We start from the raw sequence: 52,231 nt of genomic DNA, 5'->3' as shown, positions 1-52,231 counted from the left end.
CATGGTCTCCAACGCTGGCATCGGCATTGCCGTGCCCTCGATCGTCGACATGACGCTCAGCGACTGGCGTAAGCAGAATGCGATCAATCTCGACGGCGTGTTTCTCTCGGTGAAACATTGCCTGCCCTTGATGCGCAAGACCGGCGGCGGCTCGATCGTCATGATGTCCTCGCTCGCGGGCCTGCGCGGATCGCCGGGCCTCTCGGCCTATTCGTTGACCAAAGGCGGCGTGCGGCTGTTTGCGAAATCGATCGCGATGGAGTGCGCGGCGGCCGGCGACGGTATCCGCGTCAACTCCGTCCATCCCGGCATCATCGATACGCCGATCTGGGGCAAGATCCCGACGGGCGCCTCCGGCAACCAGGGCAATGCGCCGATCGACCCGGAGGAACGCGCCAGGGCCGTCACGCCGCTCGGCCGCGCCGGGCAGGCCGCGGAGATTGCCTCGGGCGTGCTGTATCTGGCGTCCGATGCCTCGCGTTACGTCACCGGCAGCGAGCTCGTGATCGACGGCGGCATGAACGCCGGCGGGGTGCCGCGGCGGCAATAGGCCGCCGCGCGGGCTGTGAAGGGCAGGGTGGCGCCCGCAGGGGCTGACGCGCCGGCGTCGGCCCTGTAGAAGGCGAGGAGCTTCCGACCGACAGGGGTTTCCTTCGCCATGGCGCACAGCCTTCACTCGTCTTCTTCCTCGCCCGCGCCATTCCGCTCGAACCGGCCGGACCTTGCCACCGACGCGATCCGCACCGCGCGCGAAGATCTCGCCGCCTGCTTCCGCATGGCCGCGCGCAATGGTTTTGAGGAAGGCATCTGCAACCACTTCTCGGCCGTGGTGCCCGGTCATGACGACCTCTTCCTCGTCAATCCCTACGGCTACGCCTTCCGCGAAATCACTGCGTCAAAACTGTTGATCTGCGACTTCCATGGCAACGTGCTCGACGGCGAGGGCGTGCCCGAGGCGACCGCGTTCTACATCCATGCGGAGATGCACAGGCTGCTGCCGCGCGCCAAGGTCGCATTCCACACCCACATGCCCTATGCGACCGCGTTGTCGATGACTGAGGGCGATCCCCTGATCTGGGCCGGCCAGACCGCGCTGAAGTTTTACGGCCGCACCGCGGTCGATCGCGACTATAACGGTCTCGCGCTGGACAACCGCGAGGGGGCGCGCATTGCATCGGCCGTGGGTGATGCCGACATCGTCTTCATGAAACATCACGGCGTGATGGTGTTGGCGCCGACCATCGCGGAAGCCTGGGACGATCTCTACTATCTCGAGCGCGCCGCCGAGGTGCAGGTGCTGGCGATGTCGACGGGCCGCAAGGTGCTGCCGGTCGATCCCGCGATTGCCGCAGAAACCTACAGGCAGATGCGCGAAGGCGACTCCGAATCCGCGCGGCTGCATCTCGCAGCCGTCCGGCGCCAGCTTGATGCCGAGGAGCCGCAGTACCGGCACTGAGCCGGGCTACGAGCCCTGCCGCAGCTTCGCCAGCACCTTCAGCCCGCCATAGCCATCGGCGGGCATGATCCCCGCGCGCTGCTGGAAATCCTTGATCGCCTTCATGGTGTCGTTGCCGACGCGACCGTCGGTGCCGCCGGTGTCGAACCCGGCCTTGGTCAGCCGCGTCTGCATCTCCTGCACTTCGGCGAGCGTGAGCGCGCGCTCGGAGCCGGGAAAGGGCTGGATGAAGGGCGGCGCGCCGAGGCAGCGGTCGCCGAGATGGCAGATCGCCAGCGCGTAGTTCATCGAGGGATTGTAGCTCTTCACCGAGTAGAAATTCGGCCCGAGCAGAAAGGTTGGCCCGCCCGCGACCGGCGTCCACATCTGTGCGGTCGCGGAGGCTTGCGGAAACGGCTGGCCGTCGGCGCGGGTGACGCCCGCCGCCTGCCAGGCCGCATAGGTGCGGCTTCCGCTCATGTCGCCTGATGCTCGCACCTCGTAGCCCCAATGCTCGCCGCGGCGCCACTTGCCGCGATTGACGAGATATTTTGCCGTCGATCCCAGCGCATCGTCGGGCTTGCCGAACGGCGAGACCTTGCCGTCGCCGTCATAGTCGATGCCGACATTGAGCCAGACTTCCGGCATCCACTGCGAATGCCCCATCGCGCCGGCCCAGGAGCCCTTCATCTCCTCCGGCGTGCTCCAGCCCTTGTCGACGATGCGCAGGGCGTTGACCAGCTCGGTCTCCCAATAGGCTTTGCGGCGCGGCTCGTTCCAGGCGAGCGCGGCGAGCGAGGCAAACACCGGCGTCATGTGGTTCTGCTGCACCAGCGGATCGCCATAGGCGGACTCGACGCCCCACAGCGCCAGCAGCGTGCCGCGTTCGACGCCGAAATCACGCTCGATGCGTGCGAGCAGCGCCTCGTTGTTCTTCAGCGCGATCTTGCCGTTGATGATGCGCCAGTCGGAGACGCGGCGGTTGATGTATTGCCAGACCTGCTCGTGGAATTCAGGCTGGTTGCGCATCTGCTTGAACACGCTCATGTCAGGCTCGACCCGCCCCATCGCGCGCTGCCAGGTCGCGGCCGAAATGCCCTTGGCCATCGCGCGTGCGCGAAAGGATTCGCGCCATTCGTCGAAGCCCGGCGGCGCGGCGAGGGCGTAGGTTGGTGACGCAACCAGGGCCGCTGCGCCGAGCGCAGATCTCAGCAGGGCGCGGCGGGTGGGCGTGGCCGAGGAATCAGCTTGTTTCATGGACACATTGTAGCGGGAAACAAGGCTCCTGTGAGTCGGTTCCTGGAACAGGAGGAACGGTCTATCGCCCCGGCGTTCCCAGGAACAAAGCCTCGCACTCCCGCATTCCCCCTGCACGCAATCGAGGAGGACAAGATGCGGAAATGTCTGTTTGCTGCCGCCATGGTCACAGCCATCGCGGCCCCTGCGTTCGCGGACGAAGTCGGCGTTCACGTCGGCCCGGTCGGCGCCGGCGTGACGGTCGGTCAGTCCCACGAGTATCGTGAGCGGGACCGCGATCGCGATCGCACCACCGTGATCAAGGAGCGTGCGCCCGCGGACCGCACCACGGTGATCAAGAAGGAAGATGAATTCGGCAATCGCAGCAAGACCGTCATTCATCACGATAACGACTGATGGAGCGAGGCCCCGGCTGGCGCCGGGGCCCGCTTCCGCACGCTGTCTGCTCATCGAGAACTCGGGGTAGGATGAAAATACGCACGCATGCGGAAAGCCACGTCGTCGAGCTCGACGACGGATCGCAATGGCAGATTTTCCCCGGCGATCTCGCGACCACTCTGAGCTGGAAGCCAGAAACCGATTTGCGTCTGGAGCGCCGCAGCGACCGGGTGAGCTCACATGTGCTGGTGAATGCAACGGACCAAACCCGCGTCCGGGTGATCGCCGCAGACGAGACCTGGCCCGATGGCGAGGTTAAGAAAGTATTGAAGGGTGAATAGGGCTCCGCTGCGCCCGGTCGCATAACCCCGATCTTAAGCCTGTCACTTTACGGTCGGTTCGCTTCCGTCGGCGCAGAATGCGCGTGTGAGCGAACTGTTCGACATCATCCGCGCCAATCCCTGGCCCTTCGGCGCCGGGCTGTTCGTCGTGATCCTGATGATCATCGCGGAGAATTTCGGCCGCGGCATTCAGGGCGGCGGCGACGCGGGCGGCGATTTCTCCGATGCCGGCGGGTGTGACGGCGGTGACGGAGGAGGCGGCGATTAGATTTAGCCCGCGTCGGACGCGGTTCGCCTAGTCCTCCTGCAGATCAGCCGCGATGCCTGCGAGCCAGCGGCGAATGCTTTGCTCGGCCTTGGCATCGAGGCCATTGGCGAGGCGCTTCTCCAGCGCAATCACACGTTCCCTGCATGCCTTCAGCAGCGTGGCGCCGCGCGGCGTCAGCGTCCATTGCTGGATGCGGCCGTGGACGGGATGAGGCGTCATCGCAATCGCGCCGTCGCGTTCGAGGTTGCGGATGATCACGCCGACGGTCTGCGGCGTCAGGAAGGTGAGGCGGGCGACATCGGCGCCCGACAGGCCCGGATAGGCGTTGAGCATGGTCAGCACGGCGAATTGTGGCGAGGTTACGCCGAGATCGGCGAGTGTCCGCTCCATCGTCAGGCGAACCGCGGCATGGGCCTGGCGCAGCAGGTAGCCGAGATAGCCTTGCTCTCCGCGCTTGCCTTCGCCCGGCGCGGGCACGCGAACGGCACCGTCGTCGGAAGCCGCGGGGGCTTTCCGCAAGCCTTTCGATCTCGTGATATTAGCCGTCTTGCGCAGCATGTAAGAGCTCTTATACAATGTAAGCACTCTTACAATAACACGAGGTGCACGGCAATGTCACACGCCCGCAGCGAATACGAGAACTTCAAGACAATCGCGCCCGATGCGTATGAGCTGGTGCTGGCACTCGGGCAGCTTGCGGCCAAGGCGGGCCTGGACAAGCAGCTCCTCGAACTGGTCAAGCTGCGCGCCTCGCAGATCAACGGCTGTGCCTTCTGCCTGCAGCATCACATCCTGCTCTCGGAGCGGATCGGCGTGCCCCTGGACAAGCTCAATCTGGTCGCGGTCTGGCGCGAAGCGCCAGTCTTTTCCACGCGCGAGCGCGCGGCATTGGCCTGGGCCGAAGCCCTGACCGTCCTGCCCGACGGCGTCAGCGATGAGGTCTACGCGGAAGCGACCCGCGAATTCTCCGAGACCGAGCTGATGTACCTGACCTCGGCGGTCGCCTCCATCAACGTCTGGAATCGGTTTGGCGCGGCCTATCGCTGGACGCCGGCGAAGCGGCCGGTCGCGACGAATGCTGCGGCATCCTGATTGCCAAAAGCGAACAAGGGGAGGTTGTCATGACCGCAATGAGTTTGAACACTACACAGCGCCCGGCGCCGTCGCGCTCGATGGCGCTGGCCGTTGTCGGCGGGCTCGCCTGCGCGCTGGCGGTCGGCAAGGCGTTGCCGGTGGCGATGGACACGGTTTCCGGCGTACTGGCGCCGCTCTGCGCGACAGCCGCGGAGAGCTCGCCGCTCGACAAGGTCGAGCCGATCGGCTCCTACGCACTGCCTAACGTGCCGGGCAAGCGCGTCACCATCGTGCGCGTCTTCTATGGCCCCGGCGGATTTTCGCGGCCGCATCGCCACGCAGGATCGGTGACGGCCTACGTCACCAAGGGGGAGATCCGCTCCCAGCTCGGCGGCGGCCCGGTCGAGACGTTCGGGGTCGGCCAGTCGTTCTTCGAGCCGCCGGGCGCGACACATCTGGTGTCGGCGAACGCCAGCGCCACGGAGCCGGCGGAATTGATCGCGGTGTTCGTGGCGGACGAGGGTGCGCAGCTCACGACGTTTCTGGATTGATCCGTAGCCCGGGTGAGCGAAGCGACACCGGAGAACGGTCGCGATGAGAATCCCCGGATGTCGCCCCGCTCATCCGGGATACGCGTCAGCGCGTTCTCTCGTCAGCCTCCGTACGACGCCGGATCGGGATTGTCCGACGGATGCTCGAACGACTTCTTCATCGACACCGGCATCGGGACGTGGAAGTTCAGGCCGCGCGGCGGCACCGGCTCCATGAACCATTTGTTGTAGATCTTTTCGATCTCGGGGCTCTTGTAGAGCTTTGCGGTGGCGCGATCGACCACGGTCTTGAACGGCACGTCGTCCTTGCGCAGCATGATGCCGTAGGGCTCCGGATCGGAAAATGCGCCGGAGCTGATCGCGTAGAGCGACGGATCCTTCGACGAAGCGATCATGGACGCAAGCTGGATGTCGTCCATGACGAAGGCTTCGGCGCGGTCGGTCTCGACCATCAGGAATGCCTCGGGAACGTCCTTGGCGTTCATCACGGTGATGCCGAGCGAGCGTGCCGCGTTGGCCTTGTTGAGCTGGGTGATGTTGGTGGTGCCCGAGACCGAGACGACGGCCTTGCCCTTGAGGTCATCGACCTGGTCGAGCTTCGAGGCCTTCTTCGACACGAAGCGGCTCGCCGTGAGGAAATGCGTGTTGGTGAACCACACCTGCTTCTGGCGGTCGGCGTTGTTGGTGGTCGAGCCGCATTCGAGGTCGATGGTGCCGTTCGCCATCAGCGGAATTCGGTTGGACGACGTCACCAGGTTCTCGTTGACCGCGAGCTTGTCCAGTTTCAGCTCGGCCTTGATCTCGTCGACGATCTTCATGCAGATGTCGATGGCGTAGCCGACGGTCTTCTGCTTCTCGTCGATATAGCTGAAGGGCACTGAACTGTCGCGGACCCCGAGCGTGATCGCACCGGTCTCCTTGATCTTCTTCAGCGTGCCGGTCAGTTCCTGCGCCTGAACCGGTATGGCGAACGTGATGGCCAGAGCGGCCGCCGTGGTGAGACTACGCATGTACTTCCCTTCCTTCAGTTAGCCTGCCGGAAGCAAAGCAATTCTGGGGCCAGAGAAGGCGGGTGGTTCGGGGAAATCCGGATGCCGATCCGGTCAGGTCTCGCCCGCCGAGCCGCCCGTCCCGAGGCGCGCTGCGCGATGGGGCGCGAGCTGCCTCAATTCTCCTCGCTGCTCGAGCCTTCCCGCTGGTCCGGCTTGATCACATCCTCAGGCAGCGCATGGGCCACGGGCTGCGGGGTGCCCGCGATCTCCGGGCCGACCTCCCGGCCGCGTGCGCGGATCAGGCGTTCATAGGCGGAGACCAGCGTGATGTAAGGGCTAACCCAGATCCAGCCGTCGCGGGTGAACACCTGGACGTCGAAATGCAGGTGCATCGACGTGCCGGCGGGATGGTCGAGATAGTTCGAGACCAGGCCGATCTTCTCGCCTTCGGTCACGATGCGGCCGTTGAGCAAACCGTCGGCATTCATCGCCTGCGGGTTCATGTGCATGTAGCGGAAGCGGATGTGTTCGGTGCGGCTGTTGATCTCGAGCGTCGCGGCTTGGTCCTTGGAGCTGCGGATCACGATGGCGTCGCGGACGGCGACGACGGCGCGCTGCTTGGGATCGCAGGGGGCACGACCTTCGCCTGAAGGAGGGCATTCGGCGGCGCGGATGTCCTCGCCCTGGTGACCGTAGCCGCCGCCGCATTGCCAGACTTCGAAGCTGCGGGACTCGCAGAAATTGTCGCGCCAGGGAAAGGCAGTCGGACCGTCATTCTTGTCGCGCTTGCCGTAGGATTGCGAGCGCACGAAAGCGGGCGCCTTCTCCAGCGGAAAGCGGATTTGCGCATAGGCCATCACATCGGGATGGCCGCTCTTGTTGCGATAGCCGGTGTTCGGGATGATGTCGCCGCTCGGCCGGTAGCTGAAATCGGCCGAACGCCCCGAGGGACGATCGATGACGTCGGAGGCAACGTCCATCAGCGGCCGCATCCGCTGGCCGCCGGCGACGCGCAGCGCCTTCAGGAAGCGTTCGGCGACGGGATAGGCTTCCTTGCAGGCGAGCCTCCGCGGTTTTGCGACGCTGTCCAGGCACTGGATGGAGACGACATAGGCGATGCCGAAGCGGGTGAAGGCGTAGCGCACATAGCCTTCCCGGATGAACTTGCGCAGGTCCGGATAGAGGGCTGCCAGCGGCTTGACCGGTTCGCCCTTGCCGCCGGCGGGGTCGGCGACGTCATAGAGCAGCGCAGAGCCGGTGATCTGCACCTCGACCGGTCTCGTAAAGACACGCGTCGGCATGCCGTCGCCGGCGCCGGGCTCGAGCGAGAAGCTGGCGCTGTATCCCGCAGGGCCGGCGTCGAACATGTCGACGGAGTTGAAATCGGCCTGGTAGCGCGACAGCGACAGGCTCGGCGGCGCGCCGTTGCGCTGGGCCTCCAGATAGGCGCCTGCATCGAACGGCAGCAGCACGGGTACGGAGCTGCGGGCAATGCCGGTGAAGAATTGGGAGGAGACTGCGTTCAGCTGCACCAAAGCCGGCATCGCGCGCGGATCGTAACGCGGCACGGAACGGCGAGGCACGAAAATGAAATCGCCGGCGACCCGGGGGCGGCTGTTGATCTCGGTGCGGAGCTGGTCGAGCGCTGCGCGCCAATCGACGCGCAGGGCCGAGAGCGAGGGGCTGCGGAATTCATCCGCAGCCAGCGGAGCGGCAATGAGGAGCGACAGCGACGCCAGAACAAGCGAGACGAAGCGGAACCTCTTCCTACCCACTGTCTCGCCCCCCGGCGGTACCTGTTCCGATCCTCGATCCCTGGCTTAGTCCTTGGCGCGCTCGGAGTAGGAGCCGTCTTCGGTCATCACCACGATGCGGGTGCCGACGGCGATGTGCGGCGGCACGGTGGTGCGGATGCCGTTGGAGAGCACCGCCGGCTTGTAGGACGACGAAGCGGTCTGGCCCTTGGTCACCGGCTCGGTCTCGACCACTTCCAGCGTCACGCGCTGCGGCAGCGCGAGCGAGACCACGTTGACGTCGTGGGTCGACAGCTTGACGGTCATGTCCGGTTGAAGATACGCGGCGGAGTCGCCGACGACGTCCTTGGACACCTGGACCTGGTCGTAGGTCTCGGGGTTCATGAAGTGGTAGCCGTCGCCATCTTCGTACAGGAAAGTGTAGTTGCGCTCTTCGATCGTGGCCTTTTCGACCTGATCGGTGGTCTTGTAGCGCTCGGAGATCTTTACCCCGTCCGAGATTCGGCGCATTTCGATCTGGCTGACCGGGGTGCCCTTGCCGGGATGGATGTTCTCGGCGCTGACGACGACATAAAGCTTGCCGTCTTGCTCGATCACGTTGCCCTTGCGAATAGAACTGGCGATGACTCTCAAAGCTATATTTCCTGCTTGCTTGGCCCGGCTCCGGCCAGGACGTGGTCAAATCTCGGGGGGACTCGGGGTCTCAAATCGGACCTCAGCGCCCGTTTCGGGGCGCAACATACGCATTTTGTCGTTGAATGCCAGCATTTTGCTGGCCAGCGGGGCGGCGGGCTGATGGCTGGGGACAAGCCGATTTCGCCGTTCTGGTCTCCCTCGCGGCACCTCGACCGGCGGCCGTTCCTCCAGGCCAGGGGGGCTATTACCGGGGCTCTACGGGGCTTTTTCACCGAGCAGGGGTTTGTCGAGGTCGAAACCTCCGTCCTCCAGATCTCCCCGGGCAACGAGACCCATCTGCACGCCCCCCGCACGGAGGTCATGCGGCCCGACGGCACCCGCGCCAGCCGATATTTACGGACCTCGCCCGAATTCGCCTGCAAGAAGCTGCTGGCGGCCGGCGAGGGGCGGATTTTCGAGTTCGCCCGGGTGTTCCGCGACCGCGAGCGCGGCGACCTGCATCTGCCGGAATTCACCATGCTGGAATGGTACCGGGCCAGCGCCCCCTACGACGCCATCATGGCCGACACCGTGGTCGTCATCGCCCGGGCCGCGCAGGCGACCGGGATCGGGACCTTCGCGTTTCGGGGCCGGACCGCCGACCCCTTCGCCGACCCGGAGCTTCTGACGGTCGCGGGCGCCTTCGAGCGGTTCGCCGGCATTGATCTGCTGTCGACAATCTCTGGCGGCGAGGGTAACCGTTCCGCGCTCGCCCAGGCGGCTGGCGGCAAGGTCCGTGTGGCCGAGGACGACACTTGGTCGGACATCTTCAGCAAGGTTCTGGTCGAGCATGTCGAGCCGCATCTCGGGCAAGGACGTTTGACCATTCTGTTCGAATACCCATCTCCAGAGGCGGCGCTGGCGCGGGTGAAGGCTGACGATCCCAGGGTCGCCGAGCGGTTCGAGGTCTATGCCTGCGGCGTCGAGCTCGCCAACGGTTTTGGCGAACTGACCGACGCCGAGGAGCAGCGCCGGCGCTTCACGGGGTCGATGGCGGAGAAACAGCGCCGTTACGGCGAGGCCTATCCGCTCGACGAGGACTTTCTGGCCGCGGTCGCCGCTATGCCGGAGGCGAGCGGCGTCGCGCTGGGTTTCGACCGGCTGGTGATGCTGGCCAGCGGTGCAACGCGGATCGATCAGGTGGTGTGGACACCGCCTGCCAATGAAACGTAAGCGAGACATGACGAAGACCAATCTTGCACGCACCTTGCGCGAACCGGCCGAGCTCGTGGCCGAAGGCTTGGCGACCGCCACAGCGCTGCCTGCGCTGGAGCGCGTCGCCGCGCGCTACGCGGTGGCGATCACGCCGGCGCTGGTCGAGCTCATCGACACATCCGATCCCGATGACCCCATCGCCCGCCAGTTCGTGCCCACAGCGGCGGAACTGGAGATGCAGCCGGGCGAGAACGCCGATCCGATCGGGGATCACCCCCATTCGCCGGTTCCGGGCATCGTGCATCGCTACCCCGACCGCGTGCTGTTCAAGCTCGTTCACGTCTGCGCGGTCTATTGCCGCTTTTGCTTCCGCCGCGAGATGGTCGGACCCGGCAAGGAGAACGCGCTCTCGGACAGCGCTTATCGTGCTGCCGTTGATTACATCCGCGCGCACGACGAGATCTGGGAGGTGATCCTGACCGGCGGCGATCCCCTGATGCTGTCGCCGCGTCGCTTGAGCGAGATCATGGCCGATCTCGCCGGCATTGATCATGTCAAGATCATCCGCCTTCACACCCGCGTGCCCGTCGCCGACCCCGCGCGCATCAGCGACGAGATGGTCGCAGCGCTGAAGGTTGCGGGCGCGACCACCTGGGTTGCGCTCCATGCCAACCATGCGCGCGAGCTCACGGAAGGTGCCCGCGCCGCCTGCGCGCGGCTCGTCGATGCCGGGATTCCCATGGTAAGCCAGTCCGTGCTCCTGCGCGGCGTCAATGACAACGTCACCGCTCTGTCGGATTTGATGAGGGCTTTCGTCGAATGCCGGATCAAGCCCTATTATCTGCATCACGGCGATCTTGCGCCGGGCACCGCGCATCTGCGCACCACGCTGGCCGAGGGGCAGGAGTTGATGCGGCAGCTGCGCGGACGCGTGTCAGGACTGTGTCAGCCGGACTATGTCATCGATATTCCCGGCGGCGCCGGCAAGTCGCCGGTGGGACCGAATTACGTGTTGGCGCCGCAAAATACCGCACCCGATCCGCGTGAAGCGACGCCGGAAACGCGCTATCGTATCGTGGACTATTGCGGCGACGTTCATCTCTATCCGCCCGGGACGTGAACGGTGACGGATTGGACGTCGGTTTGAGAATGGAGGAACGGACATGAAGAGGATCATGCTGGCAGCAGCGCTCGTGGTCTTGCTCGGCGGCGCGGCGGTTGCGCAGACCGGCACCAAAGGTTCGACGTCAGGCGGCGCCACGTCGGGTTCAGTGCCACAGGCACCTGTCGGTCATCGCCAGCCGCGCGCCAGCGACGTGCCGAGCGAGAAAAATCTGAACGATCCGAACAATCCCGTGAACAAGGAAGACGCTCTGCTCGACAAGAAGATCAAGAGCATCTGCCGCGGCTGCTGATCGCTTCGACCTCTCCCCGCAGGGGAGAGGTCGAATTGAGCAAGCGACGGACACTTCACCTCATCACGCTCTCAGGCCGTGCGCTCGTGCAGTCCCGCGCGCTGGGCGTTGCGCCGGATCTCGACCGCATCGGCGAGCTGCTCGAGCACGGTTGCCGTGGTGGCCCAGTCGATGCAGCCGTCGGTGATGCTCTGGCCGTAGACGAGCGGCTTGCCCGGAACCACGTCCTGGCGGCCGGCGACGAGATTGCTCTCGATCATCACGCCCATGATGCGGTTCTCGCCACCGGAGATCTGGCCGGCGATGTCGGCCATGACCAGCGGCTGGTTTTCCGGCTTCTTGCTCGAATTGGCGTGGCTCGCATCCACCATCACCAGCGGCGCGACGCCGGATTTCGCCAGCTCGTTGCAGGCGGCCGCGACGCTTGCCGCGTCATAGTTCGTCTGGCTGCCGCCGCGCAGGATGATGTGGCAGTCCTCGTTGCCCGACGTCGAGGCGATCGCCGAACGGCCGAGCTTGGTCACCGCCATGAAATGATGCGGATGCGAAGCCGACTTCACCGCGTCCGCCGCGATCCGCACATTGCCGTCGGTGCCGTTCTTGAATCCGACCGGGCAGGACAGCCCGGAGGCCAGCTCGCGATGGATCTGGCTCTCGGTCGTGCGCGCGCCGATCGCGGCCCAGGACACGAGGTCGGCGATGTATTGCGGCGTCGTCATGTCGAGGAATTCGGCGCCGGCCGGAAGGCCGAGATTGTTCACCGCCGACAGCACGTTGCGCGCCAGCCGCAGGCCCTTGTTGATGTCGAAACTGCCGTCGAGATCGGGGTCGTTGATCAGTCCCTTCCAGCCGACGGTGGTGCGCGGCTTCTCGAAATAGACGCGCATCACGATCTCGAGCTGGTCGGCGAGGTCCTCGCGCAGTTTTGCCAGACGCTCGGCGTAGTCGAGCGCGGCCTTGGGATCATGCACCGAGCAGGGGCCGACCACGACCAGAAGGCGGTCGTCCTGGCCGGTGAGGATGGCATGGATGGCGTTGCGCGCTGCCATCACCACACGCGTTGCCGTGAGCGTGCGCGGGACCTCCCGCATCACCTCATCCGGTGTGCTTAGCTCTTTCAGTTCGCGGATACGAAGATCGTCGGTCGTGCTCAGCACGGCGGGCTCCTGTCTTTTTCGAGAACCTGCCGGCCAATAAAAAAGCCGCCAGGTCTGGCGGCTGTTCGGACGTTTGCTTCAATATTTCAGATTGAGCGCGATCCTCCTGCCGCCAGCGAGCTGTCGTAGCTAAAGTACCAAAAATAGCTGGTGGCGACGGTGATCATGGAAGGCCATATAGCGTGCCATTGGCGGGTTGTCACCCCCCCAATCGGCTTGGCAGGCGACGAGACCCTTCAGGTGTTGCTGTTGCGTGCCGCCAGCGCCATGCCGATCAGGGTGGCGCCGCCGAACAGCAAATTGATACCGACGAGCACGCCGATCGCCCATTCCGCCGAACTCGGCAGCCCCGTGATCACCATGAACGAGATCGCGATGTCGACGAGGCCCGAGATCAGCAGCCACGACCAGCGGCCGCTCAGCTCGCGGCGGTGATCGAGTGCGTACATGATGGTGGCGACGCCCTCGGCGAGGAAGTAGGCGCCGAGCACGATGGTCAGCGTCAGCACGGCCTGCATCGGCCGCGCCAGCAGCAGCAGGCCGGCGAGCACAGCCAGCGCAGCCGAGATCAGCGACCACCAGAAGCCCGGCGTGCTGCGGGCCCAATAGGTCACGATCAGCCCGCCGATGCCGCTGATCAGGAACATCCAGCCGAGGAAGATCGCGATGGCAAGGCTTGCGAGCGGCGGCAGGATCAGCGCGGCGATGCCGAGCACGGCGAGCAGGATGCCCTCGAACAAAAAGGCCTTCCAATGCGCCTTCACCGTCTGGCTCATGGCGGATTGCAGCCGTGAAAAATCCTCGGGCGATGTCATGATGACCTCTAGGTGGCGACGGATGCGCTCAATCTAGTGCGGGTGCAGCGCACTTGCCATCCCGTGACTTACCCTCCGCCGTGCGCCGACGAAAAACCCTCGCCACTGGTGCGAACGCGGTTGCGGCCGAGAATGTAGATCGCGATCGTGACAATCAGAAGCGCGAGGCCGAGCAGGATCGAAACGAAGCCGATCGGGATCAGCGCCAGCGTCAGGTTGCGCTCGGGGTTGATCAGCCAGTGATGGATCGAGGTCAGCACGAAGGCGAGGCCGAGAAAGCCGACGCCGCCGCCGGCCAGCAGCAGCGCCCACATCCGGCGCAGCTGGCTGAGCCGCTCCCGCGCGACGTCCGTGCGTGGCGCGTGGTGGCGCGCGACGCGCCGGACCAGGCGTATGGCGAAGGCGATCGAGCTGAAGCCGATCAGCAGGCTCGCGGCGCCAAGCCACATCCGCAGCGTCGGATCCAGATCCGGCATTCTTTGCAAGGTCAGCAGCGGGAAGTCGAAGGCCGAATGCAGCGCGAGCGGGCCCGCGAAGATCAGCAGGCGGCTGGAGAGACGGGCCCAGTCGCGATGGTGGCGGTTCGCGCCCAGCGCCGTGCCGGCGCGCGCGATCGTCAGATACGCGCCGGCGATGATGCCGAGCGCGCCGTGGAACGGCACAGTCAGCACGCTACGCAAGGCGGCCAGCGAGCGCCACATCTCGGCGTGCTGCACCAGATAGGCGAGGTTCTCGTAGGCGGCGAAGCCGAGACCGACCGCCGCGCCATAGACAACGGTGTCCATCGGATTGGCGAAGGTCCGCCGCTTGGTCGAGGAAATCAGCACGATGGCGACCACCTTGACGGCTTCCTCGGGGAGCGCGACTCCGAAAATCGAATGCATGGCCAGCGCCGCCCAGGGGTTGTCGGGGGTCGCGACCATCTTGGCGAAGGGGGCGCGGGCGAGGCCGAGCAACGAAATGCTGGCCGCGCCGAGCAGGAAGGCGGTCCAGACCTGGGCCGGCGGCCCTGGGCGCTCCTCGGCGGCGATGACAAGCCACAGCATCAGCAGCGCCGGGGCGATGGCGGCAGTTCCGATGACGGTGGGTAATGCTTCAATCAGGTACATCGGCGCCGAAAATAGGTTCCCTTGGTTCGCTAATCTACGTCTACCGATGCGACCATGTGTCATGCGCCTGCTGTCGCCTCGCTTAACGAGCGTGACAGCTTCCGTTCATCGACACCACCATCGATCGCGCGGTCAGGATCTGGCAACGATTGGCTAGCAAGATCAAGGGAATGCGCAGGTTTCTTCCATTCACGATGCACGTGTCCCGCCGACGAGTCCGGAGGCGGGGTTACGTCCGCCAGGACAACGCGCGGCCCGGTAGATCGGCCTAGTCACGCTTCCTTGTGCGCCGGCTGGGCGATGTGGCGATACGGCGGGCCCGCATCCGTTCCAGCTCCCAGAAGGCGCGCACGAGGCACGTGCCCAGGCAGAACACGATCAGCAGCAGCAGGAAGGCTTGATCGACGGCGGCGACATGGATCATGGCCATTGCAAAGCAACGCGCATGCCATGCTTCGCCACAGCGGCCTGCGCTCGGCGCAACCGCGCCTTCCACCAGGGGCTGCTTGCGGGGGTTCGAATCGGCGCCTTGCGGCCGGGCGATTGGAGCTGCCGCTTCCTGCCTTCAGTGTGCGGTGAATGGCGGTCGGGCGTTCGGAGCGATGTCGAAGGCGCCGAGATGGAATTCCTCGCCGACGGACTCGTCCGGCTCGACGTGCTGCGCGAGCAGTGTGAACGCGGCCTGCGGGTATTGCTTCCAGATCTCGAGATCGCCGGCGGTGATGGTGAGCCAGCCGAAGGTGTACATGTAACGTCCGGGCTCGGTAACCCGGCCGACCCTGTCCCAGGTGATCTTGTCGACTGCCATTCGGTCCCCCGATCGCAAGTCTGCAAAACAACGTCCGGCGCGAGGCGCAGACCCTTGAAAAAGTGATCCCGCAATGGGGCCGCGATAGGGCAGCGATGCGGAGGCAAGACGGCCGCTATCAGGCCGGCTGCGGCACGGGCGAGCGCACGATCAGGCGGACGAGCTCGTCCCGCTGCTGCTTCTCGGCGAATTTGACCGCAAAGCCGTGGTCGAATTTGCGGATGACGCGCCCGACGCAGGCGCCGACCGCGAGCGGGGTTCCGATCGGCGGGTCGTATTGGCAGGATATCGCGACGCCGGCCGTGGAGACGTCGATGATGAAGCAGGGATGGGTGCTGCCGTCCGCGAGCGTCAGGAAGGTGTGCGAGACCTGCGGAACGAAGCGCGCGTCATTCCGCAACTCCTGGACGCTGGCGTCCTTCTGCTTTTTCTCCAGCCAGGTCAGCTTCTCCGACATCCAGGCGCGCCGCGCCCGCGTCATGTCGAGCTCCATCAGGAAGCCCGACTTCAGCGTTGCGCTGATCGTGCATTGGAACTCGCCGAAATCCTGGAAGTAGGAGGTCACGCGCTCGCCGATCTTGCCGACGACAGGCACGTCCACGATCATGCGGAACGGCGAGACGCGCTTGGTCCGGCAGGCGAAGGTCCGGAGCTTGCCCTCACAATCGTACCAGCGCGGCAGCGAGTAGCTGCCGCTCACGGTCACGTCCACTGCACGCTGCCTGAGGAATTCTGCGACGGACATCAGCGCCAATCGGGTTTCGGAGGATTTCCGTATTTCCACGGTAGTCGTCAAATTCTAAGCAAATGATACCGTCGCTCATGAGCAGGGGTTAATTTCGGGTAAATTGACGGGGCGGTAATGCGCCGGGGGCAGCGACATGAGGTCCCGATCATGGGGCGCGCGCATTCACAACCGCGTCATTGCGACAGACGGTTCGGTGGTGGGCGTTCAGAGGGAGGCCAGCAGCACCAGCAGGGCCAGCACACCGATGGCGATGATGAATTTGATCGTCGCCCAGGTCAGATTGTCCGATCTGATCTCCCATCCGAACCGCGGCCATGCGCGCCGCATCGCGAGCGCGGTCAAGGCCTCGATGGTGGCGAGCGCGAGGGCGATGCCGGCGAGGAGCGACCATGACCCGGCCGGAGGTAACCACGGCGCCAGCCAGGCCGGCACGGCGCCGTTGAGGGACGCCAGCAGCGCGAACCATCCGAACAGGTAGGCGAAGCCCTTGATGATGTCGGATCCGACGGCATCGGGCTCGAGGCGGATGCCGATCGCTGCAAACGCGCGTTCGATGCGCTCGCCGTCGGCGAAGAAGAGAAAGGCGCCGAGATAGAGCGGAACGCGCGACGTGAAGAGGAGGGCGATCACGCCGAACAGAACGCTGTAGCCGAAGGCGTCGCCGAGAATGTCCATGCCGCTCGTGCCGGCCGGCTCGGGCGCCGCCGCCGCGGCCTGACGCTGCGGAAGCGATCTGACCCGGGCCATGTGCTCCAGCATCCTGGCGCGCCGGTCCGGTGTGGAGGGCCTCGAGCGGTGCATCCAGGGCGGCGGCGCCGGCGATGCAACGCCGGACGGGCCGTCCGAGGGGGATTTGGGCTGTTCCATGGGCCTGCACCGGTTCCGATCGGATCTTGGTCGGAGGTGAGGGCCGGGGAGGTTCACGGGCAAGGCTTGCGAATTTCGCCGCGCCGATGGCGCTCCCTAGCGGAATCGAACCGCTCTCTCCACCGTGAAAGGGTGGCGTCCTAACCGATAGACGAAGGGAGCAAACGCTAAGCCCCGCCGCTTTTGACGGCACGGCCGCGGCCGCACGAGTCGTGCCCGGCGGCTTGCAGCGGGCGAACGTATAGTGGCCTTTCGGCCGGCGGGCAAGCCGTTCGGGAACGGTCTTTTGGAACCGTGGACAGCGCCGGCGAAGCGATGATTCCGAGCCGATTTCAACGGTTTCTTAGGGCGCCCTGAGGTAGCGCTGGAGCGGGAGATTTCACGCCAATGCCACCGCCCAAGAAGCGCGCAGCCCGCAAGCGGCTGTCGCAGCACGCCTGGATCACGCTCGACGGCGGGTTCGCGGCGCGGCACTGCCTGGTCCAGGACATCTCGAACTCGGGCGCCAAGATCACGCTGGACGAGGACGCCAGCCAGCTGCCGGGCGTGATCCGGCTGGCCTTCGCGCGCGATGCGCGCACCGGGCGGAGCTGCCAGGTGGTCTGGCGCCGCGGCAAGTCGGCCGGGATCAAATTCATCTGACATCGCCGCGGCTGCGCGCCGGATGGCGCGCGGCACCTCGCCGGGCTAGAACGCTGCCATGCGCACGCCGCTCCTCATCCTGATCTCGTTGCTGGCCACCTCCGCGGCCACGGCTGAGGCCTTGCGCCTTCCGGCCGCCGAGCCGCCGCAGGCGGGCAAGACGCTGCCGCTGAAGGGCGCGGCCGGGACGGCGAAGGCGGGCTCCTGCGCCTCCTACGGCCGTGGCTTCACCATGGTCGAGGCGAGCGGCACCTGCGTGAAGATCGGCGGCTCGATCAGCATCGAGACCACGGTCAGGCGGTAGCCCCTGTGACGCCGGATCTGATGCGGCCCGACATCATCGTCCCCGTCGTGATGTATTGCGCGCTGCTGTGGTGGGTCGGCCGAGGCCTGAGCTGGACCGCAAAGCTTGCCACCGCGGCCGTGACGCTGGTGCTGATCATCTGCGTGCTGCTGGTCGAGCGCGGCTGGGGCTAGGGCGCGCCACCCCACCCCACAACAAAAAGCGTGAAAACAACCCCATGCACAGTAGCCGTCAAGTGCGGCGGCGATGATGAACGCCTGCGCGGCAGCGGCGATTCATCATACACTCATCGCAGCTTATGCCGCGTCAGCGGCTCACGACATCGGCGGTGCGACAAACTTTGCAAATCCATCCCGCTTGCCGAGCTCGGCGAGCCAGCGCGTCAGGTTCGGCTGGGCGGGGCGGGTGATGCCTTCTACGCCGAGCCAGCGCCGCGCATAGGATCCAACAGCGATGTCGGCGAGCGTGAACGCCTCGCCGTCTATGAAGCGCCGCGTGGCGAGCAGGCGGTCGGCGATGGCCCAGACTTCGGCGGCGGCATCGGCATCGCGCTGCACCTGGATCATGTCGCGCTCATTGGGCGCCGTGCGCACGGTGCCCCAGAACACCGGGCGGTCGACCGGCTGCACCGCCGACAGCGTCCAGTCGAGCCAGCGGTCGACGCTCGCGCGCAGCTTTGGCGCGTCCGGATAGATCGGCGTGCCGCGCCCATGCGCAAGGCAGAGATAGCGCATGATGGAATTCGACTCCCACAGCACGAAGTCGCCCTCGACCAGCGTCGGGATCCGCGCATTGGGGTTCATCTTGAGATACTCGGCCTCGCGGGTCTTGCCGTATTGCATGCCGGCGTCGATGCGCTCGCAGGCAAGGCCAAGCTCGGCGAGGCACCAAAGCACCTTCTGCACGTTGACCGAATTGGCGCGGCCCCAGATCGTCAGCTTGGCATCAGGCATGAAGTTTCTCCCGCGACGTTGTTCAGTGTCGTAGCCCGGATGAAGCGCAGCGCAATCCGGGGGGCTTCGGCGGCGGCGGTCCCGGATTACGCTTCGCTCCATCCGGGCTACGGGTCCACCGTGCGCGGTGATAGCGGAATTCTGCGAAAGCAGCGATGCGCGATTGCGGCGAGCCTCTCATGCAAAAAGCTCCGCCCGGGGCGGAGCTTTCATTGCAGTTGCACCTGACGATCAGCGGCCGAAGAACAGCCACAGCAGAATGATCACCGGGATCGGCACGCCCAGCATCCAAAGCAATATTCCTCGTCCCATTGCGTTCTCCTCCAATCGCATTGTCGAGGAGTGAACGCGCGCGGCGAGAGCTTTGTTCCTAGGGGAATGGCCCTACCAGTGGCCGGTATTCGGCATCGAGACCCAGGGCTCGGCCGGCGCCTTCGGCTCGCCCTTCTGGAGCAGCTCGATCGAGTGCAGGTCGGGCGAGCGGACAAAGGCCATGTTGCCGTCGCGCGGCGGACGGTTGATGGTGACGCCGGCTTTCATCAGCTGCGCGCAGGTGGCGTAGATGTCGTCGACCTCATAGGCGAGATGGCCGAAGAAGCGATCCTCGCCATAGGTCTCCTCGTCCCAATTGTAGGTGAGCTCGACCAGCGGCGCGCCGCGCGTCTGCGGCTGCTTCTTCAGCGCCTCGAGATCGTCGGCCGAGCACAGGAAGACGAGCGTGAAGCGTCCCTTGTCGTTCTCGATCCGCCGCACCTCCTTCAGCCCCAGCGCATCCTGGTAAAACTTCAGCGCGACATCGAGATTGCGCACGCGCAGCATGGTGTGGAGGTATCGCATGGTTGTTGCTCCCTTGAACGGATGGGGTTTTGCTTTGGGCCGGGACGGCGGGGACAGGAGATAGCAGGAAAGTGGGAGGAGGGGCAGGGTGAGGGTGCACGTGTGCGTGAAGGGGGCGGTTCGACTCTGACTGCGTCACGTCCGAAGCAGTCCGGCCATCTCCTTCCAATGATAGATTCTGACCTTCTCCGTTGGATGGCGTGCGGCCTTAGCCATGGCGTGCGCGATTTCGTTGCCGGTGAGCCCGCGATACCGGTCGATCGGGCCAACCAGCAGCGGATTGAGCACGCCCCATATCGCGATGATGAGACGTTCACGCGGGCGGTCTTCATCGCGCTCGCCGAGGATCATCGACGGTCGGAAAATATGCGTGTGGTCGAAATCGAGCGCGAGAATGTCCCGCTCCACCTCACCCTTGGTCCGGATATAGAACACGCCGGAACCGGCGTTGGCGCCGACAGCCGTGACAAGGAACACCGACCGCGCGCCGTTCGCCTTGGCGATCTCGGCCGCTGCAAGCGGATAATCATGATCGATCTTGTAATAATCGGCCTCGTCAGGCGTATGCTTGCGCGTCGTTCCGAGCGCGATGAAAACCTCGTCCGCGATCAGCTGCGGCTTTAGCGTGGGCAGGGAGGCGAGATCGCCGATCAGCACCGTGAGCTTCGGATGGCTGACCGCCAGCGGCTTGCGAGCCATCGCGATGACCCGTGAATAGTCGGGACTGTCCAACAGGTCGCGCAGCAAATGCGAGCCGATGAAGCCGGTCGCGCCGAAGAGAAGTGCGGATTTCCTGCAAGGTACCGTCTTGTGTTGATTGCGTGGTCGGAATTACGGTGACAGTGCCTTTAGTTGGCGCTCCCGCGAGGTTGCTGGCCGAAGCCCCCGAGGGGGGACGATCGTAAATCATTTTAGTGCACTGTCACCGTATTTCCGATGACAGGCGTGAAGTCCGAGCGCCGTGTTACACTTTCGTGATGCGAACGTTCATAGTGCAGGGCAGGAGGTGCTGAAGAAAGTGCAGCTTGCTGAGAGCAAAATAATAGAAAGTAGACAACGTACCTGGGCGCTGCTTGTGTTCAGGAAAGTATTCGATGGCCATGCTGGCGCCAGTTGTGGAGACATGAGCAGCCAGCCGGTCGATCCGAAGGACGTCTTCGTCAACGGCGGCGTGGTCAGATCGCTTTTTGTTTACGAACTTGCTCATGAGTCGATAGAGATATGCCGGCGAGGTCGGCTCGTAGAGCAACACGATCCGGCCGCCGGGCCGCAGGACCCGCATCATTTCGCCCAAGGTCTCTTGATAGCGATCGTCTATGATGAAGTGATGGAAGGCGGCAAAGCAGAACACCACGTCGAAAGACTGATCTGAAAACGGCAGGTCCGCAGCGCTACACGACCACTTCTCGTCAACCGTTGCGCCAATCAGGCTCTCATATTTGGCGGTTACTTGAAGGGCATGCGGACTGATATCGCTGGCGATAACGTAGCATTGCGGATATTGCCGCTTAAGCATCACGCTGGCCCAACCTTGACCGGCGCCGACCTCGAGGATGCGCTCGGCGCCCCTCAGGCCAAGAAACGCCTCGGTCATTCGGAATGTCAGCATTACTCGCGACTTGTAGAGGGTGTTTTCGAAGATGTCGGCGTTGGGGCCTTCACCGGGGTCGCTTTCCCAGAACACAAGTTCTTTCTGATCGCTAGTCGAGAGCTTGTGGCTGGCGAATACGGCGACGGGGCCAACAAAACTGGTGACGACGCCCGGAAGCGTGGATATGTGCATATGTAAAAACTCGCAAAAATTGTGTTCTGTAAATACGTACCCAAAGATTGTGCTCTGATCGCGGACTTTGGCGAGGAAAAGGAAGATTAGCGCGACAGGTCGTCGGCTCGTGTAAGCGCTCCCTCGGGGACCAAGAAGGTCCCCTGCACCTCTACGTTTGCAGCAGGCCTGCTCAATCCAGATCGGCCTAGAGCTTCCTGCCTGATATCGTTGCTACGAACACGACGCCGAAATGCTTGCGGATGTCCATAGAGATATCCTTCATTCCACAGCCGTCGAACTCTTGGAGTAGATTGCGGAGGCTGTAAGAGTGCATCTTCATTGGCGGTTCGATTTTGTCGCGCCCTTTGATGAATCGAGCTAGACGATATTTGTGATACTGAAATTCCTTCCGAAGAGGTTGGTCGACTTCGACGGAAAAATCCAGGACGGCTGCCCCACCGCTGTTGACGCGATTTAGAAGAGCCCGCAGGATCCTCATGCCACGCTCGACTGGAATGTGTTGCATCGCAATCTTACTCAGTATGAAGTCAAAGGATCCGGTCACTCTTGAGAGGCTGTCATCAGACTCAAGAATGGAAACGTTGTTGCGTCCGAGTTCAGCGACATTCTTGCGCGCTTCTCTCATCATTCCATCTGAAATGTCGACGCCCGCCACCTCTTCGAAGCGACGTGAAAGTGGTATGAGGAGCCTGCCCACGCCACATGCAAAATCGAGTGCTCGTCCAAACTTGATTGGCTCTCCAAAGCGGTTTGCTTGATCGATAGCGAGATCAACGTCACGTTCACCCGTTGCGAAGAACTCGGATTTGTTCGCTTCAATCTGTTCTTTTCGAAATTGTTTGTGAGTGACTACACCGAAGTAGGGATCACGCTCGCCCCATTCTTTCCAATCTGCGTCGGTACTACCGGCCAATTCTGCCTCCCTAAAGAACCGCTCGTTCTGTTGCCCAGAAAAAGGCTTGCGGCCCGATAATAAACCTTAAGTAGATCGTAGTTTTGCACACTCGGAATCCTGGTCAAGGTTTTGTGACCGTTTTAGGTAGATATACTTTCGACGGGAGGGTGTTTCGGAGGTGTCCGACTACCTTGGAATGAATTACCGTGACAGTGCTCAACTCAACGACAGCAGGCGTGAGTAGGGTGCACTGTCACCGCCAAATCAGAGAGAACCTTCGATTGCGGCGGTCCGGGAAGTTACCGGGAAGTTACGGTGACAGTGCACTAAATTGACGTGGCGCAGCTTTCGGCGCATATTTCGGCATGGCCCGCCTCGCCCGTGTCGTCATTCCCGGTCATCCCCACCATGTCACCCAGCGCGGCAATGGCCGGGCGCGCACGTTCTTCGAGGACGGCGACTATGCGCTCTATCGCGACCTGCTCGCGGCGAATTGCGAAGCCGCAGGCGTCGAGGTGTGGGCCTGGTGCCTGATGCCGAACCACGTCCATCTCGTTCTGGTGCCATCCGATCCCGACGGTCTGCGCCGCGCGCTGGCCCGTGTGCATCGAAGCTATGCCGGAACCATCCAGGCGCGACGCAAGCGCACCGGCCATTTCTGGCAGGGCCGGTTTGGCGCCGTCGCCATGGACGAGCCTCATCTTGCGGCGGCGCTGCGCTATGTGTCGCTCAATCCCGTGCGCGCGCGCCTGGTGAAGCGGGCGCAGGATTGGCGGTGGTCGAGCACGCGCGCGCATTTGCACGGCAGGGACGACGGCGTCACCGCGCTGGCGCCCGTCCGGGACCGCTTCCCGCACTTTGCCGATCTGCTGACGACCGAGCCGGAGGCGGATCTGTTCGATGTATTGCGTTCGGCGGAGAGCATCGGCCGGCCGCTCGGCGACGACCGCTTTCTCGCCCGCATCGAGCGCCAGACCAAGCGGGTTCTGAGGCCAGCCAAGCGCGGGCCCAAGCCGTCCGCGCCGGAAGAAGAATGAGCTTCGGTCGGTGATTTTGTGCACTGGACTGCACCCCTGCAGGCCAACGCTGTCACCGCAATTGCGAAATGCTTGGGTTGGCGGCGTTTGAACCCCTGCCAGCCTGGTGACGACCAAACGGCATGGAAAAAGTCGTCCACGATCTGCTGGCGCCAATTGTGAGGTCCTTCATTTCGGACTGGGGATTCGCGCTGTTTCAGAAATTGGCGACCTGGCTTGATGCCAGGATTGCAAGCCGAGCAGCGAGGGTCGTCATAGGGCTGTTTCTCGGTCTGACGGCCATAGCCTCAATCGTGACCGTCACGGCGCTGTCTGGCTTTTGATGTCCGCGGACCGTCGCTGACGATTGTTTCATCGCATGTGTTGACGGCTTCGCTGATTGGACTCAGGCTGTTGCGCAGGGGCGGGGGCGCCAATTGAGTGCACTGTCTCCGCGGCTCGCACAACCGCGGGCCACTGATCATTTCGACCGCCATGGGGTCATCCGCGGTATCCAGCGCGGGACGGCGGCGCGGAACGCCTCGTACTCTCTCCCAAACGTCCGCTCGAGCGTGGGTTCTTCGTACGCCACGACGAAGACGTGGAAGGCGAGCCAGAGCAGCGCGCCGTAGACGACGAGGCGCCAATCGCCCATCAGCACCGCTTGACCCAGGATGATGGCAACGACCGCGACGTATATTGGATTACGCACATAACGGTAGAGACCGGTCACCACGAGATTCCGGGTCGGCGCGATGGGCGCGGGGGTGCCGAGACCCTGCAGCGCGAAACGCGCAAATGCGTCAACGAGCCCAGGCACGCCTGCGAGAATCATTATCGCGCCGATGCCGCGCGTCAGCTCCAGACCAAGGAACGGCGGCCGGAGTTGCCAATCCGTGATCGACCACGGAACGAGCCCCGCCAGCGTACATGGGGCGACCACGAAGAAAACCGCCGAGCCCAGGACGGCAATGGTTCGTTGCACGGCGGTTCCCGACACTCGCCGCGAGCTCATTCGAACCTCCCCTTCATGGTTTCCTCATCCGGGGGCCGACACGCTCGCCATGTTATCCCAAAAGCGGAAACCGCGCACGGCTAAAGCCAGAATGCCACGGCGGCAGCGAGGCACGCAATTACGGTGGCGGCGCACTCCATCGACGCTGTCCGCCAGGCGTGAACCGAAGCCGCAGAGTTAGCAGGATGGCGATGGCCAATGAATGTGATGTACCATCGTCGTCACTCATTCTTGTTCAGACCATGCCGGGCTCGTCACCGGCCAAACCATACTCGACGGAGGAAGCGACCCGGGGCATCTTCTAACGCAACGTTTGAGAGGATCCTCGATGACGCGACGTCATGTCCTTGCCCTGCTGGGCGCGGCCCTGTTCGGGCTTGTCGCGGCGCCGGTTGCGGCCGAGACCTATCCGAGCCGCGTGGTGACCATCGTGGTGCCTTATCCGGCCGGGGGATCCGTCGACGGCGTCGCGCGGCTTCTCGCGCAAAAGCTCAACGAGGCGTTCGGGCAGAGCTTCATCGTCGAGAACCGCGCCGGTGGCGCCGGCGGCATCGTCGGGGCGAACTATGTCGCCAAGGCCGCGCCTGATGGCTACACGCTGATGCTGACCGCGTCGATCCATGTGGTGACGTCGTTCCTGCACAAGGCCGTGCCCTACGACGTGGTCACCGACTTCACGCCGATTTCACTGGTGGCCAGCGGACCGCTGATCGTCAGCACCAATGCGCAGTCGCCCGCCAAGACGCTCAGGGAATTCTTCGATCTCGTGCGCAAGGATCCGACCAAATACACCTTCGCGACATCGAGCTTCGGCTCGGCCGGGCATCTGGCGATCGAGCTGCTCAAGCGCGATGCCGGCGTCGACACCCTGGTGGTACCCTACAAGGGCGCAAGCCCCGCGCTGACGGACCTGATGAGCGGCCAGGTGCAGTTGATCGCCGATCCGATCCTGTCTTCGCTGCCGCTCGCGAAAGCCGGCAGCATCAGGGCGCTGGCCATCACCAGCAGCAAGCGCGTCGCGATCGCTCCGGAGATTCCGACCGTGGCCGAATCCGGCATGACAGGCTTCGATTTCGGCTCCTGGTACGGCCTGTGGGGCCCGAAGGGCTTGCCCGCCGACCTCGTCACCAAGATCCAGGCCGAGGTCGCTAGGATCGTGCAGCGGCCGGAGGTGAGGGACCGCTTCGCGGTTCTCGGATTCGAACCGCTCGGTTCCACGCCGGATTATTTCGCCGGCTACATCAGGGACGAGATGGCGAAGTATGAGAAGATCATCAAGGACGCCAACATCAAGGCGGAGTGACCGTGATTGCCTTCAGGTTCGACGGCGTGGTGATCGCCCGACCACTTGGTCACGCGTCTGCGGGTGCTAGAATTTCGGCGTCGCGCCATTTGGGCGTTTCGAGTCCTCGTCGCGAAGCCGGGCCTCTTCAGCCTCGTCGACCAGCTTCAAGGCGGTGCCGTCGTAGCTCAGCTTGAGGCCACGGCCGACGGTCCATATCCATCCCTCGCGGACGCTCCTGGTTGGCTGGGCGTTGAACTGGTCTGATATCGATTTGACGGCTGCTTCCTGCGGCCCCGGATAACTCACCTCCGCATTGACGCGCCAGATGGGATGCCTGGCGTCGACGTCGTCGCCATAGACGGTGACCTTGGTGCCATCAATCGCGCATTCGAGGACATGGGAGTCGCGAAGCTGCCGGCAGCGGTAGCGGCGCTGGGTGATCAGCTTGTTCGTCTCCTCGAACGTCATCCCGGGCGAAAAGCCGAGGATGTCGGACTTCTTCACGAGCGCCAGCGACGCAGGTTTCAAGAAGCCTGGCTGGATCGCCACCAGGGCGGCAACGGCAACGATGATCAAGCCGGCGACAACAATGGCAATCTTCATCAGCCCCTCGCGAGAAACATCCGACCATACAACAGCCGGAGCATCCTGCCAGGCGGGCCTGGATCTCATCGCTACGAAACCTGCGCGATGACGGTGCGTTCAATCGACGCCGTCCGGGTCGACGGCGCGGCATGACGGTATTGAAGCTGCCTCGTTCACCTCTCCCCAACGGGGGAGGTCGGATTGCCATGGCGCGCAGTTGCGCGCCTGAGCAATCCGGGTGAGGGGCCGCAACGCCCAGGTGGGCAGATACGTTGGCGCGACGAGGCTCGGGAAGTCGTGATGGAGTGTTGCGCCGTGGCCCTCTTCGAGATCGCGGTCGCTGCCTGCAACTAGGCCGCAATCCGCTGCGCGGTGGGCGCCGTCAGGTATTTCAGCGCTTCGGCATGCTCGAGGTCGGGGACCGCGATGGCGGTGTGGCTGTAGATCGCGTGGGTGCGCGATGTCGCGATCCTGTCCAGGACCTCCTTGCCCTTGATGACGTGGAGGCCCATGCCTTCACCGGCAGGGAAGATCGCCAGCACCACGTCGTAGGCCGCGATGACGGCCCTCAGCGCCTCGGCCTTGTCTTCGGCGACATCGACAAACACGCGAACATCGGCCGCGAGTTCACGCAGCTCGTCAAAATCCAGCACTGTGGGGTACTCCAACGCAACGACACTGGAATGAGCTTGGATGCGTTGGGTTACTGAAGTGTCAACAACGCGCATCCAGCCACAGGTTTAACGATGAGGTGCCTTGAGATGTTTCTTGGAAGTACCTTGCAGGTGTTTTGGAGGTATCTTGCGGCCGTCCGTGACCGCGATTGATGTGCGCGAAAGCTACGTCACACAGCTAGGTCATTCAGCTACGTCACTTGGCGTAACCCTGCGAGCGGAGCCACGCGATCTTGCGATCTCCGTTCATCCAGTCGTCGGCATCAGCCTTGCTGGTGAATCCCGTGATTTCCCGCTGCTCGCTGCCGGGATAGTCCGCCAGTATTTTCCAGTCGCCATCGGCGATCCGGACCGCTCTAAACGTCACTTTTGTTTTGGCCATGCCGCACTATGCACGGAATTCTCTTGAAAGAGAACCCGCCTTGCGGCGGGACTTTGGTCAATCCGCTTTTGGCCGGCGTCACGCCGCCATCGTCGGCCTGAGTTTTGTCGTGATCGGCGGCTTGGTCTGGTGGTTCGGTTCTCGAGGGGGGAATGGCGTGAAAGAAGGGGCGGGCGCCGCCCAAAAGAGCCGGAACTCCCGTCAAACTGCGGCTTGCGTTTTCGGCCCCGATGGGTTCTAAGCCCGGTGACTTCCTGACCGCTGGCATGAACACAAAGCGCGCTGCGCGGCTTTGTCGCGTGCCCGGCGCGGTTACCCCACAGCGCGCGCGCACCCAATTCAGAAGGACTTTCGACATGGCGAAGATGACCAAGACTCAATTGATCGATGCGATTGCCGAGGGCACGCAGCTTGCGAAGAACGACGTGAAGTCGGTCATCGAGTACATGGCGACGGTCGGCTACAAGGAGCTCAACGAGTCCGGTGAATTCGTCATTCCCGGTTTCGTGAAGATGTCGGTCGTCAACAAGCCGGCGACCGAAGCCCGCATGGGCGTCAATCCCTTCACCAAGGAGCCGATGCAGTTTGCGGCCAAGCCGGCGAGCAAGTCGGTGAAGGCCTCGCCGCTGAAGGTTGCCAAGGACGCCGTCTGATCCGGACCAATCGCGCGCCCGCCTGCGTGCCGAGAGCCCCGTTCCGATACCGTCGGAACGGGGCTTTTCATTTTCGTTCTGACGCGTCGGCCTGACGCGGACTGGAATCGGCTTCGCGCCCAAGCGCGAGGTCCGCAAAAGCGAAAACCCCGCCTGGGGGGAAGCGGGGCTTTCTGATGGGGGTGAAGCCTGGGGGAAGCTTCAACAATTAGACGCACCAGTCGGCAAGAGGTTCAACCTCTCAAGAAGACATGGTGCCCGGCGAGATCGCCTTCTCACAGACCGCGCAATTCATCGCTCCCTCAGAAAGAGAAAACCCCGCGCTTTCGCGCGGGGCTTTCCAAACTGACGGCGATGGGATTTCAGCGCCTGGCCGCCAGTCTTGGTTCGAACTTAAGGTTGAAAATCCAAAAAGCAACAGCGCCGCGGTGACGGAATATGTTCGTCAGGCGGCGCTGCCATATTGACTGGGCGCTGAAATCCCCAGCCTCCATAGGTCCGCCCGGCGCCCAAAAGGTTCAAGACGATGCGCGTGGACATCGCGGGCGAGGGGCTGGACTTTTTGTTCTCATTTTGTTCTAGTTGGTCATCATCTTTGGATTCCCTGGGAGGTGACTCATGACCGTCGAAAAACAACGCGAAGTGATCCGGCTCTGGAACGAGCTCAGGAAGCTCGAGGGCCCGGCCGCGGAAGAACTCCGCATCCAGATCCTCGAATGCTTTTCCGAGAAGGGCAAGGAGAAGCGCGCGGCTTGACGCGCGTGCCGGGACGTCGGCCGCGATGGCGCGCGAGATCGCCAGCGCGTCCGCGGTGACCTCGAAAGTCTTGCCGCCGAAGATTTCCGCCGGCGAAGATTTGACGGCATAAGATTTGACGTCAGAAGACGTGGCAGCAGAAGACCTGGCAGCAGAAGACGTGACGGCGCGCGGCTTCATCGATCGTTAGCAATCGCTTCGCGCTGATTTTTCGACTCCGATTCGTTCTTCGAGAACGAAATGGAGTCGGATGCAGAACAAGTTGCATCTGTCGATGTCGGTGCGAACGGGCGTGTCAGCCGATCCGGCACGACGAGACTGCTCGCGTGGGCGCGCCTCGCATCATTTTGTTAAGAGTTGCTCCGCGCCGATTTCTTCGATTCCGATTCGTTCTTTGAGAACGAAATGCAGGCGAAGCTGGAACAAAGCCGGTCGGCGCAGGGCGAAGCTGCCTTGGACCTCGCGCGCGGCGCGCACGTATCCGACGCGAAGATCCGGCGCGCTGTGCCAACTCCTAACGAAAGCTTGCGCGGGAAACGATAACCCTATTCGGTTAGGTTAAAACCCCAATCGCGTTGCGCTTGCCGCGGGTTGGGATAGGTGTCTGGCAAGGACAATCAAGAAACCGCTTTGCCAAGAAGCCATTTTGTCATGACACCTTTTTCAGAGCCGTCTTTCTATCAGGGCGATCGGCACACCTACCGGCGTGTCGCAATCGTCGGCACGCTGTTCTGTCTCGCTTTCGTGGTGATCAGCTTTTCGCTGCGCCCGCAGCTCGAGGACACGCGCGTCGCGGTCAAGGCCGACAGGCTGGTGCGCACGGCGGGCCAGGTGCCGCACGCCAACTAGCGCTGGTCGCCACAGATCCGGTCGTCGGCCGCAGCGCGCGGGCACGAGGTGCCGCGGCTCGCGAGCGCGACGAAGCCGGCATAGCCGGACAGGTTGAGCAGGACTTCGAGCCACACGGGCATGTCGGGCCTCACTTGCGCGAAGACAACCTCAACTTGCGCGCGCGGCGCTGGTTCCCGGTCCACATACGAAATTTGTCTAGAGCCGGGAGGCGGGATCGAGGCGGCGGCCGAGGGTTGCGACGGAGGCGGATGAAGGCTGTTCCTTGAGGAACTCGGCGATGGCGCGTGCCAGCTCGCCGTCGCTCATCGGCGTCGGCGGCGGGCGCAGCGTGCCGACACCGAAATTGCGGACGATCTCGTCGTAATGCTGATCGCCGGATCTGGGAACGAGCCTGCGGATGCGGGCCAGCAAAGCGGATATCGGCAATCTGTCCTCCTCGGCGCTCCGCCCCGCTGGCAGCCATGATCGCCTGCTGCCATTTGCTCCCGTGAAACTGAAAACCCCGCCAGCATCGCGGAGGATACTGACGGGGCTTTGGTGCTGCCGCCTCTACCGGATAGCGGAGGCTCCGCACTTGCAGTTCCAACCCATGCAAGGCGCTTTCGTTCCGCCGCCCTCGATATTTTTTGACGGTCTTGGGTTCCGCACCGCGCGCAACCATCGCGCGGCGCCGGCGTTGTTTCCCAGACGCGAAGGAGGAGCTCATGAAGAAGACATTGGCAGTTCTGGCCACCGTCGCAGCCGTCGGCGTGACCGCGGTGGCGGCGCCCGCGCCTGCCGAGGCGCGCGGCCGGGGCATCGGCCCGGGCCTCGCATTCGGTCTTGCCGCCGGCGCGATCACCGCGGGCGCGGTCGCTGCGTCCCGGCCTTACGGCTATTACGGTCCGGGCTACGGCTATTATGACGGCCCCGCCTATTATTACGGACCTGGTCCCTACGCCTATTACGGCGGCGGACCGTACTACCGGCATCACCACTGGCGCCACTGGTAGCCGATGAGAAGCGAAAAGCCCGGAGCGATGCTCCGGGCTTTTTTCTTTCGCGTGGCGTCCACGCTTGCGCGATGATCGCGATGATTCTGGCTGCTACGGCCAGAGCGAGGGCCGTTCGACCTTGCGGGCGTTCTCCAGCGTCGACACGAAATATTCCTCGCGCTCGCGCTTGAACTTCTCCTGGGTGGCACGGAAGGCGGCGACACGGGCGGCGATCTCTTCGCGTTCACGGATCTTGCGTTGTTCGTCTTCGGTCATGTCCATCCCCTCTGTTCACACTTGGACGATGTTACTTGGGCTGTGTTTTACTGGGCTGTGTCTACGAGTGTTCTCAAGCGCTGCCGCCGCACCGGGCCTTGAGTCGCAATCAACCCATGCATTGGCGCTTCTGATTGGGGCGTCAATGGGGAGGAGGCATTGCAGGATTGTGAAATGCGAAGGGCGGAAAAAATTGCCGAGCACGTTGCATTCGCAGTTGATAAGAGCGTCAACAATCTTGCCGCTTGCGCATGTTGCAGCTAGCGCAGGACCAAATCGGGGGGCTTGCGCTTGATTGCATCGGATCTCCGCAGCGGCGTCGAACGGCTCGGCGACATGATCGCCGAGGCGAAGACCATCGTGCCGTTCACCGGTGCCGGCATCTCGACCGAATGCGGCATCCCCGACTTCCGCTCGCCCGGCGGACTCTGGACGCGCTATCGTCCGATCGAGTTCGGCGAGTTCGTCGCGAGCCAGGACGCGCGCGATGAATCCTGGCGCCGCCGCTTCGCGATGGAGGAGGTGTTTGCGGCGGCCAGGCCCGGCCGCGGCCATCGCGCGCTCGCCTCGCTCTACCGCGCCGGCAAGGTCCCCGCGGTCATCACCCAGAACATCGACAATCTGCACCAGGCCTCGGGCATCGCGCGCGAGCACGTGATTGAACTTCACGGCAATACCACTTATGCGCGCTGCATCGGATGCGGGCAGGCCTATCAGCTCGACTGGGTGAAGCGTCGTTTCGAGGAGGACGGCGGCGCGCCGAACTGCACCGCGTGCGACGAGCCGGTGAAGACCGCCACGATTTCGTTCGGCCAGATGATGCCGGACGATGAAATGCAGCGCGCAACCGCGCTGGCGCGCGCCTGCGACCTCTTCATCGCGATCGGTTCCTCGCTCGTGGTGTGGCCGGCGGCGGGCTTTCCGATGATGGCGAAGAACGCCGGTGCTCGTTTGGTGATCATCAATCGCGAGCCGACCGAGCAGGACGACATCGCCGACCTCGTCATCCGCCACGACATCGGCGAAACGCTCGGTCCCTTTGTCGGCAATTGAGGCGTTAATTTGATTCGCGGCTGTGCAAGCTGTTCATAGGTTCCGGCGAATCTCTTTTTTGTCTATGCGTCGCAACCGGGAGTGTTATCTTTTGAGTCGAAAGATTCGCGTCGCGTCGAATTGAGAACATTCTCTTAAGACGCGTGATTCGAGCGCCGCCAATGTGGCGGGTTGCATGGCAGTGTGGGGTCCGGGGTTATGGGGTCGTCGGACGGATTTGAGTCCAAGAAGGTCGGAGTTCCCGCGGTGGGAGAACACGGCGGCGCCGGGCGCGACAGCGCGCTCAGCCCATTCACCGGCCTCGGTGAGGGCAGCGCCAACCTCGTCGAAGTTCACGGCGTCATCAAATGGTTCGACGCCTCAAAGGGCTACGGCTTCATCGTTCCCGACAATGGCTGGCCCGACGTGCTCCTGCACGTTACCGTGCTTAGACGCGACGGCTTCCAGACCGCCTACGAGGGCGCCCGCATCGTCGTCGAGTGCATCCAGCGCGCCAAGGGCTACCAGGCATTCCGCGTGGTCTCGATGGACGAGTCGACCGCGATCCATCCGGCGCAGATGCTGCCGCCGCGCACCCACGTCACGGTCACCCCGACCAGCGGGCTGGAGCGGGCCCAGGTCAAATGGTTCAACCGGCTGCGCGGCTTCGGCTTCCTGACCTGCGGCGAGGGGACGCCAGACATCTTCGTGCACATGGAGACGCTGCGCCGCTTCGGCATGACCGAATTGCGCCCCGGGCAATATGTGCTGGTCCGCTTCGGGCCCGGTTCCAAGGGCATGATGGCGGCCGAGATCCATCCCGAGACCGGATCGCCGGGATTGCAGTCGCACTAGCGGCAGCAATGTCGCCAATTCCCGTAATCGTGAGCAGAGGCGCGCCGGCTGACCGGCGCGCCTCTGGCTTTTCGGGCGGTCGCCGCGTAGGACTGTTCCATTCCCACGCCGTCAGGACATTGAGTGCCGTCCCATGCGTTTTGCCATGCGTTTTGATGTGAAGCCCGCCCGGTTCCTTGCCGGCAGCTGGCTTGCCACCATCCTCGTCATCGCCAGCCTTGCCGTCGCGAGCGCGCCCGTCATCGCCGCCAGCTTCCAGCCGCTCGAGATCGTCACCAAGAACGGCGTGCAGGTGTTTTCGGTCGAGATCGCGACGACGGAGGAGGAGAAGCAGACCGGCCTGATGTACCGCAAGGAGCTGGCCGACGGCAAAGGCATGCTGTTCGACTTCAATCCCGAGCAGGAAATCTCGATGTGGATGAAGAATACCTATGTCTCGCTCGACATGATCTTCATCCGCGCCGACGGCCGCATCCTGCGCATTGCCGAAAACACCGAGCCGCTGTCGACCAAGATCATCTCGTCGCGCGGGCCCGCCCGGGCCGTGCTGGAGGTGGTGGCGGGAACGGCGCAGAAATACGGCATCCGCCCCGGCGACCGCGTCGGCCACCCGCTGTTCGGCAGCAAATAGGGGACCCTGACGGGGCGGGGCCCTTGCCGGCCCCACCGTGGCGGCTAAGGGGGCTTGCTGGCGCCTTGGGGTGCTTGCTGGCGCCCTGGGAAGCGTGTATCGACGGGGCTCGCCGGACATTCGGGGTATAGCGCAGCCTGGTAGCGCGGCAGTTTTGGGTACTGCAGGTCGTTGGTTCGAATCCAGCTGCCCCGACCAGTCCCGAGGTCGAATCTCCTAAACTTTTCCCAAGTGATTCCGACGTGATTCTGACACGCGGTTCTTGCGCTGTTCCGTCGGCGTTGCCGGCGGCGCGCGCGAGCTTGCACGAAGCTAACGCCGTCCACCGTCTGCATGCCATGGACGAGCGACGAGCCCGGCACGCTGGCCACGCGGATGGGCGCCTTGATCGACACATCGTCAAAGATGTTGCCGACCCGGCAGATGGTTCCGCCCATTTCAAATATCTCGAGACCGTGACGGGAAAAGACGGTTCCGAAGTTGTCCTGCGCGGCTATGCCCTGCTAGGTTGTGCGGAATGGCAGGGGACAGACAGAAGGCCGGCTGCCGGGCATCCAGCTCGGCCGGGTGATCGCGGCTATCGCCGTGTTCTATTTCCACTCGCATATTGCGCTCGAGGCGCATGGCTATTTCGAGCTCGACCGCGTGCACGCCTGGCGCTGGCTAGCACTGCGCGGCGCGGCCGGCGTCGACCTGTTCTTTGCGATCTCCGGATTCATAGTCTGCCACGTCGCGGCGCGGCCCGGGTTCAGCGCCTCGGGGTTCCTGTTCAAGCGCGCCTTCCGCATTTATCCGCTGAATGCGCTTTGTACGGTGGTCATGGCTGCGCTGCTGTATTGGCGTTATTGCGGCAGCCCGGGCGACCTCAACGCCGTGCGCTTCACCACGTCACTCCTGATCATGCCTGGGGCGTCGCCGCTCAATAGCGTCGGCTGGACGCTGGAATACGAGGTGGCGTTCTATCTCGTCGCAGCCATACTTATCCCGCTCGGCGGCGCGCGCCTGCTGCTCGCATGGTGCGTTGGTGCCGTCGTGGCCGGCACGGCGATCGATTCGTTGCCGCATGCGCTCTCCCGCTTTGCCGATGATCATTACGCCAGCTTCGCCGCCGGCGTCTTGGCCTGGATCATCGCCGAGCGGGTGCGACTGAAGAAAGTGCCCGCTCGCGCAGTCCTCAGCCTGACATTGATCGCGGCTGGGCTTGGCATCTACGTGCTCGGTATCGAGTGGGAGTTAGGGTGGCCGACCCCGATTGCCTGCTGCACTGTCGTGCTCGGTCTCGCCTGGCTTCCGACGGTGCCCCGCCTTGCCGTGAAGCTGGGCGACATCTCCTATGGCATCTACCTCTGGCACTGGCTGGTGATCATGCTGTCGCCCTGGATGGCCTACTGGTTTCGGGTCGGCCGCGGCTCGGGCGAGCTCTGGCGCTGGGAGCTCCTCGCACTGACCTGCCTCATGGCCTGGCTCACCTACGTGCTGTTCGAGGAACCGATCAACCGTTGGGCGGCGAGGCGGACCGCCAGCCTGTCAGAGCCTCGCATCGATCAGGAGCGTGCCGGCGCCGCCCCGATAGATCACGCAGACGTCGTTCGGCATCAGCGTGCCGGACAGCGCGCCGTCGATCTCGAAGGTGCTCGGTGACCAGGGGGTGTTGGTGACGGACCCGGCACGGCGCCGACCACGCCATCGGTTACACCCACCGAGCCGAGGATCCCGGACGGAAGGGAAGAAGCCGCAACGCTCTGTGCGCCGATCCGGAAAATGCGCGTCGGTTCGAACTTTTTCACGCCACCAGCGCCTGCTTCGCCGGCCTGGCGCGTTGAAGGAGCGGACAGGGCGCGCAACCGGTGCTGCGCCCAAGGAAAGCTTCAGGCGAGGGTTTCATGTCGATCAGCGCGATTGCATCAACCAGTGCGGCGGTGACGGCGTCCCCGTCCACCGCAACGTCGTCGGCCTCATCTGCGACCGCGGCATCATCGGCATCATCGACGTCATCGACATCGGCGACATCCTCGACGTCCGAGACGTCGTCGTCGCAATCGGCGGGGGGAAGCTCGGGATCGGGCGGCGGCGGCTCGGCCAAGACCGTCGTCAGCGAGGTCTCCATCACCATCGACGGTGTCACCACCACCACGACCACCTATTCCGACGGCACGACCGAGGTCGAGACGTCCGTGAGCGCGCAGGGTAGTCAAGACAATCAGGCCGGGCAGACCTACAACGCGCAAGGCTCGCTCGGTGCCGATGCCAAGAACGCATCCAACAGCACGTCCAGCGCAAGTGCCGGCGTCTAGCCGGGGCGCGATCGTCACCGCAGACCGAGCGGCCTATTGCGTCCTGAAACGCTTGCGCCGCCCCGCGCCTGAAAATCCAGCCTGAAGCCTTGGCCTGAAGGCTTGGCGATCGTTCCCTGCGCAGCGGGACTTCCGCGCGATCTTTCAAGGGATTGGGGACCGGGCCGGCGCAGAATCAGCAAAGCTTCATCGAACCTTTGGCCGTCGCCGCAGACATATGAATGTTGGGGATTTCAGCGCCCAATGCCTAAACGGACGCCGCCAAGCGATGATATTCCGCTTGCGCGGCGTTGCGTGTGTTCAGACGTCACGTTCGTCAGAATTGGCCGATCAGTTCGACGCGTGCCAGCCGAACGGAAACGGCAAGAACGGCCAGACCATCTGGTTGTCGTTGGCGGCCCTTGGTGGCTCCTGAGCTGACGTCCTGGCGACCGGGAGCGGCGGCGTCGATCGCACCGCCAAGCGCAGACAGGCACACTGCAATTTCATTGTGGTCGCCCCAGCCAGTAAGTTTTTTTCAAAATGCGATGTCAGTTCAAAACGCGACGTCAGTAAGAAATTGCCGCGCGTCCAAAACGGCGCGCTCATTCTCAAATCACGCATGCATTGTAGAAAAATCGGCGCTGGCTTTCAACCAGTCTGGCCACCCCTCCACGACAGGTAAGGTTGATCAGTTAGGTTAAGGGCGAACGGTCGTTGCAGCCATTGTGACGGCTGTTATCAGACAATGCCGGCTCGCGATGGGCTGCCTGAAATCCGTGCTCACACAAGGTCACAGTTCGTCGCGGCGCGCGTATCCTGTGAGTTTTGCGTCATGTCTTTCGATCGCAACTTGAAAACCGCCAGTCCGCAGTCGAGCTGGACAGAAATCTGGCACCTCTGGACCGTGATCGTGCCGCGCCGCTCGATCAACGGGCAGCTCGTTTACGGCAAGGTCTGGCGCCGACACGACGGCCGCGACTGGATCTACAAGAAGTTCACCGAGTTCGACGCCGAAGCGGCGGCCTGAGGCAGTGCGATCGGGATAGATCGTCACCCCGCTTTCAGGTGGGGGCCTGCACGCGCGGCAGCGGCATTTTGAAGTGACGTTTCGCGTAGGCGACGATCTCGTTGTCGGAGGGGTGATCGGCCGCTTCCACCGCGACGATCCGCTTGGCGACATCGGGAGCGTGGTCGCGAATGTGGCTGGCCAGCTCGGTCTTGGCGCTCGCCGGTCCGATGATCAGGACTTCGCCGGCACCGGCGAGGGCTTTGGTCACCTCAGCGTAGAACGTCTTGTCGGGCGCGGCATGGCCGCTGCCGATCGCATTGGCCTTGTGATGGAGATGACGCGTCGCCAGATGCGGGTGCAACGTGATTTCGTCGGAACCGCTCAGGCCGAGATGGAAGATCCGGGCCTGCGAATGGTCGATCCATACAATCGCGTGAAAATGAGAGGGCATGTGCCTTGGCCTTGTCCGGGAGGAAGCCGCCGACATTGGTGCGGCGACGCGAGTCGCCGCGACACTAGGTCGGCCGGCGCCGGCCCTGGTTGACGCAGGTCAATTCGATCGCGGGCGAACCGACAGAGGACCGACGCCCCTGGACGAGCGGACGTTCCGGGCTCAGGCTGCCTTCGCCGCAGCCGAGGGCTTGGGCGGCGGGGGCTTCAGCGGCTTGTCCTGCTTCTTCGACCACGAGATGTAATAGGCCACCGTCGTCATGATCGCGATGCCGGCGATGCTGACGAAGAGCTGAGCGAGCAGCGAGCCCGAGCTCATCGACAGCTCGAAATGGCCGACGAAAGACAGGAACACGCCGACGCAGAACACCGCGAGCGATTGCTGACCGCAGACGATCAGGGGATCGAATACCTTCCATTCCAGGCCCGGCCATTCCTTCGGCACGAAGCGGATCACCAGGATCACGATCACGACGAAATGGATGAAGCGGTAGGGCGCAAGGTTGGTCTTGTCGTTCGGGTTGAAGGCCGAGAACAGCCATTCCGGGAACAGGCCGCCGAGGCTCGGAAAGCGGCCGGCCATGGTCATGACCAGTGCGAACAGGAGATAGCCCAGGCACAGCCACAGCGTGACCGGCGCGTTGATCAGCGTCATCGAACGGCGCGCGCCGCCCATGGCGCACCAGGCGCCGAACACGAACAGCACCTGCCAGCAATACGGGTTGAAGTACCACTGTCCCGCCGGATAGGCGTTCAGGTTCCAGCCGAAATGCCGCGCGGCGAGCCACAGCACGATCGACAGCACCATCGTGACGTCGGGCTTGCGCAACATGAACCACAGCACCGGCGGGAACAGGCCCATCAGCACGATGTAGAGCGGCAGCACGTCGAGATTGAGCGGCTTGAAACGCAGGAACAGGCCCTGGCGCAGCGTCTCGGTGGCATTGTCGACGAGGCCCGCGACGTTGAACTCGTTGATCATCTCGGAATCGCCGAAGCGCAGCGCCAGATAGCTGATCGAGGCGATGTAGATCACGAACAGGATGATGTGGGCGACGTAGAGCTGCCAGACCCGCTTGGTCAGGCGCGTGGCGCCGACGACGAAGCCGCGGTCCAGCATCATGCGCGCATAGACGAAGGAGGCGGTGTAGCCGGAGATGAAGACGAACAGGTCGGCCGCATCGGAAAAGCCGTAGTTGCGCGTCGTGATCCAGTTCACGACGTTGTCGGGGATGTGGTCGAGGAAGATCGCCCAGTTGGCGACGCCACGAAACAGGTCGAGCCTGAGGTCACGACCTTTTTCAGGGAGCGTGGCGTTGATGTTCAGAAAGGCCATGCGACGGGAGCTTTCGGAGGGGACAGATACGCTGATGTCGGCGAGGCAGTGCCGCCGGGCGGAATCCCGGCGCAGAAAGCGGGTACGGAATTGTCACGGTGCAGCATAATGACTATACCGTCGGTGAGGGTGACCGGGGGCCGGAATCACCGATCAGTTCCCGGTCGGTGTCTCTATACTATCCCTGAGGTTTCCACCAACTGCCACCCTGACGCATCGAAATCGAACGAAAAGACAAAAAGGCCCGGACCACCCCATGACCGCACGCATTTTCAAGCCCGCCAAAAACGCGATGCAATCCGGCCGGTCCAAGACCCGGGAATGGCAGCTCGACTACGAGCCGGAGCAGCCGCGTTCGGTCGAGCCGCTGATGGGCTGGACCTCGTCCGGCGACATGAAGCAGCAGATCACGCTGCGCTTCCACAGCAAGGAAGAGGCGGTGGCCTATTGCGAGCGCAAGGGCATCGCCTACCAGGTGATCGAGCCCCAGGACTCGATCCGCCGCCCGGTCGCCTATGCCGACAATTTCTCGTTCCGGCGCGGCGAGCCCTGGACGCATTGAGGGGGCGGTTGCTCCGACTTCTTGCGACGTACTCGTCATGCCCGGGCTTGTCCCGCCTGCGCGGCCGAAGCCGCTTCGGCGCGGCGAAGGCCCGGGCATCCACGTTTTGGGCCGCGTGAAAGAGCGTGGATGGCCGGGACAACAAGACCGGCCATGACGGCGGGGAGAACCCGATAGCGCCGCGCCCGGGGGATGGCTCTTGGCACCAATTCCGCCGCATGCTTCGCTGCTCCCGACATCACGGGACCATGACGAGGTTGGGGTATGGCCGGGCGTGACCAGCTCGACGGCGTCGATCTGAAGATACTTTCCGAGCTGCAAGCGGACGGGCGGATCCGCAACAACGAGCTGGCGCTGCGCGTCGGCGTGTCCGCGCCCAATTGCCTGAGGCGGCTGAAATCGCTGTTCAGCCGCGGCGTGATCCGGGCGGTGCGCGCCGTCATCGACGAGCGACGGCTCGGCTATGAGGTGGTGTCGTTCGTGTCGATCCAGCTCGGCAGCCAGGCCCAGCCGGTGCTGGAGGCGTTCGAAAGCTCGATATCGGCGATCCCGCGCATCCAGCAGTGCTGGCGGATTTCGGGCGACACCGATTATCTGCTGAAATGCGTTGCGCCAAGCGTCGAGAGCATGCGCCAGCAATTGCTGCATTTCGCTGCGATGCCTGATGTGAAGAACGTCCGCAGCTTTCCGGTGCTGGGCGTCGCAAAGGACGAACCGCTGCCGTTGCAGGAGATCGCGGTATCGCCTGCAGGATAGGGGCTGCCGGCCGGTCTCGATCGCCGAAATTTCGAAACGCAGGGCCTTTGGCACCCAACACAACGATTCGGATAATGTCACAAAAGATTAGTAACTCACCTAACTGTGACATGTGATTTGCGAAGCCCTGCAATGCGCGAGCCCGTGATTGTCGGTCCCTGCGCGCCGCCTAGATGCAAGGTGTGACCCTCGGTCTGCGTCGCACGCCGGGATGCTTTTGTGGGACCCTAAGCAGGAAAAGACATCATGACATCGACCTCCAAGACAATCGCAGCGTCTGCTGCGACCCTGTTTGCGTCTGCGTTTCTTGTTCTGTCGGCGCCGGCTGCGAAGGCCGACGACTACTGCATCACCAATGGCGCCCAGGCCGCTCACGGCTGTGGCTATCCGACGATGGAGGCCTGCCGCCAGGCGGCCGGCGGCATCGGCGGCTCGTGCTCGCAGGCTGGTGGCGCCAAGAGCAGCAACGACGCGCTCGCGTTCCAGCCGAAGCAGACGCAATCGCAGTCGCGCGCCAAGGTTCGTTCGGGCGCGCAAAACTAACGCCTGACATCGCGCCCTGATCCAGGACATTGCGGCCTCCGAGAGCGATCTCGGGGGCCGTTAATTCATGACGAGCAGGTGACGGTGCGCCTCAGCGATATCTTCCGCGAAACTCGCGCGGCGAGGCACCGGTCCAGCTGCGGAACGCACGGGAAAAGCTCTTCTCGTTGCGGAAGCCGGCGATCTCCGCGATCCGCTTGATCGGGGTGCGGCCGCGCATCAGCTCCTGCTTGGCCAGCTCGAACTTGGCTTCTTCCTTGAGATCGCGCAGCGAGGTTGCTTCCTCGCGCAGGCGCCGGTGCATGGTGCGGGTGGAGAGCGCCAGCTCGCTCGCGACGTCCTCGGCGCCGAGGCTGCGTCCGCGCGCATGGCGCAGCACGCGCCGCACGCGCTCGACCAGCAGCCGGTCGCGCCGATAGGGCAGCACGGTCAGCCGCAGTGCGCCCTTGAGCATGTTGTCGAGATCGACCGCGCTGCGCGTGAGTGGCAGCGACAGATAATGCTTGTCGAAGATAATGGCTGCGCGGTTCGCATCGAAGCGGATGGTTCGGCAGAAGATGGTCGGATAGACCGAGACGTGGCCGGGCTCGGGGTACGGGAATTCCGCGGCGCGGAGCGCGATCCTGGAATCCACCGCCCAGCAGGAGAAACCGAGCACGTAGCGAAGCAGGGTGACCAGGCAGAATTCGCGCAAGGGTCCGAGATCGCGCAGCTCCCGGATGGAGACGATCGCGGTTTCATCGCCAATTTCGAGATCGAGCAGCACGTCCTCGGTGAGCAGGCGGTGATGCCGGCACCAGCGCTTGAGCGCAACCTCCAGCGTCGGTGCCGTGATCGAGGCGCGGCACAGCATGCCATAGGTGCCGAAAGGCAGCCGGCGCGAGAACCAGCCGAGCGCCTCGTCGTCGAGCTCGCGCATGGCATGGCCCGCCAGCGCCTCGAACTGGGCGGCCGTGATCCGCCCGTCCGGAGAATTGACAAGGTCTGGCGCTACCTGGCCCCGCTGCAACGCCTCCGCCGGGTCCCGTCCATATCGCGCATAGGCGGCCACCACGCCGCGGACGAAGGCGGCGGGGGTGACGGCGCGGCGCGGGAGCGCGGTTGCGGTCTGAAAAGGCATCGGAAATCCCTCAGGAAATCCTCGCCAAGTTTGGCGGAAAATGCAACCTTTTCGACCGCAGAAGGGCCCTGACCCCGCTAGGTTCGGGCGACAAAAGACGGAGGAATCGCCTTGAACATCCCGAGCATCGATTTCGATCTGGGCGAAGACATCAGCATGCTGCGCGACACGCTCCGCGCCTTCGTGGAGGCGGAGATCACCCCGCGTGCCGCCGAGATCGAGAAGGCCAATTTGTTTCCGGCGGACCTCTGGAAGCGCCTCGGCGACCTCGGCCTGCTCGGCCTGACCGCGCCGGAGCAATATGGCGGCTCCAACATGGGCTACCTCGCCCATATCGTTGCCATGGAGGAGGTTTCGCGGGGCTCGGCGGCCGTGGGGCTGTCTTACGGCGCCCATTCCAACCTCTGCGTCAACCAGATCCGCCGCAACGGCAACGATGCGCAGCGCCAGCGCTATCTGCCGAAGCTGATCTCGGGCGACTATGTCGGCGCGCTCGCGATGTCCGAGCCCGGTGCCGGCTCCGACGTCGTCTCGATGAAGCTGCGCGCCGACAAGCGCGGCGACCGCTACGTGCTCAACGGCTCCAAGATGTGGATCACCAATGGCGGCGATGCCGACGTGCTGGTCGTCTACGCCAAGACCGATCCGGAGGCCGGCCCGCGCGGCATGACCGCCTTCCTGATCGAGAAGGGCTTCAAGGGCTTCACCCACGGCCAGCATCTCGACAAGCTCGGCATGCGCGGCTCCAACACCTATCCCTTGTTCTTCGATGAGTGCGAGGTGCCGGAGGAGAACGTGCTCGGCAAGGTGGGCGAGGGCGTCAAGGTGCTGATGTCCGGCCTCGACTATGAGCGCACGGTGCTGTCGGGCGGCCCGCTCGGGATCATGGCGGCCTGCATGGACGCGGTGGTGCCCTACATGCACGAGCGCAAGCAGTTCGGCCAGCCGATCGGCGACTTCCAGCTGATGCAGGGCAAGCTCGCCGACATGTACGCGACCTGGCAGGCGACGCGCGCCTATGTCTATGCGGTCGGGCGCGCCTGCGACCGCGCCGACCACGCGCGGACCCTGCGCAAGGATGCGGCGGCCGCGATCCTCTATTCCGCCGAGAAGGCGACGTGGATGGCGGGCGAGGCGATCCAGGCGCTTGGCGGGGTCGGCTACACCAGCGAATTCCCGGTCGGACGGCTCTGGCGCGACGCCAAGCTCTACGAGATCGGCGCGGGCACATCCGAGGTCCGCCGCATGCTGATCGGCCGTGAACTGATGGCCGAGACGGCGTAGGTCCGGCGCAATTCCCCCGCCGCGGTCAAACCTGACCGCGGCCTCCCACCAGATCATCAGAAACGCGGGACAACATGCCGCTCCATTCCAGCATCGATCCGTCTTCATCCGACTTTGCGCGCAATTCCGAGGCGATGCGCGGTCTCGTCGCGGACTTGCGCGAGAAGCTGAGCCAGGTCGCCGGCGGCGGCGGCGAGGTCTCGCGCAACCGCCACACCTCGCGCGGCAAGATGCTGGCGCGCGAGCGCGTCGACCTGCTGGTCGATCCCGGGACCTCGTTCCTTGAGCTGTCGCCGCTCGCGGCTTACGGCCTCTATGGCGGCGACGTGCATTCGGCGAGCGTCGTTACCGGGGTGGGGCGCATCGCGGGCCGCGAATGCGTCATCGTCGCCAACGACGCCACCATCAAGGGCGGCACATACTATCCGATGACGGTGAAGAAGCATCTGCGCGCGCAGGACGTGGCGCGCCAGAACAATCTTCCCTGCGTCTACATGGTGGATTCCGGCGGCGCCTTCCTGCCGCTCCAGGACGAGATCTTCCCGGACGAGCGCCACTTCGGCCGCATCTTCTACAATCAGGCGCAGATGTCGTCGCAAGGCATCCCGCAGATCGCGATCGTGATGGGCTCCTGCACCGCCGGCGGCGCCTACGTGCCCGCGATGTCGGACGAGAGCATCATCGTGCGCAATCAAGGCACCATCTTCCTCGGCGGCCCGCCGCTGGTGAAGGCCGCGACCGGCGAGGTGGTGACCGCGGAGGAGCTCGGCGGCGCCGACGTGCATTCGCGCCAGTCGGGCGTCACCGATCATTACGCCCAGAACGACGCCCATGCGATCGGCATTGCACGCCGGATCGTCGGCACGCTGAAGCCGTCGGCGCGGCCGAACCTCAACATGCATCCGCCGCGCGATCCGCTGTTCGCAGCGGAGGAGATTTACGGCGTGGTGCCCGTGGATGGCCGCAAGCCGTTCGACGTCCGCGACATCATCGCCCGCGTCGTCGACGGCTCCGAGTTCGACGAGTTCAAGAAGCTCTACGGCACGACGCTGGTGTGCGGCTTCGCCCATATCTGGGGCTATCCGGTCGGCATCATCGCCAATAACGGCATTCTCTTCAGTGAAAGTTCGCTGAAGGGCGCGCATTTCATCGAGCTGTGCTGCCAGCGCGGAATTCCGCTGGTGTTCCTGCAGAACATCACCGGCTTCATGGTCGGCAAGAAGTACGAGGCCGGCGGCATCGCCCGCGACGGCGCCAAGCTGGTCACGGCGGTTGCGACCGCCTCGGTGCCAAAGTTCACCGTGGTGATCGGCGGCTCCTACGGCGCCGGCAATTACGGCATGTGCGGCCGCGCCTACGCACCGCGCTTCCTCTGGATGTGGCCGAACGCGCGCATCTCGGTGATGGGCGGCGAGCAGGCCTCGATGGTGCTGAGCCAGGTCCGGCGCGACAATATCGAGGCCAAGGGCGATAGCTGGTCGAAGGACGAGGAAGACAAATTCCGCGAACCTATCCGCGCCCAATATGACAGCCAGGGGCATCCCTACTACGCCACGGCGCGGCTGTGGGACGACGGCGTGATCGATCCGGCCGACACGCGCCTCGTGCTCGGCCTCGGACTCTCGGCGGCGTCGAATGCGCCGATCGAACCCACCAAATTCGGCCTGTTCAGGATGTGATGCGATGGACCGCTCAAAGCTCTACCGCCGTTTTCGCACCCTCCTGATCGCCAATCGCGGCGAGATCGCCTGCCGCGTCATCCGCACCGCGCGCGCCATGGGCCTGCGTACCGTCGCGGTCTATTCCGAGGCCGACCGCGAGGCCATGCATGTCGCGCTCGCGGACGAAGCCGTGCTGCTCGGGCCCGCGCGGGCTCGCGACAGCTATCTCAACGTCGAGCGGCTGATCGAGGCCGCGCGCAAGACCGGCGCCGAGGCCGTGCATCCCGGCTACGGCTTCCTGTCCGAGAATGCCGAATTCGCGCAGGCCTGCCTCGACGCCGGGCTGGTCTTCGTCGGCCCGACCGCCGAGATGATGACGGCGATGGGCTCTAAATCCGGCTCGAAGGCGCTGATGGAGAAGGCGGGCGTGCCGCTGGTGCCCGGCTATCACGGCGATGCGCAGGACGATGCGACGCTGGCGAAGGCGGCCGAGAAGGTCGGCTTTCCCATCCTGGTGAAGGCCTCGGCCGGCGGCGGCGGCCGCGGCATGCGGATCGTGCGCTCGGCCGCCGAGCTCGGGCCCGCAATCGTCAGCGCCAAGCGCGAGGCCAAGGCCGCGTTCGGCGACGACCGCATGCTGATCGAGAAATATGTCGACAACCCCCGCCATATCGAGGTGCAGATCATCGGCGACAGCCACGGCAATCTGCTGTCGCTGTTCGAGCGCGAGTGCACGCTGCAACGCCGGCACCAGAAGGTGATCGAGGAAGCGCCGTCGCCGACGCTCAATCCTGCCCAGCGTGAGACGGTCTGCGCCGCCGCGCGAAAGGCGGCGGGCGCCGTGAACTATGTCGGCGCCGGCACCATCGAGTTCGTCTCCGACGGCAAGGACGTGTTCTTCATCGAGATGAACACGCGCCTTCAGGTCGAGCATCCCGTGACCGAACTGATCACCGGGATCGACCTCGTCGAATGGCAGCTGCGCGTCGCCTTCGGCGAGGCGCTGCCGCTGAAGCAGGAGGATATCAAGCTCAACGGCCACGCCGTCGAGGCGCGCGTCTACGCCGAGAATCCGACCAAGAACTTCATGCCGTCGGTCGGCAGGATCTCGACCTGGCGGTTGCCGGCGGAGACCGGGGGGCTCCGCATCGACGCCGGCTATCGCGAGGGTGACAGCGTCTCGCCGTACTACGATGCCATGCTGGCCAAGATGATCGCCTGGGCGCCGACCCGCGACGTCGCGATCGAGCGGCTCAACCGCGGGCTCGAGGACTCCGACGTCCGTGGCATCGTCACCAACATCCCGTTCCTCTCGGCGTTGATCACGCACCAAAAGGTGCGGGCGAATGCGATCGACACCGGATTCATCGAACGCGAGCTGGCGATTCTGACGCAGGCGACGCCGGCACCCGGCGAGCTCGAGCTGTGCGCCGCGGTCGCCGCGATCGTGAACGAGGAGCGGCAGACCGCGCAGGCAGAGGCGAATTCCCCGTGGCAGACGTTTGGCTGGATGCCGGTCGGCCGCCGCCAGCGTAATTTTGCCTTCCGCGTCGGTCATGAGCCCGAGCAGAAGATTGCTCTGAACTATGGCAGCGGCCCGTCCACGCTGCTGATCGGCGAGCGCGAGCTGGCATTTGCGATCACGGCGAAGGAGGGCGGCTTCGATCTGACCCTCGATGGCGTCAAATCGCAGGTCGCGGCCGTGATCGACGGCCATGAGCTCTATTTGCGCACCCGCAACGGCCGCTTCGATCTGCACTGGGTCGATCCGTTCGGCGGTGAGACCGAGGAGCAGGTCGGCGCGGACAAGATCGCGGCGCCCTTGCCGGGCACCGTCGTCGCCGTGCTGGCCGAGGAGGGCGCCACGCTCGACAAGGGCGCGCCGATCCTGACCCTTGAAGTGATGAAGATGGAGCAGACGCTGCGGGCGCCCTATGCCGGCGTGCTGAAGTCGATCAAGTGCAAGGTGGGCGACATCGTGCAGGAAGGCATCGAGCTCGCCGTGGTCGAGCCGTCCGGAGAGTAAGATGAGCGATTCCGTCCGCATCATCGAGATGGGGCCGCGCGACGGCCTGCAGAACGAGAAGACGCCGGTCAGCGTCGAGGCCCGCATCGCCTTTGTCGAGGCGCTGGTGGCCGCAGGGCTCACGACCGTCGAGGTCGGCGCCTTCGTCTCGCCGAAGGCGATCCCCCAGATGGCAAGCTCGGATCAGGTGCTGCGCGGCGTCAGTCACGTCAAGGGCGCCGAATTCCACGTTCTGGTGCCGAACGAGAAAGGTTATGACGCCGCCCGCGCTGCCGGTGCGATAGTGGTCTCCGTGTTTGCGGCGGCCTCCGAGGGTTTTTCACGCGCCAACATCAACTGCACGGTCGCGGAATCCATCGAGCGGTTCAAGCCGGTGCTGGCGCGCGCCAAAGCTGATGGCGTCAAGGTGCGCGGCTACATTTCGTGCGTGCTGGGCTGTCCGTTCGACGGTGAGATCAAGCCGAAGGCGGTTGCCGATCTCGCCAGCACGCTGTGGGAGCTGGGCTGCTACGAGATCTCGCTCGGCGACACCATCGGCGTCGGCACACCGGTCAAGGCGAAGGAGATGCTGCGCGCGGTGAGCGCCAATATTCTGCCTGCCAGGCTCGCGATGCATTTCCACGACACCTATGGACAGGCGCTCGCCAATCTCTATGCCGGAATGGAGCAGGGCGTCCGCGTCATCGATGCCGCCGCCGGCGGTCTCGGCGGCTGTCCCTACGCGCCGGGCGCGACCGGCAATGTCGCGACCGAGGACGTCGTCTATATGCTCGAAGGCATGGGCATCAGGACCGGCGTCGACATGGACAAGCTGCTGGCGGCCACGAACGAGATGAGCGGCGTGCTGGGCAAGCCGCCCGTGAGCCGCGTGGCGGCCGCGCTGAATGCGAAGAAGAAGCGGGCGGCTTCCTAATTCTCCGTCATTGCGAGCGCAGCGAAGCAATCCAGAATCTTTCCGTTGAGAAAGTCTGGATTGCTTCGTCGCAAGGGCTCCTCGCAATGACGGCGGAGACGGTCAGGCCGCCTTCAGGCCAACATCAGGCAGACGCGGCCGGCTCTTGAGCGCCTTGACCATCATGGCTTCGACCTCGGCCTTCTCCTGCGGCAGCAGCGCGAGGCGGGGCGGGCGGGTCAGCGCGGTGCCGCGGCCCATGATGTGCTCGCACAGCTTGATGCACTGGACGAGGTCCGGGCGGGCGTCGAGATGCAAGAGCGGCATGAACCATTCGTAGAGCGGCATCGCTTCGGCGAAGCGGCCGGCCTTGGCCAGGCGGAACAGCGTCTCGCCCTCACGCGGGAAGGCGTTCGACATGCCGGAAACCCAGCCCACAGCGCCCATGGCGATGCTCTCGACGATGACGTCGTCGAGGCCGGCGAACAGCACGAAGCGGTCGCCGACCATGTTGCGCGTGTCGATGAAGCGCCTTGTGTCGCCGGAGGAATCCTTGAAGCAGACCACGGTCTCGACGTCGGCAAGCGAGGCCAGGATGTCGGGGGTGACGTCGTTCTTGTAGATCGGCGGGTTGTTGTAGAGCATCACGGGCAGGTCCGTCGCGGTGGCGACGGCACGAAAATGCGCGGCGGTCTCGTGCGGCTTGGACGAATAGACCAGCGCCGGCATCACCATCACGCCGTCGATGCCGACGCGCGCGGCTTCCTTCGCCGTCTCGACCGCGAAGGCCGTGGTGAACTCGGCGATGCCGCACAGCACGGGCACGCGGCCGGCGGCGACCGATTTGGCCGCCTCCATGATCGCGACCTTTTCTTTACGCTCCAGCGAGGTGTTCTCGCCGACGGAGCCGCAAACGATCAGGCCGGAGACGCCATCACGGATCAATCCGTCCATGACCTTCGCGGTTGCGTCGATGTCGAGCGAGAGATCGTCATGGAATTGGGTGGTGACGGCCGGGAAGACGCCTTCCCAGGAAACGCGGCGGCTCATGAGTTCACTCCAAGTGAATTTGCCGGCGGGGGGCTGGGGCCGCCGGCTGTGGTAAAGAGGATGGCGGGCGGGATCAGAGCGTCGCGCCGACCTTGCGCAGCTCGGCGAGAACCGGTGCCTTCGGCAGCCAGATCTTGTCGAACTCGGCGATGACGGCCTCGGTGTCGCCGGCCGGGACCTGACGGATCGGGATCGGCGCGTTCTTGAAGTTCTCGACCAGCGCGGGCTCGTTGGAGGCGAGCTCGTCGATCTGCGCGTCCAGCGTCGACTTGATCGTCTTGGTGATCAGCTCGCGGTCGGCGGCGGGCAGCGACTGCCAGACCCGGCCCGAGACCACCGCGGCCATCGGCATGAAGACGGCATTCATCTGGAGGATCACCTTCGAGACCTTGTCGAAGCGCTGGTTCCAGGAGAATTCGAGATCGGCCTCGAGGCCGTCGACCTGGCCGTTGGCCATCGCGTCGAACACTTGCGGCGTCGGGATCGGGGTCGGTGCTGCGCCCAGCGAGGAATAGAAATCGCGATACACCGGCGTCGGGTTGATGCGCAGCTTCATGCCCTTGATGTCGGCGAGCGAATTCAGGTCCTTGGAGGAGAACACCGCGCGCATGCCGGTGATGCCCCAGCCGAGCCCGATCGTTCCGGTCTCCTGCGGCAGCACCTCGAACAGCTTCACCGCCGCCGGATGCCGCACGAATTTCGCGACCGCCGGCGTCGAGCGGACGATGTAGGGCGCGTTGATTGCGGCAATGTGCGGCACGCGCGAGCCGAGTTCGGCGGCCTGGATGAAGCCCATGTCGAGCGCGCCCGACTGCAATTGCTGCATCATCGCGGGCTCGTTGCCGAGCTGGCCCGAGTGGAACACGGTCAGTGTCAGGCGGCCGTTGGTGGCGGCCTTGAGTTCGTCGCCGAATTTGATCGCGGCCTTGTTCCAGGAATGTCCGTTCGGCGTGATCAGCCCAAGGCGGAATTCCTTGGCCTGGGCCAGCGCCAGCGACGGCGCGAACACCGATGCGGCGGCACTGGCTGCGAGAAAGCGGCGACGTGAAAGCGACATGGTCGGGCTCCTTTTTGGAAGGCCTATTTGACGAGGATCAGCGAGAGCGACGGGTAGAGCGAGAGCAGCACCAGGAGGACGCAGGAGATGACGAAGAAGGGCAGCGTCACCATGAACATCTTCCCGGGCTTGGCGCCGGTGACGGCGGCCGCGACGAAGAAGCAGAGCCCGACCGGCGGCGACAGCAGGCCGAGCACGAGATTGATTACGACGACCACACCAAAATGCCGGGGGTCGATGTGGTAGACGTCGGTTGCGACCGGCAGCAGGATCGGTACCGTCATGATCAGGCCGGGAATGCCGTCGATGACGGTGCCGATCACCAGCAGGATGACGTTGCAGATCAGCATGAAGCTGATCGGGTCCTTGGCGGCCGTCTGGATCCAGGCCGCGGTTTCCTGCGGCACCTTGCCGAAGATCAGGACCCAGGAGAACACAGCCGCGGCGGCAACGAGGAACAGCACGATCGCCGAATAGATGCCACTGCGCAGCATCATCTGCGGCAATTGCGAGAACTCGAACTCCTTGGTCCAGTATTTGCCGACCAGGGCAGCTGCAACTGCGCCGACAGCGGCGGATTCCGTCGCGTTGGCGAGTCCGCTCAAGATGGTGCCGACGATGACGATCGGGATCAGCAGGGTCGGCGATGTCCGCAGGATCGTCATGACGCGCTGGCGCGGCGTCTGATAGTCGGCGCGGGGATAGTTGTAGACGTATCCCATCAGCGCAATGACGAGGCAGAACATCACGGTGAGGATGACGCCCGGCACGATGCCGGCGATCAGCATGTCGCTGACCGAGACCTGCGCGAGCACGCTGTAGACCACGAACATCACCGACGGCGGAATGATCGGGCCGAGCATGCCGCCATAGGCGGTCAGTCCCGCCGCAAACGTCTTGTCGTAACCCTTCTTCTCCATCTCCGGGACCATGATCTGGGCCATGATCGCGACCTGCGCGGTCGCGGATCCCAGGATCGAGGAGATGAACATGTTGGCGAGGATGTTGACGTAGGCGAGCCCGCCCTTGAGCGAGCCGACGAAGGCCATTGCCATGTCGACGATGCGCCTCGTGATGCCGCCGCCATTCATGATCTCGCCGATCAGGATGAAGAGCGGAATGGCGATCAGGCCGTAACTGTCGACGCCGCCGAACAGCTGGAGCGGATAGGACTGGAACAGCACGGGATTGCCGGACGCTGCAATGTAGACGAGGCCGGCGAGGCACAGGCAGAGGCCGATGGGCACGCCGACCAGCATGATCGCGACGAAGGCTGCCGAGGTGATCATCAGTTGACCCCGTCGAGCTCGGAGAGCTGAAATCCCCTAGGCGGCGTGCGCGGGACCAGATCGAGATCTTCGAGCAGGTTGGCGAGGCCGTGCACGGTCATCGAGACCGCGAAGATCGGCAGCGTCAGGTACAGCACCCAGGTCGGCCAGTTCAGCGTCTGGGTGCGCTCGGTGTAGAGGAAGTTGAAGGTTTCGGCGGCGAGCTTGCGCCCGTCGAAGCCGGCGCGTGCGAGGCCGATCGGGTCCATCCAGAGCACGCAGGTGACGATCAGGGCGATTCCGAACACGACGACGAGGCCGGTCGAGATCACCTTGGCGATCTTCTGGTGCTGCGGCGAAAGCCGTTCCGTCAGCATGGTGACGGCGAAGTCGAGACGCAGCCGCGTCATGGCCGACGCGCCGATGAATGTCAGCCAGACCACGCAATAGACAGCGGATTCATCGATCCAATAGATCGGGAAATGCGAGTACCGGGTGATGACGTTCACCAGGATCAATGCGGTGAGCAGATACATCAGGCCCATCAGAGCCAGACGCTCGAAGGCCAGCAGCGCGCTCGACGCCCTGATCACAATCCGCCGGGCGCTGAACGCACCCGTATTCGGCATCGTCCCCTCGATCATAAAAGCCCCAATCCCCGCAAGATTTCTCGTGCCAAGGATAAATGTATAATTTATACATTTTGGGTGTCAAACGGAGATTGCGGTCATTTCGGCGGCAGGACGCGCGTTTGCTGGGCACTCACTTTTGCTGGGGTCCTGCAACATGCAAGAGAGGGACCGCTTGAGCGGGACGAGTCGGGAAGGACAACAGAAGGTCAGATGAAACAGCCTCTGAAGCATCGCACCCTGTCGGCTGCGATCGTCGACCAGCTCCGGCAGGCGATCCTCGACGGCACCTATCCGGCGGGATCGCAACTGCGCCAGGATGCGCTCGGTGAGGCCTATGGCGTCAGCCGCATTCCCGTGCGCGAGGCGTTATTCCAGCTCGAGGCGGAAGGGCTGGTGCGCATCGTCCCGCAGAAGGGCGCCATCGTCTCCGAGCTGTCGCTGGACGAAATCAACGACGTGTTCGACCTGCGCCGCATCCTGGAGCCGCGCCTGCTGGCGCAGTCGGCGCCGTATTTCTCCGCGGACGATTTCGACGCGCTCGACGACATCCACAGGCAATTCGAGAAGGCCATCAAGGCCAAGAATGTCAGCGATTGGGGCCAGCTCAACGCCGACTTCCATCTGGCGCTCTATATGCACGCCCCGCAGCCACGCACCCGCGCGATCGTGCTGTCATTGCTCCAGACCAGCGACCGCTACACGCGCCTTCAGCTCTCCAACACCAAGGCAATGGGGATTGCGGAGAAGGAGCACGCCCATCTGATCGAGCTCTGCCGCGCGCAGAAGGTCGATGAGGCCTGCCGGTTTCTGGAGCGGCACATCGAGGCCGTGCGCAAGGATCTGTTGCAGGTCGTGGCCGGAAGCACGATCGCCCCGAAGGGGCGGCGGAAGAGCGAGTAGCGTCGTAGGGTGGATTAGCCCCGCGACTGCGCGAAGCGCTGTTCGCGCGGCGTAATCCACCGCTGTTCGTCTCCGCGGAAACAGAAGAGGTGGGTTACGCCCAGCGACTGCGCTTCGCGCAGCCGCAGGTCTAATACTACTGCGTCATGGGCGTTGACGTCCATTCGAAGCTGTAACGGAGCCACAGCACGGACATCGCGGCAAGGC

The 52,231-nt window shown here is 64.0% G+C and carries 67 protein-coding genes, 2 tRNA genes and 1 pseudogene (1 of these 70 cut by a window edge); 35 read left to right on the top strand and 35 right to left on the bottom strand.

Going from position 1 to position 52,231, the window contains the following annotated elements; genetic code table 11:
* Both AC1RUR_RS23720 and AC1RUR_RS23715 read left to right on the top strand, forming a co-directional pair.
* Nucleotides 1-550 carry the 3' portion of an SDR family NAD(P)-dependent oxidoreductase gene (locus AC1RUR_RS23720; RefSeq protein WP_492848401.1) on the top strand. It extends 260 nt beyond the left edge of the window, so only the last 550 of its 810 coding nucleotides appear in the window; its start codon lies beyond the left edge, outside the window; it ends in the stop codon at nt 548-550.
* A 108-nt stretch (nt 551-658) separates the two neighbouring features.
* Nucleotides 659-1,456 (top strand): aldolase, encoded by a 798-nt coding sequence (locus AC1RUR_RS23715; RefSeq protein WP_492848399.1) that lies wholly within the window; start codon nt 659-661, stop codon nt 1,454-1,456.
* 6 nt (nt 1,457-1,462) lie between these two features.
* On the opposite strand, the gene AC1RUR_RS23710 is transcribed toward AC1RUR_RS23715, so the two are convergent.
* Entirely contained in the window at nt 1,463-2,692 is a 1,230-nt protein-coding gene (locus tag AC1RUR_RS23710) for a lytic murein transglycosylase (protein WP_492848397.1), read from the bottom strand.
* Nucleotides 2,693-2,827: 135 nt separating this feature from the next.
* On the opposite strand from AC1RUR_RS23710, the gene AC1RUR_RS23705 reads away from it, so the two are divergent.
* From AC1RUR_RS23705 to AC1RUR_RS23695, 3 genes are all read left to right on the top strand, one after another.
* Entirely contained in the window at nt 2,828-3,088 is a 261-nt protein-coding gene (locus AC1RUR_RS23705) for a hypothetical protein (protein ID WP_492848395.1), read from the top strand.
* Between the two features lie 71 nt (nt 3,089-3,159).
* Entirely contained in the window at nt 3,160-3,411 is a 252-nt protein-coding gene (locus tag AC1RUR_RS23700; RefSeq protein WP_492848393.1) for a hypothetical protein, read from the top strand.
* An 85-nt stretch (nt 3,412-3,496) separates the two neighbouring features.
* Nucleotides 3,497-3,679, top strand: coding sequence for a hypothetical protein (locus tag AC1RUR_RS23695; RefSeq protein ID WP_492848391.1), 183 nt, complete (start codon nt 3,497-3,499; stop codon nt 3,677-3,679).
* Nucleotides 3,680-3,706: 27 nt separating this feature from the next.
* Here the strand turns inward: AC1RUR_RS23695 and AC1RUR_RS23690 are convergent, their stop codons facing one another.
* Complete coding sequence (locus AC1RUR_RS23690) at nt 3,707-4,237, bottom strand: MarR family winged helix-turn-helix transcriptional regulator (protein WP_492848389.1); 531 nt, start codon at nt 4,235-4,237, stop codon at nt 3,707-3,709.
* Between the two features lie 54 nt (nt 4,238-4,291).
* Here AC1RUR_RS23690 and AC1RUR_RS23685 point away from each other — a divergent pair, with 54 nt between their 5' ends.
* Both AC1RUR_RS23685 and AC1RUR_RS23680 read left to right on the top strand, forming a co-directional pair.
* Nucleotides 4,292-4,771, top strand: coding sequence for a carboxymuconolactone decarboxylase family protein (locus AC1RUR_RS23685; protein ID WP_492848387.1), 480 nt, complete (start codon nt 4,292-4,294; stop codon nt 4,769-4,771).
* A 29-nt stretch (nt 4,772-4,800) separates the two neighbouring features.
* Nucleotides 4,801-5,304: a cupin domain-containing protein gene (locus tag AC1RUR_RS23680; RefSeq protein WP_492848385.1), complete on the top strand. Its 504-nt coding sequence runs from the start codon at nt 4,801-4,803 to the stop codon at nt 5,302-5,304.
* A gap of 101 nt (nt 5,305-5,405) precedes the next feature.
* Here the strand turns inward: AC1RUR_RS23680 and AC1RUR_RS23675 are convergent, their stop codons facing one another.
* From AC1RUR_RS23675 to efp, 3 genes are all read right to left on the bottom strand, one after another.
* On the bottom strand, nt 5,406-6,314 hold the full coding sequence (locus AC1RUR_RS23675; RefSeq protein ID WP_492848384.1) for an amino acid ABC transporter substrate-binding protein: 909 nt from the start codon (nt 6,312-6,314) through the stop codon (nt 5,406-5,408).
* 155 nt (nt 6,315-6,469) lie between these two features.
* Complete coding sequence (locus AC1RUR_RS23670) at nt 6,470-8,071, bottom strand: M23 family metallopeptidase (RefSeq protein WP_492848383.1); 1,602 nt, start codon at nt 8,069-8,071, stop codon at nt 6,470-6,472.
* Between the two features lie 45 nt (nt 8,072-8,116).
* Nucleotides 8,117-8,683, bottom strand: a complete 567-nt coding sequence (efp, locus tag AC1RUR_RS23665; RefSeq protein ID WP_492848382.1) for an elongation factor P — start codon at nt 8,681-8,683, stop codon at nt 8,117-8,119.
* A gap of 162 nt (nt 8,684-8,845) precedes the next feature.
* Between efp and epmA the strand changes: the two genes are divergently transcribed.
* Genes epmA through AC1RUR_RS23650 form a run of 3 tightly spaced genes read left to right on the top strand, consistent with a single transcriptional unit; the run spans nt 8,846 to nt 11,295 of the window.
* Nucleotides 8,846-9,898, top strand: a complete 1,053-nt coding sequence (gene epmA / locus AC1RUR_RS23660) for an EF-P lysine aminoacylase EpmA (RefSeq protein ID WP_492848381.1) — start codon at nt 8,846-8,848, stop codon at nt 9,896-9,898.
* A 7-nt stretch (nt 9,899-9,905) separates the two neighbouring features.
* A complete protein-coding gene (locus AC1RUR_RS23655; protein WP_492848659.1) occupies nt 9,906-11,000 on the top strand; it encodes a lysine-2,3-aminomutase-like protein in 1,095 nt (364 codons plus the stop codon).
* Nucleotides 11,001-11,043: 43 nt separating this feature from the next.
* Complete coding sequence (locus AC1RUR_RS23650; protein ID WP_492848380.1) at nt 11,044-11,295, top strand: hypothetical protein; 252 nt, start codon at nt 11,044-11,046, stop codon at nt 11,293-11,295.
* A 71-nt stretch (nt 11,296-11,366) separates the two neighbouring features.
* Here the strand turns inward: AC1RUR_RS23650 and AC1RUR_RS23645 are convergent, their stop codons facing one another.
* The 8 genes from AC1RUR_RS23645 to AC1RUR_RS23610 form a co-directional block, all read right to left on the bottom strand.
* Nucleotides 11,367-12,452: a 3-deoxy-7-phosphoheptulonate synthase gene (locus tag AC1RUR_RS23645; protein WP_492848378.1), complete on the bottom strand. Its 1,086-nt coding sequence runs from the start codon at nt 12,450-12,452 to the stop codon at nt 11,367-11,369.
* A 236-nt stretch (nt 12,453-12,688) separates the two neighbouring features.
* Entirely contained in the window at nt 12,689-13,267 is a 579-nt protein-coding gene (locus AC1RUR_RS23640) for an HdeD family acid-resistance protein (RefSeq protein WP_492848376.1), read from the bottom strand.
* Nucleotides 13,268-13,335: 68 nt separating this feature from the next.
* Nucleotides 13,336-14,376 (bottom strand): PrsW family glutamic-type intramembrane protease, encoded by a 1,041-nt coding sequence (locus AC1RUR_RS23635; protein WP_492848374.1) that lies wholly within the window; start codon nt 14,374-14,376, stop codon nt 13,336-13,338.
* Nucleotides 14,377-14,644: 268 nt separating this feature from the next.
* Entirely contained in the window at nt 14,645-14,800 is a 156-nt protein-coding gene (locus AC1RUR_RS23630) for a hypothetical protein (RefSeq protein WP_492848372.1), read from the bottom strand.
* Nucleotides 14,801-14,941: 141 nt separating this feature from the next.
* On the bottom strand, nt 14,942-15,184 hold the full coding sequence (locus AC1RUR_RS23625; RefSeq protein ID WP_492848370.1) for a hypothetical protein: 243 nt from the start codon (nt 15,182-15,184) through the stop codon (nt 14,942-14,944).
* Nucleotides 15,185-15,302: 118 nt separating this feature from the next.
* Nucleotides 15,303-15,929, bottom strand: a complete 627-nt coding sequence (locus AC1RUR_RS23620) for a PilZ domain-containing protein (RefSeq protein WP_492848368.1) — start codon at nt 15,927-15,929, stop codon at nt 15,303-15,305.
* A gap of 207 nt (nt 15,930-16,136) precedes the next feature.
* Nucleotides 16,137-16,679 (bottom strand): hypothetical protein, encoded by a 543-nt coding sequence (locus AC1RUR_RS23615; RefSeq protein ID WP_492848366.1) that lies wholly within the window; start codon nt 16,677-16,679, stop codon nt 16,137-16,139.
* A 207-nt stretch (nt 16,680-16,886) separates the two neighbouring features.
* Nucleotides 16,887-16,961, bottom strand: a tRNA-Glu gene (locus AC1RUR_RS23610).
* Nucleotides 16,962-17,186: 225 nt separating this feature from the next.
* Between AC1RUR_RS23610 and AC1RUR_RS23605 the strand changes: the two genes are divergently transcribed.
* The 3 genes from AC1RUR_RS23605 to AC1RUR_RS23595 are packed head-to-tail and all read left to right on the top strand — an operon-like array spanning nt 17,187 to nt 17,918.
* Nucleotides 17,187-17,441 carry a PilZ domain-containing protein gene (locus tag AC1RUR_RS23605; RefSeq protein ID WP_492848364.1) on the top strand — a complete coding sequence of 85 codons (255 nt, stop codon included), beginning with the start codon at nt 17,187-17,189 and terminating at the stop codon, nt 17,439-17,441.
* A gap of 58 nt (nt 17,442-17,499) precedes the next feature.
* Nucleotides 17,500-17,745, top strand: coding sequence for a hypothetical protein (locus AC1RUR_RS23600; RefSeq protein WP_492848362.1), 246 nt, complete (start codon nt 17,500-17,502; stop codon nt 17,743-17,745).
* A 5-nt stretch (nt 17,746-17,750) separates the two neighbouring features.
* A complete protein-coding gene (locus AC1RUR_RS23595) occupies nt 17,751-17,918 on the top strand; it encodes a hypothetical protein (protein WP_492848360.1) in 168 nt (55 codons plus the stop codon).
* Between the two features lie 141 nt (nt 17,919-18,059).
* On the opposite strand, the gene AC1RUR_RS23590 is transcribed toward AC1RUR_RS23595, so the two are convergent.
* From AC1RUR_RS23590 to AC1RUR_RS23570, 5 genes and pseudogenes are all read right to left on the bottom strand, one after another.
* Nucleotides 18,060-18,698 carry a glutathione S-transferase family protein gene (locus AC1RUR_RS23590; RefSeq protein WP_492848358.1) on the bottom strand — a complete coding sequence of 213 codons (639 nt, stop codon included), beginning with the start codon at nt 18,696-18,698 and terminating at the stop codon, nt 18,060-18,062.
* Nucleotides 18,699-19,082: 384 nt separating this feature from the next.
* Nucleotides 19,083-19,535 (bottom strand): VOC family protein, encoded by a 453-nt coding sequence (locus AC1RUR_RS23585; protein ID WP_492848356.1) that lies wholly within the window; start codon nt 19,533-19,535, stop codon nt 19,083-19,085.
* Nucleotides 19,536-19,670: 135 nt separating this feature from the next.
* Nucleotides 19,671-20,306, bottom strand: a pseudogene (locus AC1RUR_RS23580) (oxidoreductase); the annotation flags it as partial.
* Between the two features lie 193 nt (nt 20,307-20,499).
* Entirely contained in the window at nt 20,500-21,318 is an 819-nt protein-coding gene (locus AC1RUR_RS23575; protein ID WP_492848354.1) for a class I SAM-dependent methyltransferase, read from the bottom strand.
* A gap of 187 nt (nt 21,319-21,505) precedes the next feature.
* Nucleotides 21,506-22,234, bottom strand: a complete 729-nt coding sequence (locus tag AC1RUR_RS23570) for a class I SAM-dependent methyltransferase (protein ID WP_492848352.1) — start codon at nt 22,232-22,234, stop codon at nt 21,506-21,508.
* A gap of 347 nt (nt 22,235-22,581) precedes the next feature.
* Between AC1RUR_RS23570 and AC1RUR_RS23565 the strand changes: the two genes are divergently transcribed.
* Together AC1RUR_RS23565 and AC1RUR_RS23560 are read left to right on the top strand one after the other, a co-directional pair.
* The gene (locus AC1RUR_RS23565; protein WP_492848350.1) at nt 22,582-23,253 is read left to right on the top strand and encodes a transposase; all 672 of its coding nucleotides are present in this window, start codon (nt 22,582-22,584) and stop codon (nt 23,251-23,253) included.
* Between the two features lie 122 nt (nt 23,254-23,375).
* On the top strand, nt 23,376-23,576 hold the full coding sequence (locus AC1RUR_RS23560; protein WP_492848348.1) for a hypothetical protein: 201 nt from the start codon (nt 23,376-23,378) through the stop codon (nt 23,574-23,576).
* A 137-nt stretch (nt 23,577-23,713) separates the two neighbouring features.
* Here AC1RUR_RS23560 and AC1RUR_RS23555 read toward each other — a convergent pair whose 3' ends face one another.
* Nucleotides 23,714-24,247 (bottom strand): methyltransferase family protein, encoded by a 534-nt coding sequence (locus AC1RUR_RS23555; RefSeq protein WP_492848346.1) that lies wholly within the window; start codon nt 24,245-24,247, stop codon nt 23,714-23,716.
* 328 nt (nt 24,248-24,575) lie between these two features.
* Here AC1RUR_RS23555 and AC1RUR_RS23550 point away from each other — a divergent pair, with 328 nt between their 5' ends.
* Nucleotides 24,576-25,550 (top strand): Bug family tripartite tricarboxylate transporter substrate binding protein, encoded by a 975-nt coding sequence (locus tag AC1RUR_RS23550; protein WP_492848344.1) that lies wholly within the window; start codon nt 24,576-24,578, stop codon nt 25,548-25,550.
* Nucleotides 25,551-25,616: 66 nt separating this feature from the next.
* Here the strand turns inward: AC1RUR_RS23550 and AC1RUR_RS23545 are convergent, their stop codons facing one another.
* From AC1RUR_RS23545 to AC1RUR_RS23535, 3 genes are all read right to left on the bottom strand, one after another.
* Nucleotides 25,617-26,135 (bottom strand): hypothetical protein, encoded by a 519-nt coding sequence (locus tag AC1RUR_RS23545; protein WP_492848342.1) that lies wholly within the window; start codon nt 26,133-26,135, stop codon nt 25,617-25,619.
* 332 nt (nt 26,136-26,467) lie between these two features.
* Nucleotides 26,468-26,770, bottom strand: coding sequence for a hypothetical protein (locus AC1RUR_RS23540; RefSeq protein WP_492848340.1), 303 nt, complete (start codon nt 26,768-26,770; stop codon nt 26,468-26,470).
* 217 nt (nt 26,771-26,987) lie between these two features.
* On the bottom strand, nt 26,988-27,173 hold the full coding sequence (locus AC1RUR_RS23535) for a hypothetical protein (RefSeq protein WP_015686278.1): 186 nt from the start codon (nt 27,171-27,173) through the stop codon (nt 26,988-26,990).
* Between the two features lie 356 nt (nt 27,174-27,529).
* On the opposite strand from AC1RUR_RS23535, the gene AC1RUR_RS23530 reads away from it, so the two are divergent.
* Both AC1RUR_RS23530 and AC1RUR_RS23525 read left to right on the top strand, forming a co-directional pair.
* Entirely contained in the window at nt 27,530-27,826 is a 297-nt protein-coding gene (locus AC1RUR_RS23530) for an HU family DNA-binding protein (RefSeq protein WP_027542683.1), read from the top strand.
* 254 nt (nt 27,827-28,080) lie between these two features.
* On the top strand, nt 28,081-28,293 hold the full coding sequence (locus tag AC1RUR_RS23525) for a hypothetical protein (RefSeq protein WP_492848337.1): 213 nt from the start codon (nt 28,081-28,083) through the stop codon (nt 28,291-28,293).
* Here the strand turns inward: AC1RUR_RS23525 and AC1RUR_RS23520 are convergent.
* Nucleotides 28,220-28,762: a hypothetical protein gene (locus tag AC1RUR_RS23520; RefSeq protein WP_492848669.1), complete on the bottom strand. Its 543-nt coding sequence runs from the start codon at nt 28,760-28,762 to the stop codon at nt 28,220-28,222. The genes AC1RUR_RS23525 and AC1RUR_RS23520 overlap by 74 nt on opposite strands.
* Nucleotides 28,763-29,233: 471 nt before the next feature.
* On the opposite strand from AC1RUR_RS23520, the gene AC1RUR_RS23515 reads away from it, so the two are divergent.
* A complete protein-coding gene (locus AC1RUR_RS23515; protein WP_492848335.1) occupies nt 29,234-29,431 on the top strand; it encodes a hypothetical protein in 198 nt (65 codons plus the stop codon).
* On the opposite strand, the gene AC1RUR_RS23510 is transcribed toward AC1RUR_RS23515, so the two are convergent.
* Together AC1RUR_RS23510 and AC1RUR_RS23505 are read right to left on the bottom strand one after the other, a co-directional pair.
* Nucleotides 29,428-29,553 carry a hypothetical protein gene (locus AC1RUR_RS23510; protein WP_492848333.1) on the bottom strand — a complete coding sequence of 42 codons (126 nt, stop codon included), beginning with the start codon at nt 29,551-29,553 and terminating at the stop codon, nt 29,428-29,430. The two genes, AC1RUR_RS23515 and AC1RUR_RS23510, sit on opposite strands and share 4 nt — an antisense overlap.
* 76 nt (nt 29,554-29,629) lie before the next feature.
* Nucleotides 29,630-29,860 carry a hypothetical protein gene (locus AC1RUR_RS23505; RefSeq protein ID WP_492848331.1) on the bottom strand — a complete coding sequence of 77 codons (231 nt, stop codon included), beginning with the start codon at nt 29,858-29,860 and terminating at the stop codon, nt 29,630-29,632.
* Nucleotides 29,861-30,138: 278 nt separating this feature from the next.
* On the opposite strand from AC1RUR_RS23505, the gene AC1RUR_RS23500 reads away from it, so the two are divergent.
* Nucleotides 30,139-30,426 carry a hypothetical protein gene (locus AC1RUR_RS23500; RefSeq protein WP_492848329.1) on the top strand — a complete coding sequence of 96 codons (288 nt, stop codon included), beginning with the start codon at nt 30,139-30,141 and terminating at the stop codon, nt 30,424-30,426.
* Between the two features lie 93 nt (nt 30,427-30,519).
* On the opposite strand, the gene AC1RUR_RS23495 is transcribed toward AC1RUR_RS23500, so the two are convergent.
* Nucleotides 30,520-30,684 (bottom strand): hypothetical protein, encoded by a 165-nt coding sequence (locus AC1RUR_RS23495; protein WP_164933808.1) that lies wholly within the window; start codon nt 30,682-30,684, stop codon nt 30,520-30,522.
* Between the two features lie 291 nt (nt 30,685-30,975).
* On the opposite strand from AC1RUR_RS23495, the gene AC1RUR_RS23490 reads away from it, so the two are divergent.
* The 6 genes from AC1RUR_RS23490 to AC1RUR_RS23465 all read left to right on the top strand — a co-directional run bounded on the left by AC1RUR_RS23490 (nt 30,976) and on the right by AC1RUR_RS23465 (nt 35,496).
* Complete coding sequence (locus AC1RUR_RS23490; protein WP_492848326.1) at nt 30,976-31,737, top strand: SIR2 family NAD-dependent protein deacylase; 762 nt, start codon at nt 30,976-30,978, stop codon at nt 31,735-31,737.
* Between the two features lie 198 nt (nt 31,738-31,935).
* Nucleotides 31,936-32,571 (top strand): cold-shock protein, encoded by a 636-nt coding sequence (locus AC1RUR_RS23485; protein WP_492848324.1) that lies wholly within the window; start codon nt 31,936-31,938, stop codon nt 32,569-32,571.
* Between the two features lie 133 nt (nt 32,572-32,704).
* A complete protein-coding gene (locus tag AC1RUR_RS23480) occupies nt 32,705-33,202 on the top strand; it encodes a DUF192 domain-containing protein (protein ID WP_492848322.1) in 498 nt (165 codons plus the stop codon).
* Nucleotides 33,203-33,323: 121 nt separating this feature from the next.
* Nucleotides 33,324-33,400: transfer RNA gene (locus tag AC1RUR_RS23475), tRNA-Pro, on the top strand.
* 312 nt (nt 33,401-33,712) lie between these two features.
* Nucleotides 33,713-34,843, top strand: coding sequence for an acyltransferase family protein (locus tag AC1RUR_RS23470; protein ID WP_492848321.1), 1,131 nt, complete (start codon nt 33,713-33,715; stop codon nt 34,841-34,843).
* Nucleotides 34,844-35,085: 242 nt separating this feature from the next.
* Nucleotides 35,086-35,496, top strand: coding sequence for a hypothetical protein (locus AC1RUR_RS23465; RefSeq protein ID WP_492848319.1), 411 nt, complete (start codon nt 35,086-35,088; stop codon nt 35,494-35,496).
* Nucleotides 35,497-35,826: 330 nt separating this feature from the next.
* Here the strand turns inward: AC1RUR_RS23465 and AC1RUR_RS23460 are convergent, their stop codons facing one another.
* Nucleotides 35,827-36,084, bottom strand: a complete 258-nt coding sequence (locus tag AC1RUR_RS23460) for a hypothetical protein (protein WP_492848317.1) — start codon at nt 36,082-36,084, stop codon at nt 35,827-35,829.
* 226 nt (nt 36,085-36,310) lie between these two features.
* Between AC1RUR_RS23460 and AC1RUR_RS23455 the strand changes: the two genes are divergently transcribed.
* Complete coding sequence (locus AC1RUR_RS23455) at nt 36,311-36,505, top strand: hypothetical protein (RefSeq protein ID WP_492848315.1); 195 nt, start codon at nt 36,311-36,313, stop codon at nt 36,503-36,505.
* 34 nt (nt 36,506-36,539) lie between these two features.
* Here the strand turns inward: AC1RUR_RS23455 and AC1RUR_RS23450 are convergent, their stop codons facing one another.
* Nucleotides 36,540-36,938: a translational machinery protein gene (locus AC1RUR_RS23450; RefSeq protein ID WP_492848313.1), complete on the bottom strand. Its 399-nt coding sequence runs from the start codon at nt 36,936-36,938 to the stop codon at nt 36,540-36,542.
* Between the two features lie 162 nt (nt 36,939-37,100).
* On the bottom strand, nt 37,101-38,273 hold the full coding sequence (locus AC1RUR_RS23445; RefSeq protein WP_492848310.1) for an OpgC domain-containing protein: 1,173 nt from the start codon (nt 38,271-38,273) through the stop codon (nt 37,101-37,103).
* Between the two features lie 256 nt (nt 38,274-38,529).
* On the opposite strand from AC1RUR_RS23445, the gene AC1RUR_RS23440 reads away from it, so the two are divergent.
* The 3 genes from AC1RUR_RS23440 to AC1RUR_RS23430 all read left to right on the top strand — a co-directional run bounded on the left by AC1RUR_RS23440 (nt 38,530) and on the right by AC1RUR_RS23430 (nt 40,134).
* Entirely contained in the window at nt 38,530-38,835 is a 306-nt protein-coding gene (locus AC1RUR_RS23440) for an ETC complex I subunit (protein ID WP_008130348.1), read from the top strand.
* 264 nt (nt 38,836-39,099) lie between these two features.
* Nucleotides 39,100-39,591 (top strand): Lrp/AsnC family transcriptional regulator, encoded by a 492-nt coding sequence (locus tag AC1RUR_RS23435; protein WP_492848307.1) that lies wholly within the window; start codon nt 39,100-39,102, stop codon nt 39,589-39,591.
* A gap of 246 nt (nt 39,592-39,837) precedes the next feature.
* Nucleotides 39,838-40,134, top strand: a complete 297-nt coding sequence (locus AC1RUR_RS23430; RefSeq protein WP_492848305.1) for a DUF3551 domain-containing protein — start codon at nt 39,838-39,840, stop codon at nt 40,132-40,134.
* A gap of 91 nt (nt 40,135-40,225) precedes the next feature.
* Here the strand turns inward: AC1RUR_RS23430 and AC1RUR_RS23425 are convergent, their stop codons facing one another.
* Nucleotides 40,226-41,254 carry an AraC family transcriptional regulator gene (locus tag AC1RUR_RS23425; protein ID WP_492848303.1) on the bottom strand — a complete coding sequence of 343 codons (1,029 nt, stop codon included), beginning with the start codon at nt 41,252-41,254 and terminating at the stop codon, nt 40,226-40,228.
* Between the two features lie 111 nt (nt 41,255-41,365).
* Here AC1RUR_RS23425 and AC1RUR_RS23420 point away from each other — a divergent pair, with 111 nt between their 5' ends.
* From AC1RUR_RS23420 to AC1RUR_RS23405, 4 genes are all read left to right on the top strand, one after another.
* The gene (locus AC1RUR_RS23420) at nt 41,366-42,538 is read left to right on the top strand and encodes an isovaleryl-CoA dehydrogenase (RefSeq protein WP_492848301.1); all 1,173 of its coding nucleotides are present in this window, start codon (nt 41,366-41,368) and stop codon (nt 42,536-42,538) included.
* Between the two features lie 74 nt (nt 42,539-42,612).
* A complete protein-coding gene (locus AC1RUR_RS23415; RefSeq protein ID WP_492848300.1) occupies nt 42,613-44,217 on the top strand; it encodes a carboxyl transferase domain-containing protein in 1,605 nt (534 codons plus the stop codon).
* A 4-nt stretch (nt 44,218-44,221) separates the two neighbouring features.
* Nucleotides 44,222-46,225 carry an acetyl/propionyl/methylcrotonyl-CoA carboxylase subunit alpha gene (locus tag AC1RUR_RS23410; protein ID WP_492848298.1) on the top strand — a complete coding sequence of 668 codons (2,004 nt, stop codon included), beginning with the start codon at nt 44,222-44,224 and terminating at the stop codon, nt 46,223-46,225.
* Nucleotide 46,226: 1 nt separating this feature from the next.
* Nucleotides 46,227-47,138, top strand: coding sequence for a hydroxymethylglutaryl-CoA lyase (locus tag AC1RUR_RS23405; protein WP_492848296.1), 912 nt, complete (start codon nt 46,227-46,229; stop codon nt 47,136-47,138).
* Between the two features lie 102 nt (nt 47,139-47,240).
* Here AC1RUR_RS23405 and AC1RUR_RS23400 read toward each other — a convergent pair whose 3' ends face one another.
* The 4 genes from AC1RUR_RS23400 to AC1RUR_RS23385 all read right to left on the bottom strand — a co-directional run bounded on the left by AC1RUR_RS23400 (nt 47,241) and on the right by AC1RUR_RS23385 (nt 51,121).
* Nucleotides 47,241-48,167 carry a dihydrodipicolinate synthase family protein gene (locus AC1RUR_RS23400; protein ID WP_492848294.1) on the bottom strand — a complete coding sequence of 309 codons (927 nt, stop codon included), beginning with the start codon at nt 48,165-48,167 and terminating at the stop codon, nt 47,241-47,243.
* Nucleotides 48,168-48,240: 73 nt separating this feature from the next.
* Nucleotides 48,241-49,224, bottom strand: a complete 984-nt coding sequence (locus AC1RUR_RS23395; RefSeq protein ID WP_492848292.1) for a TRAP transporter substrate-binding protein — start codon at nt 49,222-49,224, stop codon at nt 48,241-48,243.
* A gap of 23 nt (nt 49,225-49,247) precedes the next feature.
* Nucleotides 49,248-50,513 carry a TRAP transporter large permease gene (locus AC1RUR_RS23390; protein ID WP_492848290.1) on the bottom strand — a complete coding sequence of 422 codons (1,266 nt, stop codon included), beginning with the start codon at nt 50,511-50,513 and terminating at the stop codon, nt 49,248-49,250.
* A complete protein-coding gene (locus tag AC1RUR_RS23385; protein ID WP_492848288.1) occupies nt 50,513-51,121 on the bottom strand; it encodes a TRAP transporter small permease in 609 nt (202 codons plus the stop codon). Before AC1RUR_RS23385 ends, AC1RUR_RS23390 begins: the two co-directional genes overlap by 1 nt.
* Before the next feature lie 213 nt (nt 51,122-51,334).
* Between AC1RUR_RS23385 and AC1RUR_RS23380 the strand changes: the two genes are divergently transcribed.
* Entirely contained in the window at nt 51,335-52,024 is a 690-nt protein-coding gene (locus AC1RUR_RS23380) for a GntR family transcriptional regulator (protein WP_492848286.1), read from the top strand.
* Between the two features lie 14 nt (nt 52,025-52,038).
* Here the strand turns inward: AC1RUR_RS23380 and AC1RUR_RS23375 are convergent.
* Nucleotides 52,039-52,231 (bottom strand): hypothetical protein (locus AC1RUR_RS23375; RefSeq protein ID WP_492848284.1); only part of this gene is annotated, 193 nt, incomplete at its 5' end.

Source organism: Bradyrhizobium sp. GW821-FHT12B03 (assembly GCF_058807535.1).
This window is presented reverse-complemented; position numbering and strand designations above follow the sequence as displayed.

Excerpts from the sequence above, each read along its gene's own strand:
- AC1RUR_RS23715 (WP_492848399.1), top strand. The coding sequence starts at position 659 with ATGGCGCACAGCCTTCACTCGTCTTCTTCCTCGCCCGCGCCATTCCGC.
- AC1RUR_RS23710 (WP_492848397.1), bottom strand. The coding sequence starts at position 2,692 with ATGAAACAAGCTGATTCCTCGGCCACGCCCACCCGCCGCGCCCTGCTG.
- AC1RUR_RS23705 (WP_492848395.1), top strand. The coding sequence starts at position 2,828 with ATGCGGAAATGTCTGTTTGCTGCCGCCATGGTCACAGCCATCGCGGCC.
- AC1RUR_RS23700 (WP_492848393.1), top strand. The coding sequence starts at position 3,160 with ATGAAAATACGCACGCATGCGGAAAGCCACGTCGTCGAGCTCGACGAC.
- AC1RUR_RS23690 (WP_492848389.1), bottom strand. The coding sequence starts at position 4,237 with ATGCTGCGCAAGACGGCTAATATCACGAGATCGAAAGGCTTGCGGAAA.
- AC1RUR_RS23685 (WP_492848387.1), top strand. The coding sequence starts at position 4,292 with ATGTCACACGCCCGCAGCGAATACGAGAACTTCAAGACAATCGCGCCC.
- AC1RUR_RS23680 (WP_492848385.1), top strand. The coding sequence starts at position 4,801 with ATGACCGCAATGAGTTTGAACACTACACAGCGCCCGGCGCCGTCGCGC.
- AC1RUR_RS23675 (WP_492848384.1), bottom strand. The coding sequence starts at position 6,314 with ATGCGTAGTCTCACCACGGCGGCCGCTCTGGCCATCACGTTCGCCATA.
- epmA (WP_492848381.1), top strand. The coding sequence starts at position 8,846 with ATGGCTGGGGACAAGCCGATTTCGCCGTTCTGGTCTCCCTCGCGGCAC.
- AC1RUR_RS23655 (WP_492848659.1), top strand. The coding sequence starts at position 9,906 with ATGACGAAGACCAATCTTGCACGCACCTTGCGCGAACCGGCCGAGCTC.
- AC1RUR_RS23650 (WP_492848380.1), top strand. The coding sequence starts at position 11,044 with ATGAAGAGGATCATGCTGGCAGCAGCGCTCGTGGTCTTGCTCGGCGGC.
- AC1RUR_RS23640 (WP_492848376.1), bottom strand. The coding sequence starts at position 13,267 with ATGACATCGCCCGAGGATTTTTCACGGCTGCAATCCGCCATGAGCCAG.
- AC1RUR_RS23635 (WP_492848374.1), bottom strand. The coding sequence starts at position 14,376 with ATGTACCTGATTGAAGCATTACCCACCGTCATCGGAACTGCCGCCATC.
- AC1RUR_RS23630 (WP_492848372.1), bottom strand. The coding sequence starts at position 14,800 with ATGATCCATGTCGCCGCCGTCGATCAAGCCTTCCTGCTGCTGCTGATC.
- AC1RUR_RS23625 (WP_492848370.1), bottom strand. The coding sequence starts at position 15,184 with ATGGCAGTCGACAAGATCACCTGGGACAGGGTCGGCCGGGTTACCGAG.
- AC1RUR_RS23620 (WP_492848368.1), bottom strand. The coding sequence starts at position 15,929 with ATGTCCGTCGCAGAATTCCTCAGGCAGCGTGCAGTGGACGTGACCGTG.
- AC1RUR_RS23615 (WP_492848366.1), bottom strand. The coding sequence starts at position 16,679 with ATGGCCCGGGTCAGATCGCTTCCGCAGCGTCAGGCCGCGGCGGCGGCG.
- AC1RUR_RS23605 (WP_492848364.1), top strand. The coding sequence starts at position 17,187 with ATGCCACCGCCCAAGAAGCGCGCAGCCCGCAAGCGGCTGTCGCAGCAC.
- AC1RUR_RS23600 (WP_492848362.1), top strand. The coding sequence starts at position 17,500 with ATGCGCACGCCGCTCCTCATCCTGATCTCGTTGCTGGCCACCTCCGCG.
- AC1RUR_RS23590 (WP_492848358.1), bottom strand. The coding sequence starts at position 18,698 with ATGCCTGATGCCAAGCTGACGATCTGGGGCCGCGCCAATTCGGTCAAC.
- AC1RUR_RS23585 (WP_492848356.1), bottom strand. The coding sequence starts at position 19,535 with ATGCGATACCTCCACACCATGCTGCGCGTGCGCAATCTCGATGTCGCG.
- AC1RUR_RS23575 (WP_492848354.1), bottom strand. The coding sequence starts at position 21,318 with ATGCACATATCCACGCTTCCGGGCGTCGTCACCAGTTTTGTTGGCCCC.
- AC1RUR_RS23565 (WP_492848350.1), top strand. The coding sequence starts at position 22,582 with ATGGCCCGCCTCGCCCGTGTCGTCATTCCCGGTCATCCCCACCATGTC.
- AC1RUR_RS23560 (WP_492848348.1), top strand. The coding sequence starts at position 23,376 with ATGGAAAAAGTCGTCCACGATCTGCTGGCGCCAATTGTGAGGTCCTTC.
- AC1RUR_RS23555 (WP_492848346.1), bottom strand. The coding sequence starts at position 24,247 with ATGAGCTCGCGGCGAGTGTCGGGAACCGCCGTGCAACGAACCATTGCC.
- AC1RUR_RS23550 (WP_492848344.1), top strand. The coding sequence starts at position 24,576 with ATGACGCGACGTCATGTCCTTGCCCTGCTGGGCGCGGCCCTGTTCGGG.
- AC1RUR_RS23545 (WP_492848342.1), bottom strand. The coding sequence starts at position 26,135 with ATGAAGATTGCCATTGTTGTCGCCGGCTTGATCATCGTTGCCGTTGCC.
- AC1RUR_RS23535 (WP_015686278.1), bottom strand. The coding sequence starts at position 27,173 with ATGGCCAAAACAAAAGTGACGTTTAGAGCGGTCCGGATCGCCGATGGC.
- AC1RUR_RS23530 (WP_027542683.1), top strand. The coding sequence starts at position 27,530 with ATGGCGAAGATGACCAAGACTCAATTGATCGATGCGATTGCCGAGGGC.
- AC1RUR_RS23520 (WP_492848669.1), bottom strand. The coding sequence starts at position 28,762 with ATGAAGCCGCGCGCCGTCACGTCTTCTGCTGCCAGGTCTTCTGCTGCC.
- AC1RUR_RS23515 (WP_492848335.1), top strand. The coding sequence starts at position 29,234 with ATGACACCTTTTTCAGAGCCGTCTTTCTATCAGGGCGATCGGCACACC.
- AC1RUR_RS23510 (WP_492848333.1), bottom strand. The coding sequence starts at position 29,553 with ATGCCCGTGTGGCTCGAAGTCCTGCTCAACCTGTCCGGCTATGCCGGC.
- AC1RUR_RS23500 (WP_492848329.1), top strand. The coding sequence starts at position 30,139 with ATGAAGAAGACATTGGCAGTTCTGGCCACCGTCGCAGCCGTCGGCGTG.
- AC1RUR_RS23495 (WP_164933808.1), bottom strand. The coding sequence starts at position 30,684 with ATGACCGAAGACGAACAACGCAAGATCCGTGAACGCGAAGAGATCGCC.
- AC1RUR_RS23485 (WP_492848324.1), top strand. The coding sequence starts at position 31,936 with ATGGGGTCGTCGGACGGATTTGAGTCCAAGAAGGTCGGAGTTCCCGCG.
- AC1RUR_RS23480 (WP_492848322.1), top strand. The coding sequence starts at position 32,705 with ATGCGTTTTGCCATGCGTTTTGATGTGAAGCCCGCCCGGTTCCTTGCC.
- AC1RUR_RS23465 (WP_492848319.1), top strand. The coding sequence starts at position 35,086 with ATGTCGATCAGCGCGATTGCATCAACCAGTGCGGCGGTGACGGCGTCC.
- AC1RUR_RS23460 (WP_492848317.1), bottom strand. The coding sequence starts at position 36,084 with ATGAGCGCGCCGTTTTGGACGCGCGGCAATTTCTTACTGACGTCGCGT.
- AC1RUR_RS23455 (WP_492848315.1), top strand. The coding sequence starts at position 36,311 with ATGTCTTTCGATCGCAACTTGAAAACCGCCAGTCCGCAGTCGAGCTGG.
- AC1RUR_RS23450 (WP_492848313.1), bottom strand. The coding sequence starts at position 36,938 with ATGCCCTCTCATTTTCACGCGATTGTATGGATCGACCATTCGCAGGCC.
- AC1RUR_RS23445 (WP_492848310.1), bottom strand. The coding sequence starts at position 38,273 with ATGGCCTTTCTGAACATCAACGCCACGCTCCCTGAAAAAGGTCGTGAC.
- AC1RUR_RS23440 (WP_008130348.1), top strand. The coding sequence starts at position 38,530 with ATGACCGCACGCATTTTCAAGCCCGCCAAAAACGCGATGCAATCCGGC.
- AC1RUR_RS23435 (WP_492848307.1), top strand. The coding sequence starts at position 39,100 with ATGGCCGGGCGTGACCAGCTCGACGGCGTCGATCTGAAGATACTTTCC.
- AC1RUR_RS23430 (WP_492848305.1), top strand. The coding sequence starts at position 39,838 with ATGACATCGACCTCCAAGACAATCGCAGCGTCTGCTGCGACCCTGTTT.
- AC1RUR_RS23425 (WP_492848303.1), bottom strand. The coding sequence starts at position 41,254 with ATGCCTTTTCAGACCGCAACCGCGCTCCCGCGCCGCGCCGTCACCCCC.
- AC1RUR_RS23415 (WP_492848300.1), top strand. The coding sequence starts at position 42,613 with ATGCCGCTCCATTCCAGCATCGATCCGTCTTCATCCGACTTTGCGCGC.
- AC1RUR_RS23410 (WP_492848298.1), top strand. The coding sequence starts at position 44,222 with ATGGACCGCTCAAAGCTCTACCGCCGTTTTCGCACCCTCCTGATCGCC.
- AC1RUR_RS23405 (WP_492848296.1), top strand. The coding sequence starts at position 46,227 with ATGAGCGATTCCGTCCGCATCATCGAGATGGGGCCGCGCGACGGCCTG.
- AC1RUR_RS23400 (WP_492848294.1), bottom strand. The coding sequence starts at position 48,167 with ATGAGCCGCCGCGTTTCCTGGGAAGGCGTCTTCCCGGCCGTCACCACC.
- AC1RUR_RS23395 (WP_492848292.1), bottom strand. The coding sequence starts at position 49,224 with ATGTCGCTTTCACGTCGCCGCTTTCTCGCAGCCAGTGCCGCCGCATCG.
- AC1RUR_RS23390 (WP_492848290.1), bottom strand. The coding sequence starts at position 50,513 with ATGATCACCTCGGCAGCCTTCGTCGCGATCATGCTGGTCGGCGTGCCC.
- AC1RUR_RS23385 (WP_492848288.1), bottom strand. The coding sequence starts at position 51,121 with ATGCCGAATACGGGTGCGTTCAGCGCCCGGCGGATTGTGATCAGGGCG.
- AC1RUR_RS23380 (WP_492848286.1), top strand. The coding sequence starts at position 51,335 with ATGAAACAGCCTCTGAAGCATCGCACCCTGTCGGCTGCGATCGTCGAC.